Origin of the sequence: Bacteroides sp. (genome assembly GCF_030151085.1) — a bacterium.
GTDB lineage: Bacteria > Bacteroidota > Bacteroidia > Bacteroidales > Bacteroidaceae > Bacteroides.
The window spans coordinates 57672-115342 of the sequence record NZ_JASLER010000044.1 but is presented as its reverse complement, the minus strand read 5'-3'; the positions used below and the strand labels follow the sequence as shown (position 1 = coordinate 115342).

42 protein-coding genes and 1 pseudogene (2 of these 43 cut by a window edge) are annotated in these 57671 nt (G+C 43.2%); 16 read left to right on the top strand and 27 right to left on the bottom strand.

What is annotated here, in order from left to right; genetic code table 11:
- From Q1W14_RS08435 to Q1W14_RS08410, 6 genes are all read left to right on the top strand, one after another.
- On the top strand, nt 1-241 hold part of the coding region annotated (locus Q1W14_RS08435; RefSeq protein ID WP_300700671.1) for a response regulator (this coding region is incomplete at its 5' end). 779 nt of the annotated region lie to the left of the window's left edge; 241 of 1020 annotated nt are visible.
- 95 nt (nt 242-336) lie between these two features.
- The gene (locus Q1W14_RS08430) at nt 337-2496 is read left to right on the top strand and encodes an alpha-N-acetylglucosaminidase (protein ID WP_300700668.1); all 2160 of its coding nucleotides are present in this window, start codon (nt 337-339) and stop codon (nt 2494-2496) included.
- On the top strand, nt 2493-3560 hold the full coding sequence (locus Q1W14_RS08425) for a heparan-alpha-glucosaminide N-acetyltransferase domain-containing protein (protein ID WP_300700666.1): 1068 nt from the start codon (nt 2493-2495) through the stop codon (nt 3558-3560). The genes Q1W14_RS08430 and Q1W14_RS08425 overlap by 4 nt, the downstream gene beginning before the upstream one ends.
- On the top strand, nt 3561-5885 hold the full coding sequence (locus tag Q1W14_RS08420; protein ID WP_300700663.1) for a GH92 family glycosyl hydrolase: 2325 nt from the start codon (nt 3561-3563) through the stop codon (nt 5883-5885).
- A 50-nt stretch (nt 5886-5935) separates the two neighbouring features.
- Nucleotides 5936-7345 (top strand): glycosyl hydrolase family 28 protein, encoded by a 1410-nt coding sequence (locus Q1W14_RS08415; RefSeq protein ID WP_300700662.1) that lies wholly within the window; start codon nt 5936-5938, stop codon nt 7343-7345.
- A 33-nt stretch (nt 7346-7378) separates the two neighbouring features.
- Nucleotides 7379-8623, top strand: coding sequence for a histidine-type phosphatase (locus tag Q1W14_RS08410; RefSeq protein ID WP_300700660.1), 1245 nt, complete (start codon nt 7379-7381; stop codon nt 8621-8623).
- Here Q1W14_RS08410 and Q1W14_RS08405 read toward each other — a convergent pair.
- The 11 genes and pseudogenes from Q1W14_RS08405 to xerD form a co-directional block, all read right to left on the bottom strand.
- Nucleotides 8610-9026: pseudogene (locus Q1W14_RS08405) on the bottom strand (HU family DNA-binding protein). The gene Q1W14_RS08410 and the pseudogene Q1W14_RS08405 overlap by 14 nt on opposite strands.
- A gap of 168 nt (nt 9027-9194) precedes the next feature.
- Nucleotides 9195-9737: a hypothetical protein gene (locus Q1W14_RS08400; RefSeq protein ID WP_300700659.1), complete on the bottom strand. Its 543-nt coding sequence runs from the start codon at nt 9735-9737 to the stop codon at nt 9195-9197.
- On the bottom strand, nt 9734-12007 hold the full coding sequence (locus tag Q1W14_RS08395) for a GH92 family glycosyl hydrolase (RefSeq protein ID WP_300700657.1): 2274 nt from the start codon (nt 12005-12007) through the stop codon (nt 9734-9736). Before Q1W14_RS08395 ends, Q1W14_RS08400 begins: the two co-directional genes overlap by 4 nt.
- A 118-nt stretch (nt 12008-12125) precedes the next feature.
- Nucleotides 12126-13784: a RagB/SusD family nutrient uptake outer membrane protein gene (locus Q1W14_RS08390; protein ID WP_300700655.1), complete on the bottom strand. Its 1659-nt coding sequence runs from the start codon at nt 13782-13784 to the stop codon at nt 12126-12128.
- Nucleotides 13785-13807: 23 nt separating this feature from the next.
- Nucleotides 13808-16840, bottom strand: coding sequence for a TonB-dependent receptor (locus tag Q1W14_RS08385; RefSeq protein WP_300700652.1), 3033 nt, complete (start codon nt 16838-16840; stop codon nt 13808-13810).
- Nucleotides 16841-17367: 527 nt separating this feature from the next.
- Nucleotides 17368-18657 carry a DUF4143 domain-containing protein gene (locus Q1W14_RS08380; RefSeq protein ID WP_300700650.1) on the bottom strand — a complete coding sequence of 430 codons (1290 nt, stop codon included), beginning with the start codon at nt 18655-18657 and terminating at the stop codon, nt 17368-17370.
- 188 nt (nt 18658-18845) lie between these two features.
- The gene (locus Q1W14_RS08375) at nt 18846-22871 is read right to left on the bottom strand and encodes a DUF4062 domain-containing protein (RefSeq protein WP_300700649.1); all 4026 of its coding nucleotides are present in this window, start codon (nt 22869-22871) and stop codon (nt 18846-18848) included.
- Nucleotides 22872-22986: 115 nt separating this feature from the next.
- The gene (locus tag Q1W14_RS08370) at nt 22987-24525 is read right to left on the bottom strand and encodes a YifB family Mg chelatase-like AAA ATPase (RefSeq protein ID WP_300700646.1); all 1539 of its coding nucleotides are present in this window, start codon (nt 24523-24525) and stop codon (nt 22987-22989) included.
- A gap of 4 nt (nt 24526-24529) precedes the next feature.
- Complete coding sequence (locus Q1W14_RS08365) at nt 24530-25558, bottom strand: TlpA disulfide reductase family protein (protein ID WP_300700643.1); 1029 nt, start codon at nt 25556-25558, stop codon at nt 24530-24532.
- A 111-nt stretch (nt 25559-25669) separates the two neighbouring features.
- Nucleotides 25670-27364, bottom strand: a complete 1695-nt coding sequence (locus Q1W14_RS08360) for a tetratricopeptide repeat protein (RefSeq protein WP_300700641.1) — start codon at nt 27362-27364, stop codon at nt 25670-25672.
- 136 nt (nt 27365-27500) lie between these two features.
- Nucleotides 27501-28451, bottom strand: a complete 951-nt coding sequence (gene xerD / locus Q1W14_RS08355) for a site-specific tyrosine recombinase XerD (RefSeq protein ID WP_300700639.1) — start codon at nt 28449-28451, stop codon at nt 27501-27503.
- Nucleotides 28452-28556: 105 nt separating this feature from the next.
- Between xerD and aroQ the strand changes: the two genes are divergently transcribed.
- The 3 genes from aroQ to Q1W14_RS08340 all read left to right on the top strand — a co-directional run bounded on the left by aroQ (nt 28557) and on the right by Q1W14_RS08340 (nt 31178).
- Nucleotides 28557-28982 (top strand): type II 3-dehydroquinate dehydratase, encoded by a 426-nt coding sequence (gene aroQ, locus Q1W14_RS08350; RefSeq protein WP_300700637.1) that lies wholly within the window; start codon nt 28557-28559, stop codon nt 28980-28982.
- Nucleotides 28983-29009: 27 nt separating this feature from the next.
- Nucleotides 29010-30467, top strand: coding sequence for a pyruvate kinase (pyk, locus tag Q1W14_RS08345; RefSeq protein WP_300700634.1), 1458 nt, complete (start codon nt 29010-29012; stop codon nt 30465-30467).
- Nucleotides 30468-30548: 81 nt separating this feature from the next.
- Nucleotides 30549-31178: an O-methyltransferase gene (locus Q1W14_RS08340; protein ID WP_300700633.1), complete on the top strand. Its 630-nt coding sequence runs from the start codon at nt 30549-30551 to the stop codon at nt 31176-31178.
- Between the two features lie 3 nt (nt 31179-31181).
- Here the strand turns inward: Q1W14_RS08340 and Q1W14_RS08335 are convergent, their stop codons facing one another.
- A complete protein-coding gene (locus Q1W14_RS08335) occupies nt 31182-33131 on the bottom strand; it encodes a tetratricopeptide repeat-containing sensor histidine kinase (RefSeq protein ID WP_300700631.1) in 1950 nt (649 codons plus the stop codon).
- A complete protein-coding gene (locus tag Q1W14_RS08330; RefSeq protein WP_300700629.1) occupies nt 33128-34201 on the bottom strand; it encodes a HAMP domain-containing sensor histidine kinase in 1074 nt (357 codons plus the stop codon). Before Q1W14_RS08330 ends, Q1W14_RS08335 begins: the two co-directional genes overlap by 4 nt.
- A 147-nt stretch (nt 34202-34348) precedes the next feature.
- Here Q1W14_RS08330 and rbfA point away from each other — a divergent pair, with 147 nt between their 5' ends.
- Both rbfA and Q1W14_RS08320 read left to right on the top strand, forming a co-directional pair.
- Nucleotides 34349-34681 (top strand): 30S ribosome-binding factor RbfA, encoded by a 333-nt coding sequence (gene rbfA, locus Q1W14_RS08325; protein WP_300700628.1) that lies wholly within the window; start codon nt 34349-34351, stop codon nt 34679-34681.
- The gene (locus Q1W14_RS08320) at nt 34678-35907 is read left to right on the top strand and encodes an FtsX-like permease family protein (RefSeq protein WP_300700627.1); all 1230 of its coding nucleotides are present in this window, start codon (nt 34678-34680) and stop codon (nt 35905-35907) included. Before rbfA ends, Q1W14_RS08320 begins: the two co-directional genes overlap by 4 nt.
- A gap of 372 nt (nt 35908-36279) precedes the next feature.
- Here the strand turns inward: Q1W14_RS08320 and Q1W14_RS08315 are convergent, their stop codons facing one another.
- A complete protein-coding gene (locus tag Q1W14_RS08315; RefSeq protein WP_300700625.1) occupies nt 36280-38784 on the bottom strand; it encodes a YfhO family protein in 2505 nt (834 codons plus the stop codon).
- Between the two features lie 100 nt (nt 38785-38884).
- Nucleotides 38885-40303 (bottom strand): adenosylhomocysteinase, encoded by a 1419-nt coding sequence (ahcY, locus tag Q1W14_RS08310; protein WP_300700624.1) that lies wholly within the window; start codon nt 40301-40303, stop codon nt 38885-38887.
- 175 nt (nt 40304-40478) lie between these two features.
- Between ahcY and Q1W14_RS08305 the strand changes: the two genes are divergently transcribed.
- Entirely contained in the window at nt 40479-42056 is a 1578-nt protein-coding gene (locus tag Q1W14_RS08305; RefSeq protein WP_300700622.1) for an ATP-binding protein, read from the top strand.
- 44 nt (nt 42057-42100) lie between these two features.
- On the opposite strand, the gene Q1W14_RS08300 is transcribed toward Q1W14_RS08305, so the two are convergent.
- From Q1W14_RS08300 to Q1W14_RS08270, 7 genes are all read right to left on the bottom strand, one after another.
- The gene (locus Q1W14_RS08300) at nt 42101-43747 is read right to left on the bottom strand and encodes an AMP-binding protein (protein ID WP_300700621.1); all 1647 of its coding nucleotides are present in this window, start codon (nt 43745-43747) and stop codon (nt 42101-42103) included.
- A 118-nt stretch (nt 43748-43865) separates the two neighbouring features.
- Nucleotides 43866-44441, bottom strand: a complete 576-nt coding sequence (locus Q1W14_RS08295; protein WP_300700619.1) for an XRE family transcriptional regulator — start codon at nt 44439-44441, stop codon at nt 43866-43868.
- Nucleotides 44442-44569: 128 nt separating this feature from the next.
- A complete protein-coding gene (locus Q1W14_RS08290) occupies nt 44570-45058 on the bottom strand; it encodes a hypothetical protein (protein WP_300700618.1) in 489 nt (162 codons plus the stop codon).
- A 1-nt stretch (nt 45059) separates the two neighbouring features.
- On the bottom strand, nt 45060-47255 hold the full coding sequence (locus Q1W14_RS08285) for a peptidase domain-containing ABC transporter (RefSeq protein ID WP_300700617.1): 2196 nt from the start codon (nt 47253-47255) through the stop codon (nt 45060-45062).
- A complete protein-coding gene (locus Q1W14_RS08280; protein WP_300700615.1) occupies nt 47252-49570 on the bottom strand; it encodes an outer membrane beta-barrel family protein in 2319 nt (772 codons plus the stop codon). The genes Q1W14_RS08285 and Q1W14_RS08280 overlap by 4 nt, the downstream gene beginning before the upstream one ends.
- Nucleotides 49571-49653: 83 nt before the next feature.
- Nucleotides 49654-49788, bottom strand: a complete 135-nt coding sequence (locus Q1W14_RS08275) for a hypothetical protein (RefSeq protein WP_300700612.1) — start codon at nt 49786-49788, stop codon at nt 49654-49656.
- A 153-nt stretch (nt 49789-49941) separates the two neighbouring features.
- Nucleotides 49942-50076: a bacteriocin gene (locus Q1W14_RS08270; RefSeq protein ID WP_300700610.1), complete on the bottom strand. Its 135-nt coding sequence runs from the start codon at nt 50074-50076 to the stop codon at nt 49942-49944.
- 129 nt (nt 50077-50205) lie between these two features.
- Here Q1W14_RS08270 and Q1W14_RS08265 point away from each other — a divergent pair, with 129 nt between their 5' ends.
- Both Q1W14_RS08265 and Q1W14_RS08260 read left to right on the top strand, forming a co-directional pair.
- Nucleotides 50206-51588: a HAMP domain-containing sensor histidine kinase gene (locus Q1W14_RS08265; protein WP_300700607.1), complete on the top strand. Its 1383-nt coding sequence runs from the start codon at nt 50206-50208 to the stop codon at nt 51586-51588.
- 14 nt (nt 51589-51602) lie between these two features.
- A complete protein-coding gene (locus tag Q1W14_RS08260) occupies nt 51603-52271 on the top strand; it encodes a response regulator transcription factor (protein ID WP_300700605.1) in 669 nt (222 codons plus the stop codon).
- A 421-nt stretch (nt 52272-52692) separates the two neighbouring features.
- On the opposite strand, the gene Q1W14_RS08255 is transcribed toward Q1W14_RS08260, so the two are convergent.
- The 4 genes from Q1W14_RS08255 to Q1W14_RS08240 all read right to left on the bottom strand — a co-directional run bounded on the left by Q1W14_RS08255 (nt 52693) and on the right by Q1W14_RS08240 (nt 55657).
- Nucleotides 52693-53028 carry an outer membrane beta-barrel protein gene (locus Q1W14_RS08255; RefSeq protein WP_300700673.1) on the bottom strand — a complete coding sequence of 112 codons (336 nt, stop codon included), beginning with the start codon at nt 53026-53028 and terminating at the stop codon, nt 52693-52695.
- A complete protein-coding gene (locus Q1W14_RS08250; RefSeq protein ID WP_300700603.1) occupies nt 52980-53822 on the bottom strand; it encodes a carboxypeptidase-like regulatory domain-containing protein in 843 nt (280 codons plus the stop codon). Before Q1W14_RS08250 ends, Q1W14_RS08255 begins: the two co-directional genes overlap by 49 nt.
- Before the next feature lie 635 nt (nt 53823-54457).
- Nucleotides 54458-54946 (bottom strand): DUF4251 domain-containing protein, encoded by a 489-nt coding sequence (locus Q1W14_RS08245; RefSeq protein ID WP_300700602.1) that lies wholly within the window; start codon nt 54944-54946, stop codon nt 54458-54460.
- Between the two features lie 51 nt (nt 54947-54997).
- Nucleotides 54998-55657, bottom strand: coding sequence for a trans-aconitate 2-methyltransferase (locus Q1W14_RS08240; protein WP_300700601.1), 660 nt, complete (start codon nt 55655-55657; stop codon nt 54998-55000).
- Nucleotides 55658-55810: 153 nt separating this feature from the next.
- On the opposite strand from Q1W14_RS08240, the gene Q1W14_RS08235 reads away from it, so the two are divergent.
- Nucleotides 55811-56344, top strand: a complete 534-nt coding sequence (locus tag Q1W14_RS08235; protein WP_300700599.1) for a GNAT family N-acetyltransferase — start codon at nt 55811-55813, stop codon at nt 56342-56344.
- A gap of 86 nt (nt 56345-56430) precedes the next feature.
- Here Q1W14_RS08235 and rpsO read toward each other — a convergent pair whose 3' ends face one another.
- Nucleotides 56431-56700 (bottom strand): 30S ribosomal protein S15, encoded by a 270-nt coding sequence (gene rpsO / locus Q1W14_RS08230; RefSeq protein ID WP_300700596.1) that lies wholly within the window; start codon nt 56698-56700, stop codon nt 56431-56433.
- A 155-nt stretch (nt 56701-56855) separates the two neighbouring features.
- On the opposite strand from rpsO, the gene typA reads away from it, so the two are divergent.
- Nucleotides 56856-57671: the 5' portion of a translational GTPase TypA gene (gene typA / locus Q1W14_RS08225; protein ID WP_300700595.1), read on the top strand. The gene runs 984 nt beyond the window's last position; only the first 816 of its 1800 coding nucleotides appear in the window; the start codon lies at nt 56856-56858; its stop codon lies beyond the right edge, outside the window.

Below are 57671 nucleotides of genomic sequence, written 5' to 3'. Positions count from 1 at the left end.
TAGCAAAACCCTTGTCAACAAGAAGATGCAGGATTTGACGGGGCAACCTATCGGGCAGTTTATGAAGAACTACCGCTTGAACGTGGCACAACGTATGATTCAAGAGGGGCCGGGTGATATTAATGTTTCCGAGGTGGCCTATGCTGTAGGGTTTAATGACCCGAAATATTTCACGAAGTGTTTCAAGGAGTTCTTCGGATATTTGCCGAGTTCCAAGATATCCAAGGCGGGAAAACAATAGTATATTTACTATTGTCTCCCCATTCTTTTCTATTTTCTCCCTGCCGAAAGCATTAATCGCCTACTTTTGTCACATCATCCTGAACAACGAATACCATGAAAATCAAACTCTGCCTATTTGCTTTGTTTATAGCTGCGCTACCGTTCGGCTTGTTTGCCAATCCCGTAAGTGACCTATTGGAAAGAATAGACCCGGGAGCATCGAAGAAGTTTATCATCGAACTATGTGCCGGTGCCGATGACTTCTTTGAACTGGATCAACGGGGCTCAAAGATAGTATTACGTGGAAACAACTACGTCAATATATCCACCGGACTCAACTGGTACCTCAAGTACTATGCCGGCATCCACCTTTCTTGGAACGGTATGCAGGCCAAGTTGCCACAGATACTTCCACCTGTCAAGCAGAAAGAACGCCATGAGACATCCCTATCCCTCCGATACGATTTCAATTACTGCACCTACTCCTACACCATGGCCTTTTGGGACTGGCAGCGATGGGAGCGCGAGATAGACTGGATGGCTCTGCATGGCATCAATCTACCTCTGGCAGCAGTGGGACAAGAATGTATTTGGTTTAATATGCTTCAAAAGCTAGGGTATTCCAAAGAAGAAATCAATACTTTCATTTCCGGCCCTGCTTTTTTGGCATGGTGGGCAATGAACAACCTCGAAGGCTGGGGTGGTCCTAACCCCGACTCCTGGTACACTCAGCAGGAGGCTTTGCAGAAAAAAATCCTGAAACGCATGCGTGAGTACGGTATCAAACCCGTATTTCCGGGTTACTCAGGCATGATGCCACACAATGCCGACGAGAAACTGGGGCTTACCCTCACCAAGTCCGACCTATGGAATGGCTTCACCCGCCCTGCTTTCCTGCAACCTACTGATCCTCGTTTTGCCGAGATAGCCGAATTGTATTACAGTGAACAGGAACGTCTGTTCGGCAAAGCCAACTACTACTCCATGGACCCTTTTCATGAGCTGGAGAATGCCGAATCAGTAGACTTTGATGCTGCCGGCAAAGCCATCCTTAACGCAATGAAGAAGACAAGTCCACAGGCTACCTGGGTCATACAGGGCTGGACGGAAAACCCTCGCCCGGAGATGATGAAATACCTTGCTAATGGTGACCTGCTGATACTCGATCTTTTCAGTGAATGCCGCCCCATGTGGGGCATCCCTTCCATCTGGAAGCGCGATAAAGGCTACGAACAACACAACTGGCTCTTCTGCATGTTGCTCAACTTCGGTGGCAATGTAGGGTTGCACGGCCGCATGGATCAGTTGCTCGATAATTTCTATTTAACGAAGAACAACCCCTTGGCTGCCCACCTGAAAGGCATCGGCCTGACTATGGAGGGTACGGAGAACAATCCCATGATGTTCGAGTTAATGTGCGAGCTGCCGTGGCGACCGGAGAAATTCAAGAAAGAAGACTGGCTGAAAGATTACCTCTTTGCCCGTTATGGTGCGAGGGATGACAAGATAGAACAAGCATGGATGTTGCTGGGCAATACCCTCTACAACTGTCCCTTCGGCAATAACCAGCAAGGTCCTCACGAGTCCATCTTCTGCGGACGCCCTACGTTGAATAACTTCCAGGCATCCAGTTGGTCGAAGATGCAGAACTATTATGACCCCACTACCTCGGAAGAAGCTGCCCGCCTGATGCTCGAAGTGGCAGATCGTTACCGGGGAAATAATAACTTTGAGTACGACTTGGTGGATATTGTACGTCAGTCTCTATCCGATAGAGCCAGGGTAGTCTATAACCGTGCGATTGCCGACTTCAAGAGCTTCGACAAGCGTAGCTTTGCTAAGGATTCCCAAGAGTTCCTCCAACTTTTGTTGATGCAGGACCGATTACTAGGTACACGTAGTGAGTTCCGCGTAGGACGATGGACGGAGCAGGCACGCAGCTTGGGTACTACTCCGCAGGAAAAAGACCTTTACGAATGGAATGCCCGTGTGCAGATAACCACTTGGGGCAACCGTACCTGTGCCGACGTTGGTGGCTTGCGCGATTACGCCCATAAGGAGTGGAACGGCATTCTACGCGATTTCTACTACAAGCGTTGGGCAGCCTACTGGCAAACCCTGCAAGACCAATTGGACGGCAAGCCCGAAGTGAAACTGGATTACTATGCTATGGAAGAGCCTTGGACATTGGCAAAAAACTCCTATAGCTCGGTACCCGAAGGAGATTGCGTGAATGTAGCTAAGGAAGTGTTTAACTCTCTCCACAACCAATGAAACGGCTTTTGTCACTCGATGTCTTGCGTGGCATCACCGTTGTCGGGATGATTCTTGTGAATAACGGTGGAGGAAAGCTATCATACGACTGCCTGCGCCACTCCGCCTGGAATGGACTGACGCTTTGCGACCTTGTATTTCCGTTCTTCTTGTTTATTATGGGGATTTCCACTTATATAGCATTGAGTAAGTTTCAATTCCAACCTTCCGCTCCGGTTGTGAAGAAGATATTGAAGCGTACACTTCTGATTCTGTGCATAGGCTGGGCCATTCACTGGTTCGACTTTATCTGTGAGGGGGAGTTCTTTCCTTTTGCCCATCTTCGACTGATGGGGGTATTGCCACGCATTGCTTTGTGCTACTGTGCGGCTTCGTTTATAGCATTGTATGTCCGTCACCGATACATCCACTATATGATAGGCGGGTTATTGGTAGGTTATGCCATTCTGCTTTTGGCAGGCAATGGATACGTCGAAGGAGAAAACAATATCCTGGCCTTGATAGACCAAAAACTACTGGGTACGGCACATCTCTACCGCAAGAGCCCGATAGATCCGGAGGGGCTGATCAGTACCTTTTCAGCGATTGCCCATACACTGATAGGTTTCTGTTGCGGCAAACTAATTTTGCAGAAAGCACCTTTGGAGCAGAGGACTTTGAGACTCTTTGTCGCCGGATTCCTGCTGATAGCATGCGGTTTCGTATTGACGGAAGCACTGCCGTTGAATAAACGTATCTGGTCGCCCACCTTTGTGCTTGTCACCTGCGGACTGGCAGCTATGCTTCAGGCCACACTGATCTACTTCATCGACCTGAAAGGCCAGAAGCACTGGTGCCGCTTCTTCGAGATATTTGGTGTCAATCCGCTATTCCTCTATGTATTGAGTGAAGTAGTGGCTATTGTTATCGGCGCCACCGGATGCAAACCCGTTCTTTACGAAGGCATACACGCATGGGTGACGAATGAATACCTCGCTTCGCTCCTCTACGCCCTCCTCTTTACAGGAGTGATGGGAGCTTGTGGGTATCCACTATATAAACGAAAAATATATATCAAGATCTAAATGAAACGAACTGCATATACTTATTGTCCGCTGCTATTGATGGTTGTATGGCTATCCGGCATGGCTTCCTGCTCATCCTCGCAGAAAGGGCTGGGGGAATCATTGGTACAATATATCGACACCCGCGTAGGCACTGCACCGAGCAGTACCCATACCGCCGGCATGTTTGGCAAGCACACCGAGGAGTATGGTCAAACCTTGCCCGCAGTACTTGAACCCAACGGCATGAACTTTTGGACTCCGCAGACGCAGGACACCGAGCAAAAGTGTATGGCTCCTTATTATTATAAAGACAGTCTGCTTCAAGGTTTCCGTAACTCCCACTGGATTGTGGGCGGATGTACCCAGGACTACGGTTCAATGACCTTGATGCCCCTTTTCGAACGTCTTCGTTGTACGCCCCAGGCACGTGCCAGCCGATTCTCACATGAGGATGAAGAAGCTACCCCGGCTTATTATGCCACTACCTTGCCCGATGAGGGTATCCGGGTAGAGATGACCGGACGTTCTCGTTCGGCAATCTTCCGTTTTACCTATTCACAGGCAGGAAAGGGTTATTTAGTGGTTAATCCGAATAGCGACGAGGGACAAGGATATATTACCATTGATACATTAAACAAGCAGATCATCGGCTACAACCCCGTTCATCGCATTTACCAGGGATGGGGCGAGGCAGCCGGCTATAGCGGTTACTTCGTTATCAGCCTGCAGAAGAAGATAACAGACTACGGCACATTCAAAGCGGACTCCCTGGCGCCCCGTATCGCCGATGCAGGTGGTGCCCCACAGATAGGCGTTTATGTCGAGTTCGATGTCACCGCAGGCGAAGAAATCCTAGTGAAAGCAGCTTCTTCTTTTACCAGCCAAGAAGGTGCCTTGCAGAATCTGAAAGCCGAAATCCCCCATTGGGATTTCAACCGTACACACGAGGAACTGACCCGTATATGGGAGCAGCATCTAGCTACCGTACAGGTAGAAACCGATCATCGTGTTGATAAAGAGAAGTTCTATAGCGCCTTCTATCGTGCCTCCTTCCTGCCGCGCACAGTCAACGATGCCGACAGGCGCTATCCGTCCTTTGCCAAGGGCACGCCTATCCGCCGAATGCCCGATGGTGAAACTTACTACGATGATTACAGCATGTGGGATACCTATCGTGCTCTGCATCCATTGGTCAACCTGCTTTTCCCTACCCGAGGAGGCGAGATGATGCAATCTCTTGTATTGAAGTACGAACAAGGGGGATGGCTGCCTATCTTCCCTTGCTGGAATAGTTATACGGCTGCCATGATAGGCGATCATTGCCTTTCCGCCATCGGCGATGCCTATTGTAAAGGCATTCGCAACTTCAATATCGAGAAGGCTTACGAGGGAATGAGACGCAATGCTTTTGAAATTCCGTCCGACTTTACAGAATACCGCAATGGTATGGGTCGACGTGCGCTGGCTTCTTATCTGAAGTACGGTTACATCCCTCTCGAAGATTCCGTTCCCGATGCATTCCATACCCGCGAACAGACTTCGCGAACACTGGAATATGCTTACGATGACTTTGTACTGGCGCAGGTAGCAAAGGCTTTGGACAAGACCGCTGATTATCAGCAGTTGATGCAGCGTGCCACGAATTACCGTCGTGTAATCGATCCCCGTACCGGATATGCACAGGGTCGTCGTGCCGATGGTACATTTCTGAATGAAGACAATGCTTTCAGCTTTGCACGCTTTATCACAGAGGGAGCACCTTGTCACTATACCTGGTATGCGCCTCAAGATCCGTATGGGTTGATGGAATGTATGGGTGGCAAGGATAACTATGTATTGAAACTCGACTCCATGTTCGGCCAGCAGCGCTATTGGCATGGCAATGAACCTTGCCATCAGGTGGCATTTATGTTCAATTATGCCGGTCAGCCCTGGAAGACACAGCGTGCCGTGCGGCATATTATGGAGACTGAATACCTGAATGCTCCCGGTGGATTGTCGGGCAATGATGACGCCGGGCAGATGTCGGCTTGGTATATGTTTGCCGCAATGGGGTTCTACCCCGTTTGTCCGGGCACACCGTATTATCTGCTGGCTAGTCCTTCCTTCCCCAGTCTTACTTTAAATTTAGAGAACGGGAAGACATTTACAGTGAAGGCACAGAATGTATCAGAGAAGAATATATATATCCAATCAGTCCTACTGGATGGAAAGCCTTATACCCGCAACTACATTTCCCATCAACAAATTGTGGATGGTGGCATAATGGAGTTCGTGATGGGAGAGAGCCCAAATGAGACATGGGGGTCACAGAAGGAGGATTGCCCGCCGTCAGTAATGTGAATACCGGGGCTACGAAAAAAGATTTCTTAATTTAGAGTAACTATATACTTATGAGAATAAAAACAATTTTCTTTACCTTGTGCAGTACCTTGCTACTGGCGGCATGCAGTGCCCCGAAGACGGGGAACAGTACTTACAATATCATGGACTACGGCGCTATAGGCGATGGAAAGACCGATGATGCCGCTGCCTTGCAAACCGCCATCACCGTATGTTCACAATCGGGTGGAGGCACAGTCGTTGTCCCTGCCGGGCACACCTTCTTGTGCAGTCCTTTTGAACTGGCATCCTACGTAGAACTTCATCTGGAGCCTAACTCACGCATCCTTGCCAATCCTGACGAGGCGGTTTATACCCAGAGCGCCTTTCGGGATAACCGTGGTGAGGGCATGATGTGGATATTCGGCAAGGACTTGAAACATGTTTCTATTACAGGTACAGGTACTATCGACGGCAATGGCGTAGCTTTCATGGGAAGTGAATTGGAAGATTCCTACGAATTGAAGCCCGTCACCGACTTCGATCCCCGTCCGCACGTACTGACGCTTATTAATATAGAGCAGTTGGTGATAAGAGATGTCACCATCCGCAACAGTGCTTACTGGACGGTTCATCTTATCGGCTGCAATGACGTCTCCATCGACGGTATCAGTCTGCTGAACAACCTCAAGATACGCAATGGCGACGGCATTGACGTAGACCATTCCAAGAATGTTCGTATCGCCAATTGCCATATCGAGTCGGGCGACGACTGTATATGCCTGAAGAATCGCCGTGAATTTGAAGAATACGGTCCTTGCGAAGATATTGTGGTAACCAATTGCACCATGGTGTCCCGCTCGTGTGCCATCAAGATAGGTTCGGAGAATATGGATAAGATAGACCGTGTGTTGTTTAATAACTGCATCATCAAGAACAGCAACCGGGGTATCGGCATTCAGAACCGTGACGAGGGGACGGTAACGAACGTCGTCTTCTCTAATATGATCGTAGACTGCCAGTTCTTTTCCGACGTATGGTGGGGCAAAGCCGAACCCATCTACGTGACATCCTATCCCCGTGCCGTGGGCAATCATAAAGATGCCGGCTGGCGATTCCCCAAAGGTGCTACCGAAGGACGTTGTGGCGAGGTGAGCCGCATCTATTTCACCAACGTGAAGTGTACCAGCGAGAACGGTGTCTTTGTGGGTGGCGATACACCCGATAAGGTGAATCATATCTACTTCAAGGATGTAGACCTGCTGTTGCAGAAGCGTACGGCTTACAAAGGAGGCATTTATGACAAGCGTCCATGTGTAGGCGAAGGGTTTATCCAGGGGCCTACCTACGGATTCTATCTTGATACCGCTTCGGATATTGAGATTACTGATTGCCGGGTTACGTGGGGAGATATTCGTCCCGACCAGGCAACAGAAGGGATTGGACAAAAGAATGTAAGTAACCTGAAGGTCAATAACTAAGTCACTGGTAGACGACCTGACTAATTCGCAACAATGATGAGACGAAGCATATTCTTTATACTCTTTCTGCTGTATGGCTTTTCCGCCTATACGCAGATTACTCCTAGTCTGGAGCAGACGGGAAGCATTTACTATGCCTATCCTGCACCTACTGCTGTAGCTACCCCTGCACCTGCCGGATATGAGCCTTTCTACATCAGCCATTATGGTCGTCACGGTTCCCGTTGGATGACGGCCGATGAGCGATATACCGAGGTAGTGGAGGTCTTCGATTCTCTCTACCAATGTGCAGGTTTGACTCCCCTCGGCATCGACGTCCGCCAGCGCTTGCACCGTGTGTGGGAAGATGCCCGTGGATGCAGTGGCAGCATCACTCCACTGGGCGAACGTCAGCATCGTGAGATAGCCGGACGTATGTTTCAGAATTATCCCCAGGTGTTCCGTGGAGATGCTTTTGTCGATGCTCGTTCTTCCACCTCCCTGCGCTGTGCCTTGAGCATGAGCTACTTTACCGAACGATTGAAGGAATTGAATCCGGCACTTCATGTAGAGCGCCGTGCCTACCACCGATACATGGATTACATTGCCTATACCTCTCCCGAAGGCGAAGAGTTTTCTTCCGAAGCTGCCCCCTGGCGAAAAGGTTTTCGTGATTTTGAGGCGAAGAATGTCCGTCCCGGGCGACTGATGGCTTCACTGTTTGTGCACCCCGATGTCATAAACAATCCCGATGCCATGATGCGCAGTTTGTATTGGATAGCTGCCGACATGCAGAACGTAGAGCTCGACCTCTCTTTCTACGATCTCTTCGAGTACGAAGAACTGTTCGGCATTTGGAAAACGGTGAATGCTCGCATGTACGTCTGCAACGCTGCTGCTCCGCTCAATGGCGGACTGATGCCTCGTTGTGCCGTTCCTTTGCTACGCAATATTCTGGAAAGTGCCGAGGCGGCTATACAGAAAGGTTCCCCGGCTGCTGATCTTCGTTTCGGGCACGATACACATCTTCTCCGCCTGCTTGCCTTGATGCAAGTAGACGGATGCAGCAATCAGGAGTGGGATATGGAGAAATTTCACCTGGCTTGGCAGGATTATCGCATCTCTCCGATGGGTGCCAATTTGCAGATTGTCTTCTATCGCAACGGGGCGAATGATGTGATCGTGAAGTTTCTGTTGAACGAAACCGAAGTAACCCTGCCCATAAAGAGCGTCACCGGGCCTTACTATTCGTGGAAAGCGGTTAAGGCATTTCTCGAAGCGCAAATTAAGGCTGTTTAAGCACTTTGTCCACATCCACCCATTCGAGGTCGGAACTGATGAGCGTCCGTTCGTTGACCTTTCCTTGTTGGTTGCGCCCGTATTCGGGAATGAAGCGTACTTGCGAGGAGGTGATTTGTGTAGCGCTCACCTATTCGGGAGTATCTACCCCCAGTCCTTCGGAGCGGCAAGTGTAATAGAATGTCCCTACACCTTTGAGCTTCACCGAACGTCCGGAGTTCATCATTTCGGCCAGTACAGGGCCAAGATTCATAAGTACCGCATACGTGTCTCCCGGTGTCACGGTGGACATTTTCGATAGTCTTCGGGCTACGTCGTCGGCTGTATAAGGACGTCCCTTGGTTACGGCCATCGGGTGCCACTTATTATCAATCTTCTGTTTTACTTTCTTAAAGAATGCCATACTGGTTCAGTTGATTAGTGAGTTATATTCATACGTTAGGTCGGATGGGAATCATGGCACATGATTGTACCAATCATCCCACATGATTCATGCAATCATGTGGGATGATTCCCTATTCATTCGCAAAGGTAGTATAATTCACTCGTATAGCGATATAGGTTGAGGTATTTATTGTTCTACCGTCCAGTTAATTCCTAACGGATTATTGCGTACCCTCCACACCAACGGGAAGCGTGGATGATCCAATATCCACATCTCACAACCCTCCACTGTATCCTTTACATGAAGCAGGGGTCGGCCTAGGGCTTTCTCTTTTTTATCTACTACCGAATAGGTAGTCTGGTTGTAGACAAACGTGTCCCGTTCCTTCAGTAGCCGGTATGCCGAGAGTGAAAGCAGGGCTACGGTTTCTTCGGCGGGCAGACAGACATGATTGCCGTCTTCGGGCTGAAGGAAACTGAGCCGTATGGCTTGCTCTACCGAGGCACGGCTCATGGCATAGCTACCTGACTGCCATTTAAGGTTGCGCTCTATGCCCCAATGCATATAAAGCGTATCTTGCTTCTCGCTGAACGTAGTCTGATACTTCCGCGTCTGCCCGTGCAGGCTATATACAAACAGGAGTGTATCCGAAACAATGCCCTGCGCCGGGAGACTTCCGGCACAAGAGATACATAAGAAAAGAGTGAGTATAATCTGCTTTTTCATCATTGGTTATTTTCTTGGTTCGACAATAGTTGCTTGCCCCATTCGCCGGGTTTGCGTCCCATCTTCAATATCAATTCACCGCCACCTACGATGTCGGCATGACGAATGGCGGAGTAGGGGTAATCTTTCCCGTTCAAGGTGACGGATTGTATGTATTTGTTCTTCTCCGAAAGCCCTTGGGTAGATATTCTGAATGCCTTTCCATCTTCCAATCGGAAGGTAGCTTCTTCCAGCAGCGGGGTATGAATCAGATAATAGTCGTGCCCTGCATTGGGATACAAACCCATCATGTGAAAGGCAAGCCAGGAAGACATAGCACCGGAGTCATCGTTACCCGGCAGACCTGCGGCGCCATCGCTGTAGTTCTTACCGATGATTTCAAGGACACGGTCGCTGCTACGGTGCGGCTTTCCTATCCAATGGTAAAGGCAGGGAGAGAGGAACGAAGGCTCGTTGTTGACATTAAAGAAACCACGGTCGAAGAATATATCCAGTCGGTCTTCGAACTTCGCAGTGCCACCGCATTGCTCTATCAGTCCCGGTACATCATGCGGAATGCTTAACGAATACTCCCATGAAGAGGCTTCGTAGAAGAACATGCTCCACCAAGGAGTGTACCACGGACCCTCGAAAGTGACAGGCGTATAACGGAAGGTGGGCTTTTGCAGTCGGGATTCACCATAAACGATGTCATCCAGCCAATTGCCTTGTTCGTCACGCGGCAGAATAAAGCCACGGACACCGGCATGTTCGTAGTCGCTGCGCCACAGGTTCTTCCAGTTTCCCGATTGTTTGAGGTAATGGTGGTAGAGGTCGTCCTTGCCTAATCCTTTGGCGACGGTGGCAATGGCATAGTCGCAGAAAGAGTACTCTACGGTGCGATTGCCGGCACGTGGAATGCCGTAGGGGATGTAACCGAGTTGCAGATACGGGGTAAGTCCGCCTCGTCCTTCTGCCTCGTGACGGTCGCCGGGGTCTACGGTGGCATCCTTCAGCATGGCTTGCAGGCCGAGTTCGTAGTCTATTCCTTTCAGACCCTTGACGAAGGCGTCGGCAATTACGATTTCGGCATTGGAGCCTCCTTGTGTACGTCCGTTGCTGTTGCCACTACGAGCGTCGGGCATGTAGCCGTCGCGTTTGTAGATGTTGATGAGGCTGCGTACGATGTCCGTTTCACGAGCCGGGTCTATCAGGGTGATGAGTGGAGAAGAAGTGCGGTACGTATCCCAGATGGCGTAGAAGTCATCGTAATAAGGTTCGGCATCGGCCCAGAGAGGATTCTCGCCGGTACGGTCTACGGGCATTATCATCGTGTGGTAGAGGGCGGTGTAGAACATGCGTTTCTGCGCTTCGGGGGTGCGAGGGGAGATTTCTATCTTGCCGAGCAGTGCTTCCCATTGGTTGAGCAATTGATGGTACACGTCATAGAACGACCAGTGCGGAATGTCGGCGTATGCGTTCTCGCGTGCTTTCAGTGCACTGAGGAAGGAGATACCTACCTTCAGTTGTACCACTTCCTCCGACTGCTTGAATTGAAGCAATGCGCCCGTCTTCTGTTGCGAGTCGGATTGATACTTTGCATCGCTTATCTTGTCGGCTTTCCAAGTTGCCGTATGTACGAAAGGCTTGTCTGTTTCGGCATAGAAATAGACCGTATAGGCACGTCCGTTGTTCCATCCTCCCCGGATACGGGTGTACCCCATTACTTCGCGGTCGGAAATAATCTGTACTTCGGAACCTACAAATTGTTGTGCTTCGCGTGCATCGGGTGTGGGGCTTTCACCTAAGAAGAAGCCTGCATCAATAGCCAGTGATTTCAGTGAGTCTTTAGGATAGGTAAAGCGGTAGAAGGAAGCCCGGGGTGCGGTGGTTATCTCGGTCTGTATATCCGAAGTCTGAAATCGGGTGGAGTAATAGCCCAGCCGGATGGTTTCGTCCTTGCGGTAGTCGATATGACGGGTGCGGTTCATTCCTTCGGAGAAAGGCATTACCAAGATATTGCCATACTTAGGACCGCCACCCGTTCCGCTGACGTGTACCTGTGAGAATCCATCTACCTGTTTGGGCATGGGTAACCAACCACTGTTAGGACTTGCAGTGCAGTCGGGCGAGGGTTTCACCATACCAAATGGGCAGGAGGGACCGATAAAAACCCGTCCCAGTCCTTCGGAGCCGATGCGTGGGTCGACGTAACTGTGGAGTTTGGTTGTCTGTGCAAAGAGGCTTGCTACGGAAAGTAGTAGTGCAGGGAGTATAAGTATTCTTTTCTTCATTTGTACGGGGTTTTACTGTACGATAAAAGCCAGGCACTGCAATTGATAAAGCAAAAAGTACCAATTGCAATGCGAGGCTTCTACATTTTTAAAACTCTAAATAAAAACGTTTCTTTGATTAATATCCTGCATTCTGACTCCAGTTCGTATTGGTATCCAGCATACCTTGCGGCAATGGGAAGATACGATTGGTCAGTTTGGTCTTAGCAGTAGGGTTGACAATGTTCTTAAAGCCCCAGTCACGTTCGTAAGCACCGAAGCGAATCAGGTCGTTACGACGCCAGTTCTCATCGAAAAACTCGCGGCCACGCTCATCGAGTAACTCATCCAATGTGGGATTACCACTAATCTGAGGTGCGTTTACGTAGGAACGTATTTGGTTGAACAAGCTTGCCGGGGTATCACCATTGGTAGCAGAGCCTCCACGTAAGATAGCTTCGCACTTGGTCAGCAGAATATCGGCAAGGCGGAAGATAGGCACGTCGTTGCTCTGATTACGGCTGTATTGATTGTACTCGTTGATGTAAGCCGCGAACTTCAGTGAACGCCAGCCTTGTGTCCAACCTTTCATATCGGCTCCAGTATTCAGATTGTCGTAGCTGGGACCTAAAGGTATGGTATTTCCGTTTTCATCGGTAATAGCTTTCAGCGTAATGCTCTTCGACATGGTGACGGGCTCACCTTTATACATATTGCGTACCGTTGTTTTTTCGGCGGTCGTAGCATCAATCTGATAGATATCGCCACCAACCACACAGTCATTGCGGCGGTCGCCTTCCAAGGAGAACAGATTGGCGAATTCTTCGGTCATTACTACATTACCACCTACAGAGTTGCTCATGGCTACGGTATAGAAACCGGCACCACTGCCACCATCGTTCTGACCACGACGCCAAGTGCGGAAACGGGCATAGTTCATACCGGTGCGAGTCACACAATCGTAGGGCATGGCATAGATGAAGTCCTTTATTTGCGGGCCATTGTTATACAGGAACTTCGATTTGTAGTCTTGGCGTATATCGAACAGGTCGGACTGGATAATATCGTCGCAGGCAGCTATACATGCGTCCAATTTCTCATTGCTTGCCGTAGCCGACCAACTGGCATTTGTTACGTCTTGGGTATATACATTCCAATTAATATACAGTTTGGCTAGTAATGCATCTACCATCCAGCGGGTGGGTTTACCGTATGTGGCGATATTTACATCTGTTGTCATATCATCGATTATAGCCAGTAGTTCAGTCTCAATCCAGCGGGCTACATCGGCACGGGGAGCACGGGCTACAGCTTCTTCTTCATCGGGAATGCGATCGAGGATGGGTACATCACCAAAGCAATCCATCAGGATAAAGTGATAGAATGCACGTGCGGCACGTACGGGAGCGATAGCCGTGGGAGATGCATCGTCACCACCCAAGTCTACAATAACTTGGTTGCACTTCGTGATACCACCTGCCAAGTCGCCATACCAACCGATACAGGCATCATTGGCCATTGAATTGTGTAGGGATGGGTGGGCATTGTTGCCGGAGTCATAGTAATCACCATCGAAACTCACCCCCATAGCTTCGTCGGTTGAGAAGGTAATCAACTCATTGTAACGGCGGTTCAGCGGACCGGCAAAGGCATAATATACATCGGAAGTCTTGGCCTCAATGGCAATTTCCGAGTCGGGATATTTGGTGTAAATAGACTTCACATCCACATCCAAATCTGTACATCCGGTTGCCAGTAGGGCTAGCAATGCACCGGAGAGAATATATTTCTTATTCATAGCTTTCAACTGTTTATATTATTTTAGAAATTTACATTTACACCCAACATGAATGTGCGTGTACGTGGATAACGGGTAGAACGGTCGTCAATACCGGGAGCTGTACCACCCAGACTGATTTCGGGGTCGGTACCCTTGTAGCCTGTTAGTGTGAATACATTGTTGCAAGTGGCATAAATACGGCAGCTGTTTACCCAATCGCTGATTTTGCCAAAGTCGTAACTCAAGGTAAGAGTAGACAGACGCAGGTAGCTTCCATTCTCAATATAACGGTCGGATGGAGCTTGCGAGCGGCTATCGGAAGCCTTTTGTTCGGTGGCTACTTCGGCCAGTACATTCTTACCGGATGAAACCATGGATACGTTGCTGTACTGTGCACGGGTAGCATTGTATATCTTGTTGCCTAAAACACCTTGGAAGAATGCAGTGAGTGACCACTTCTTGTAGGAGAGTGTGTTGTTCCAACCGTATGTCAGTTTGGGCTGGGCGCTACCGCATTTTGCTTTATCCTTGTTCTGAGGGTCGGTAGTGGTGGCTTGTTTGCCGTCTTCACCCATCAAGGGAGTGCCGTCTTCATTATATTCATAGAATACGGATATACCGGCATCGTTGTAACCTGCCCACTTCCAGGTGTAGAATGTTCCGAGGGGTTCGCCTTCCAATATACGTTGTACGTTGGCTGTGTTATAGCCGCCCAGGTTCAGGTAACCTTTATCCAGATAGCTTACAGAGTAAGTGTTGTTTGAGAGGCTCACTACTTCGTTGACGTTGTGCGACAGGTTCAGACTGGTTTCCCAAGTGAAGTTGCGTATCTTTACCGGAGTAGCATTGATGGTCAGTTCGATACCCTTATTGCTGATTTCACCTACATTGGCATCCATCCAGCCGAAAGGATAACGATTGGTTGATACGCTGTAGCCGTTAATCAAATCTTTGGTACGTTTGTCATAGTACTCGATAGTACCACCTAAGCGGTTATTCAGTAAGCTGAAGTCAACACCGATATTGAACATGCCTGTGCGTTCCCATTTCAAATCCGGATTAGAGTTACGGGTAGCAGCAAGTGTGCGGTATGATTGCGTAACGCCATCTGCATCGGTATAGCTGAACCAACCTGATCCACCGTAAGTCTGGCGTGCAGTAAAAGCATCGAAGCCCAGTGAGTTACCACTTACTCCGTAACCTACGCGGAACTTCAAGTCGTCAAATAAACTCTGATTCTTCATGAAGTTCTCTTCAGTCACACGCCATGCCAATGATACGGAGGGGAAGGTACCCCAACGATTGTTCTTGCCAAAGGCGGAAGAACCGTCACGTCGAATGGTAGCTTGGAACAGGTACTTGCTGTTATAGCTATAATTTACACGACCGTAGAATGAAATCATGCGCAGGGTAGACAGTCTCTTGTCATCTTCGCTGTTGATGCCGTCGATATTCATATTGTTGGCCATTGCCATATTGTACCATTTCAGGTCGTCATTGTAGAAGTTGTATGCAGTCAGGCCGAAACCATCATGATCGTCGCTTTGTTCCCAGGAATAACCTGCCAACAAACCCAGCTTATGCTTCTCGGCGAATGTCTTGTCGTAGTTGAAGTAAGCTTCCATCTGCTTTCTGATACTCTCGGTAGTAATGCGTGTTGCTTGACCATGGCGGGAGGCAGTAGCGGTGAGTTGTGAGTTGGAAGTATTATAGTTATTATAGATCCACTGCTGGTTCTGATAAGACATATTGAAGTTGAACTTCAAGCCATCTACGATATCGAGGGTAGCTTTGGCAATGCCTTGCAGGTATTTGTTCTTGTTGTTGTACAAGTCTTCGTAAATCATGGACATCGGGTTCATGTTCTGCGAGATGTCCTGACGACGGTACCAACTGCCATCGGCATTCTTTACCGGAGCAAGCGGAGAGTAATAGTACATGGCATCGTAAACACTTTCGCCATTCAATGTACCGGTAGGAACGGTATTGGCTTCTGTTACACTGGCATTTACACTGAACGATAATTGCAGGCGGTCGTGCAAACCTTTGGTTTGTACGAATGAACGGGCAGTAATGCGTTCCATGTCGCTGCCACGAATCACACCTTGCTTGTTCATATAGTTGATACTGGCGCTATAGCTGGTCTTCTCGTTACCACCATTGATGCTGAGGTTATGATTGTGGGTCAGGGCAGTGCGTTGTACTTCGTCCTGCCAGTTAGTGTTGGCGCCTTCGTCGTTGAGCAGAGTGATGTTGTTGGCTTTAGCATAAGCACGTAGTTCGCTGGCATTCATTACATCCAGGTTCTTCATAATATTGTCAGCAGCCACATAACCGCTGTAGCTGATGGTAGTACGGTCTTTGCTACCCTTCTTGGTAGTTACGATGATTACACCGTTGGCTGCTTTGGAACCGTAGATAGCTGTGGCGCTGGCATCACGTAATACGTCAATACTCTCGATGTCTTCGGGTGCTACGAGCGAGAGGCTCACACCGGGCACACCGTCGATTACGTAATAAGGCTCCATAGCTGCACCATCGCGCAATGAGGAAGAACCACGCAAAGTGATTGAACCTGAACCGGAAGGGTCTGAAGTATTGGTTACCGTCAATCCCGGTACCTTACCTTGCAGCAATTCCGAAGGAGATGAGAAAGCACCCTTGTTCAGTTGGTCTGCTTTTACGGTGGTGATAGACGAAGTGACATCCTTACGGGTCATGCTTCCATAGCCTACTACTACTACTTCATCCAATGTTTGGCTATCTTCTGCCATTACTACATTAATCGTGTTTTGAGTTACCTTTATATCTTGTCTGATGAATCCGATAAAGGTAAAGATGAGTGTTTTCCCCTTATCTGCGGCTATGGAGTATTTACCGTCAAGGTCGGTTATGCAACCGGTGGTAGTGCCATCTATCAATACATTGACACCGGCCAGTGGTTCACCTGTCTTGTCTGTTACAGTACCGGTCACCTTGTTTTGGGCAAATGCTAAGGTACTACTTAGCAAGAACATAACAAAGAGCACTCTTTGCGCAAATGTTCTTTTTCTTTTTAATTGTACATTCAGCATAAAATAAAGTTTTAGTTAGAATTATTGTTCGCTTCTTTATATTTATAAATATTATTTCAGATGCAAAGGTACAGGTTGTATGTTACAAATATATCTCATATATATTATATATTATTGTAATACATTGAAAGATAAATACTTACTATGAGTATGGTAAAAAGAAATCCTGCCTCACATTACTGTTTTATAAATAAGTAATGTAAAGAATGACTGATATCAATCAGATTGCTCCTTTTGATAAGAGCCAATCTGGGGAAAAAGGGGAATACTTCTTTGCCTCCATAGCTTATTAGATTTTTAACAGGAGCAAAGCTACGGTAATAGAGGCAAAGTAAGGGAGAAAATGATGCAAATAAGGGGGAAAATAGTGAACTCCTGTTCTTTTATAGATTTTATCCTGCCCAGTCCTCTCTATCCAGATTCCTGTATCCGATGGCTTCTGCCAGGTGTGCAGCCTGTATTTCCAACTGGTTTTTCTTCTTGAACATGATTTGATATGGTATTTGTTCTTTTCATGATGCATAACTTTAATCTTTCAGGCAAGCCAATGGTATGACCTTTATGCCATCAGGGCGAGAATAGGCCATTTGTCCTCCTGTCATGACAATCAGTAAGTCTGGTTCACGTAGAGGCACCTGCTTTTCCTCTTTATTATGTTCCTGAATGAGCCGTTTGATTTCCAACAGGTGACTGGCACCATCTTCGATTTCATGGCTGCCAAGTTTGCATTCAATGAGTGCATAACGACTATCGGAGAGGTGCAATACGAGGTCTGCTTCCAGCCCGTAGCGGTCACGATAGTATGACAAGGCACCATCATGGGATGCAGAATAAGCCCTAAGGTCTCTTGCGCACATTTGCTCGAAGATAAAGCCAAAGGTTTTCAGTTGGGTCATCAGCGCGTCAGGAGTCAAGCCAAGTGCGGCAACCGCAATGGAGGGATCACAGAAAGCACGCTTCGGCCGACTTTGTATAACAGTCTTACTCCTGATAGAAGGGCACCAAGCATCGATGTCCATAATAACAAAAAGCCTTTCCAATGCATCCACATAACTGTCGAATGTAGGGCGGGTACACTCGATATTATCTGCTGCTGTAACGTCTGTCAGAATGGAGGTTGATTTTGCCAACGTTGAAATGTTTCTGGCGTATGATTTCAGAATCCTGTTTGCCAGTTTCTGATTTCTCCTAACTCCGTCTATCTGAGAAATATCTTTCTTATACACAGATTTGACATACTCAGTGGCAACAAGCAATTTAGCCTTATCGTTCTTCAGATTCAAAGTTGCAGGCCATCCGCCTCTGCAGGCGGCAAAAATGATTTCCTCCATCGCCATCCCAGACTGAGCAAAGACCTCCATCTCTGGGTTATCAAACAGATCCATCAATGAAACAGAGCCATTTGATTCTCCATATTCCCATAAGCTCATAGGAAGCATCTGCATTCGTGAGATGCGTCCTGTACCACTATGATGAATCTTGCTGTCATCAACAGCGTTCGAACCAGTCATAATGAACTGACCTGGCAGTCCTCGTTCATCGACTTTTGTCCTTACGGCATCCCATAGCATAGGCGCATCTTGCCACTCGTCTATCAGACGAGGTACATTACCCTCCAGCAAGAATGAGGGCTTTGTCATTGCGGTGGCCAAATACTCCTCACGATGATCAGTGTCTTGCAGACTTATGATGCTCTTTGCCAACTGTCTCGCCGTGGTTGTTTTTCCACACCATTTAGGACCTTCTATGAGTACTGCCCCCATCGCATCAAGATGAGCCTTTAGTTGTGTATCGAAAATTCTTTGTAGATATGCCATTTTAGGTTACTGCATTATTGAATTGTTATCTGAGTGCAAAGGTAACCATTTATAATTTAATAGCAAATCTATTTTTAATATTTGAGATGATTCATTTGCAATATTTGAGATGATTCGTTTTATATTTTTGCTGTAAAAACAATACTTCCTCATTCAGAGCACCCAATAAGTTCAGAAAATATGATTATTTACCTGCTTCCCGCATAGAAAAATGAGACCTTCCCACTCCACGACACCGCGGCCAGTCCTTCGCTAGTCTCCTGCCATAAACAAAGGTGCTGCATGTAGGCTTTTGGCCCATGCGTACCTTTTGCTGAGTTTTGATACTCTATAATGCCATCTTTATTGATTTTGAATCGAGAGGTAATGGCCTCTTGTTGAGCTGTTTTTTCTCCTTGCTCTTCCGAAAGTAAAAGCTGGCGGTCTATATCTACCACATGGTTCTTCTTAAACTTATGGAAGATAGCATAGCGTCCCGATTTAGATAGGCGCATCTCATAGCTATTCATTACGCCTACTATTCCTACCATCTCTTCCGGCAAGAATTGAGCAATTACAGTCATACTTTTCGCATCTATCACATGAATAGTGGGATTGAGACTAGCGATATGGTGTCCGCATGCTGCTACGAGCCTGCTTCCATCTTCCGTAAAGCGCATGGCTAGTTTGCCGCCGGCTTGAGCGATGCGCCCGAGTATATGCCCTTCGGGGGAGAGACAAATCAAATCACCCATAGGGTCGGATTCCGAAATCCAGACTCTATCTCCTGCGGGACTTACTGCGCACGACATGAAGTAGGGATAGGTGGTGGCTTGAGATAAGTCTATCTTCATCTCTTTCCCATGATGGATAAGCAATAGGTCGGTGCATCGGTCTTGCACTTCATTCTTTCCGATGGTCACGGCTATCAATTCGCCCTTGCGACTACTCGAAATCGTGTTGATGCCAGCATTGAAGAAGCTATACGATTTCATAGTATCGCATAGGAGCGGTAACCGATAGCAAAGGTTTTGCAGATTATCGTAAGCATAGGCCAGATTTTTGCTAAGGGCTGTGATGCCCTCCATGGAGGTGCTTCTGAGTTGCTTGAAGGTAAATTCCGCATATTTCACCACGTAGCATTTACTATGCTCATACTCATTGATTATGATATAATCATCGTCATGAATACCCGCTATCACTGAATTGGTATCCATAAAGCGATAACGGGAGCCACTCCATTGTTTTTCATCCGCATGGATGACTATCAACTGTATGTGATTATTGTTTCGGAGGATGCATTTATCCTCGCTAGCGGCTAGAAGCAGAGTGCTTTCGTCGTCTGCTTTATAATCGTTTAGCGTCATGCCAAAAGATTTATCCTTTACGAGGTCGTAGCGCCGGACGCCATCTGAGGTGCTATACCACAAATAGCGTCCACTCGGGCTGAGTCGGGCGGTGTGGCAACCCCAATTTTGGAGGCCAAATCCTGCTATGAAACAATGGCTCTGATGCCCATACGCCCAAATCTTACCATCGTCAGATAGGGTAATCCAAGTGGGGGAGGAAATTTGGGCATCATGATTCAAAACCTTATGGTGTATATAGTCGTAGATTTGTGCGCCATCTTGCGTGGCTAGCGCATGTATGAGCAAGTTTGGAGTGGCGTCTATGGTTAATATAGACGTATGCATGTCATAGTCTTTTGAATAGCCCAACTCGTCCATATCTTCTATGTGTACTCGATGCTTATGTCTCTTCAGCGACAATATTCGGCTTCCATCGTTGCTCAGCAGGGGATGCTCTCCGCATTTTCCAGACGCATATACGGTGAGGTCGTAGGGACGTGAGTTACACAACCCATCCGGTATCACATCTATTCCTTGCGCTAGACCACGGAGCGGGCTCATCGGATGGGTGTTGGCACAATAGAGCAGGAATTGCTCGTAGGTGCAACGATTGATCTGAGCTAGGTCTTTCTTCAGATTTAAGAAATGCTGGCGATGGACTTCTGTGCAGATTTTGGATAACTCTATCATCAGGTCGAGATCGTTCATCAGGTCACTTCGGTCGAGCATCAATTTGACATGAAGAAACGTAGGGTTTTGAAAGCGGGCGATGACGTTGTCTGTCGGGAGGGAAATATACTTACCAAAAATGTGGTATAGCTGAACGACATACCGATAGTCGCAGAAGGTGGCTTCGTGAATGGCATGCGGGGTTTCTAAGCCTTGATACAACAAAGCCAAGTGATTGTAGGGCGGAAGCAGATCCGTTGGTTGGGATAAATAAATCTCTTGAATGGCTTGAGCCAAGGCATGGTGGTAGATGTAGATCATATTGCCATACTTTCCTTGACGCTGGCGGAAGAAGAACTCCAGATCGTGGTAGAGGCGTGACCACAGAATAGGGGGGATGGTATTACCTTGGATGGAATGGTGGGCGTGCTCCTTGAGGTGCTCCATGAGGGAAGAGTCGAGCGATAGAACTCTTTGCATCTCGGCATGTGTGAGCCCTTGTCGCTCGCAATAAAGCAGGGTGAGGGCACTCTTCACCAGGTGAGCATCGTGATGACGGGCCGAGGTGAGAGTGTGAAGCACCAGACGAAGCAGACTGGTAAAGTCGGAGGGTGGTGGGGGAATTGTCTCATAAGAGGCGAAACCACAAAGGTAGTCACCCAGTAGGGTGAGATATATGGGCCGTTTGTCCGAAGAAGCGATGGCTTGTTCTACTTGCCAACATTGGTCGGGAGTGAGCACTCTGCCTTTTTCTACCAAAAGGCCACCGACGAGCCTTAGGGCATCTACCGGAGGCAGAGTGTCTAGAGTGTGTCGTTTAAGATGGGTCTGAGTCTTGGCTATGCGTGGGTCATCGGTAGAGGTAAGGATGACACGTACCAGTGGACTTAATTCGCAATCAATCCATCTTAGGGCGAAGCATTCGTCTGAGTCTTCGTCGATCAGCTGGTCGAACCCATCAATCAAAATGAGCAGGGGACGCCCTTCTTTTATCTGATGAAGACGGGTATCGAACATTTCTGTAGCAGACTTATAGGTGTCCCATACCGATGCGGGCTCACTGCTAAAGCCGGGTAAATCTTGCATAGTCCATCGGATTAACGGGTATAATCTTCGCATCTCTGTCCAGATGCTATTGAGCAGGTGGGCGCCATCTGAAGTGGCTTCTGTTTCGCCACAAAAACGGCAGATGACGTTGTGTGTAGCTTCGTATCGTTGATAGATTTGGGCGATGAGCGATGACTTGCCGGAGCCGGAGGCCGACACTATATAATAGGTGTGGTTGGCCTGAGCATCATGGATGTAGGCATCAATGGATTGTAATTCTTTTTCGCGACCTACAAAAAACCTCTGCTTTTCGATGGCTATTTTATGGTGTTTGTCGCTTTCGGTTTCTAAAGGATGATATTCGCTGATGGTATGGTCGATGACTTTTCGTAATCGGATTCCCATCTCTTGCTTGAAGCGATGGGTAAAAGAGGTGGATTGATAAGCTTGATAAGTGAGCGTTTCAGAGTAGAGATTGGGCTCATCGAGGGCGACTTTGAGCTGATTATGGAGGGATGCGACATCGTCTGTACTTTTGGTTTCTATAAATGTGGATGCTAGGGATTGCGGTACTTGGGTGAGCTGGCGAAGATAGGCTACGACATGCGAGTGCCCCTCGGGGTCGTGGGCATTGAGTATGCCATCTTTAATTTCTATCTCGGTAGCTGAAGGCAGGTGTTCGTTGAATAAAGCTATGAGAGGAAGATAGACTTCGCGTTCCCATACCGGGGAGTTGGTATAGCGTCCCTCGCGAGGCTGGAGGATATACTGGGCCTCTTCAAAATAGTTGGTATCTGCCCGGTACCAAATCTGCATAAGTTTGCGTTGGGCATTGTTCATCTTCGCTTGTAATGCTTCCATCTGATGGGCAGGTAGTGTTTCGGGCAGGGGAATCCATCCTCTTCGTTGGCCGGAGAGGATGATAAAATTGGGCTTGGGTGACATTTGTTGGCATCGGGCCAACTCAGCTCTGCATATCTGAATGGTGCGATTGTCGAGTCCTGCTTCTTGGGTGATGCCCCATCGAAGGTCTACATATTCTATCTGCCACCCTTGAGGTTGATATTCAGAGGCTAGTTCGGCCATGAGTTCTTGTAGCAGATTTCGCTCAATGGTCATATCGGCAAAAGTGCTACTGATGAAAAAGCGGATGTATCGCTGTGGTAACATAGGGCTTATGTATTATAGTGATTCTTTTATCCAAGTTAGTAAACTTTGCGACATTTTTCGAATGTATTTCATAAATCAACATGATTTTCTACGAAAAATTACCCTAACTATCTTTCTACCCCGCCCAGCCCTCTCTGTCCAGATTGCGATACCCGATAGCTTCCGCTAGGTGTTGCGACATGACGGTTTCACTGCCCTCGAGGTCGGCAATGGTGCGCGCCACCTTCAGGATGCGGTCGTAGGCACGAGCGGAGAGGTTCAGACGGTTCATGGCATTCTTGAGCAACGCCAGTCCGGCATCGTCAGGGCGGGCATATTGCGCAATGAGGCGGCTGCTCATCTGCGCGTTGCAGTGGATGCCGGGCTCACCAGCATAGCGCTCCGTCTGCCGCTGGCGGGCGTCCATGACTCGCTCACGAATCACGGCACTGCTCTCCGCAGGTCGCGCGTCGCTCATCTTCTCGAAGGGAACAGGAATTACTTCGATTTGAATGTCTATGCGATCTAACAAAGGTCCTGATATGCGGTTCAGATACTTCTGTACTTGTCCGGGGCTACATACACAAGCTTTTGTAGGATGGTTATAGTATCCGCAAGGGCATGGATTCATAGAAGCCACTAACATAAAACTGGCAGGATATTCTACATTGCATTTGATACGGGCCACCGTTATCTTTCGGTCTTCCAAGGGCTGACGAAGTACTTCCAGTACATTACGTTGGTATTCGGGTAGCTCGTCGAGATATAAAATACCATTATGTGCCAGGCTAATTTCACCCGGTTGAGGAAAACTACCACCACCGGTCATGGCTACGGTCGATATGGTATGATGTGGATCACGAAATGGACGTTTGGATATAAGTCCGCCATTACTACCTAGCTTGCCGGCAACGGAGTGTATCTTGGTTGTTTCAAGACTTTCGCCTAACGATAGGGGAGGAAGTATGGATGGTAACCGCTTTGCCAGCATGGATTTACCACTTCCGGGGGCACCGATCAGAAGAATATTATGACTTCCGGCAGCCGCTACCTCCAAAGCTCGCTTCACATTCTCCTGCCCTTTTACTTCTGCAAAGTCAAAGTCGAAGTCACTTTGTTGGTTATAAAACTCTTCACGGGTGTTGACGAGTGTAGGTTCTAATGCTTGCTTTCCGTTAAAGAATTCAATAACTTCCTTGATATTTTCTACTCCGTACACATGCAGGTTGTTTACAACTGCCGCTTCTTGTGCATTTTGTTTAGGTACAATCATACCCTCGAAACCGAGTTCTCTTGCTTTGATAGCAATAGGAAGTACTCCTTTGATAGTTTGTAAGCTGCCGTCGAGACTAAGCTCTCCCATTAGCAAATATCGGTCTAGTTTATCCGATTGAATTACTTCACTGGCAGCGAGCATGCCGATAGCTAAAGGTAGGTCGTAGGCAGAGCCTTCTTTACGGATATCTGCCGGAGCCATATTGATAACAATGTTGCTGGTCGGCATCCGGTAGCCGTTAACTTGCAGGGCGGATATAATACGCTGGTGGCTTTCCTTTACTGTTGAGTCCGGTAGACCGACTAAATAGAACATACAGCCTCTGGAGCTGTTGACTTCGATAGTGATGAGGGTTGCATCGATACCTTGAACAGCCGCTCCGAATACTTTAATGAGCATTGATTTATTTCTCCTTTTGACTTATTTCTTTAAGCTTCTTTTCTATAGCTTCTTTACTTAAGTTTTTCCCGTCAATCTTGCCCGATGGACTGAGTAATATATTGGAGGGTAACGTTTGTATAGCAAATTGCTTGATGGTTTCTGTATTCCAGCCTGAAAAATCACATGTTTGTTCCCAATCCAAGGTGTCTTTCTTAATGGCATCTTTCCATGCTTCTTTATCAATATCCAACGAGATGCCTAAAATGGCAAAATCCTTGTTCTTTAGCTCTTTCTTATAAATACGGCGTAAGTCGGCATTGGCATCCCTACTTGGTTGGTCCCAGGAAGCCCAGAAATGCACTAGCAGATATTTGTCCTTGAAATCGGTACGGTTGATATTTTTTCCTTTTGCATTAGGAAGATGAAAATAAGGAGCTATTTTACCTACGGCAACCTTTTCTTCCTCCTGAATACGGTCAATTAGTTCATCTATATAGGGCCGGTCTTTCAGTTCTCCGGTCATTCGGTCTATTAGTTTCTTAATCAATACAAAATCGGGTTGGGGCTTTTGGACGAAATATTTCTCCAATAGGTAGATGCTTACTAATGATGAATGATGGCTTTCAATAAATGCTTCCGCTTTCTGTTCCAACATCTTTTCAGATGGTTTGCCTAATCCTTTCAAGTCATTTTGGAATGTAGTTAATTCTTCGTTTGGCGTATTTCCTGTAATCTCCAATGAGGATAGATTCGCTTTGGAACCTTTGATTTTTATTTTATCTCCTTTGTTCAGATAGAGCGGATATTCTGTGCCATCACTGAATTGTAACCAGGTAGACACTAAGGTATCAACGGTAAGGGTTGCCGAGAATTTGCCCTCTTTTACAATGAGAGTGTCCATACGGTTGTACATTTTATCTGTTCCGTATATGTAAAGGGTGTCATTACCTAATCCATCTATTTCACCGGTTAAGCTGGCTGAATTGGTTGGCTTACTACCACAGGCAGACAATATGATAAGCAAAAAGTATATGAGATAGATATTCTTCATTTCGCTTTTATGTTGATACTATGCTGCGAAAGTACTCCTTTTTGGTGTGAATAAAAAAAAATGCCCGACATATTTCTATGCCGGGCATTTTCTTTTCATCTTATACCTTTATTATTTGATAATATTCATAAAGTCTGCATTCGTGAAGTATTTGGAGAATTCCAAATCAGAAGCAGCTTTCTTAGCTAAAACAGGATCTTTGGCAATAGCGCTTTTTAAGCTGCTGGTAACCATAGAAGTATTGTTAGTTCTAGCACCGAGTACAGCCATCAGATAATCTGTTGTAGCATCCGGTTTTTCGATACTTGACAATGTAGTCTTAGCTTTGTTGTAGTCCTTAGCTAGGATTTGAGCCAAAGCAGCACTGTTAGTCTTAGTATCACCGAAAGCAGTTGCAGCCTTGTCATATTGACCTTGAGCAACATAAAGATTACCCAATGCCTCGTTCAATTCTTTAGAACCTGAAGCCTTGCTCATATAAGATTCGGCAGCAGCTCTGTCGCCCTTGGTCAAAGCGATCAAACCAAGGTTCATGTTAGCTTCAGGAGCATCTTTGATAGAAGTAGCTTTCTTGAAGTAACTTTCTGCCTTGTCAAGGTTGCCAGCTTGATAAGCCAACTTACCTAAGTTGTTGTAACCACGGAAATCGTTAGGATAGATTTGAGTAGCTTTTGTATAGATAACTTCTTGCTTAGCAGGATCTGTAGTCAGAGTAGCAGCATAAAGCAATTCTTCAACATTCAGTTGCTTAGCATCACTGTTAGCCAAGTTTGCAATTTCTTCGTCAGACTTACCGATAATATCATAGTTCAAAGTCAAACGAGAACGACGTAATTGCGGAAGGATATCGTCAGCCAAAGTTTTGAATACAGAAGAGATGTTCTTGATCTCTTGTTCTCTTTGCTCAGGTTCTGAGTACATAGAAAGAACACGAAGGATCAATTCTTTGTCTTGGATGTTTGATTTAGAAACCAATTCTTGGAAACCTTCCCAGTCTTCAGCAGTGTATTTAGTATCTACATCAGCGTCAATCTTAGCTTTCTTCAAGTCTTTGTTGATCAACTTAGCAGTGTTGTCCTGACGGTTTTCAGCCAATTTGGTATTCAAATCCATGCCACCATCCGGTGAAGCGTATGCAGAAATCTCGATGTTGCTGATCTTCTTGTTAGCTGCGTTGTTAACGTCTTTCACTTCGTTACCGAATTCTTTGGCAGTCTTCAATTCGCTGCTGCGGACGTTAGCTTGTTGAATCAAGAACATGATGTTAGCGTCATGTTTTTCTTTGATGATACGTTGGAAAGCATCGTCACCGTTAGCGGGATTAGCGCTGTTCAATGTCTGGTTCAGTAATTCAGAAGTAGAGATTACGCCGTCTGCAACTTTTACAGCAGGGATAGTAATCACTTTCTTGCCGATAGTAGCTTTGAACTCCAGATACAGTTCAGATTTAGCCATTTCGGGTACATAGTCGAAAACGGTTTTCATTGTATAGTTACCACCCATCTTGTAAGAGATAGCTTGGTCGTTACCTTCTACTTTTTCTCCTTGGAATACTGCAGACTGACCTTTAGCTTCACCACCGTTCCATCTCAAAACGGGAGTTACTTCTACTACTGCTTTCTTGTTGAAATACTTTTCTGGGAATTTACCGTTGATAGTGGCAGGTACTTTACCACCTACGGCTTCAAGAACTTGAGGTGTTACGGTGAAATAGTCTGATGACAATTCACCCATTTTGCCGCTACATGATGTCAACAATGCAACAACACATGCCATTAATAATGGCAAATACAATTTCTTAGTCATTTTAGGTATAAATTAATTGTTTGTAATTGAAATTTATCTGTTTCATTTTTGTTTGCTATCTCCTTAGAGGCACAGCGTCGCAAAGATATTAAATCCCCCTACAGATTGTTAATTGAACTTATAGATTTATCATAATTTAATGAATTCCGTTCTCTTTGCGATATTTTATGTTCCGGGGATGGTGTTCTATGATTTCACTCCTCAACATGTTGCGGTCTATGTGTGTGTAGATTTCTGTTGTAGCAATGGACTCATGTCCAAGCATGCATTGTATGGCACGCAGGTTGGCACCACCTTCTAATAGATGTGTTGCAAAAGAGTGTCGGAAGGTATGCGGGCTGATATTTTTGGTGATATTTGCTTTATTAGCCAATTCTTTAATCAGATGGAATACCATGATACGCGAAATACTGTTGCCCCAACGTGCGAGGAATACAAAGTCTTCGAATCCTTTCTTGATTTTCCAGGCCTTGCGATCTTTGAACCAATATTCGATTTCCTTGATGGCACGGGGTGAAATGGGGACCAGACGCTGCTTACTTCCTTTTCCTTCCACTTTGATGAAACCTTCGTCAAAGTACAGGTCTGAGATTTTCAGATTACACAGTTCTGATACGCGTAATCCGCAACTATACAGTGTTTCGAGAATGGCACGGTTACGTTGTCCCTCATTGGTGCTCAAGTCAATAATAGAAATAATTTTATCTATTTCTTCTACGGTCAATACTTCGGGTAGTTTGAATCCTATCTTCGGACCTTCAAGTAATTCACTTGGGTCACCTTCCAGATAATCAGCTATTACAAGAAAATGAAAAAATGATTTTATACCGGAAAGGATTCGTGCTTGTGACCGGGGATGAATGCCGATGTCATGCAAGCCGGCTGTAAACCGTTGCAAGTCGTCGAGAGTAACGGCAAGGATACCTATCTTCTCGTCTTCCAAAAAGCGTAGCAGTTTCTCCAGGTCTCTTTGGTATGCATCGAGCGTATTGGACGAAAGCGATTTCTCCAATTTAAGATATTGATTATACTTCCTGATTATCAATGCCTGTTTCTCCTTATTCGTTGATTTTTCTTCAAATATCATTTCTTTTTTCTACCTTTGTTCCCTGATTTTATGTTCCATGGCGAGAAACCGGACTGAATACAGTCCGTACCTTATCCGGAAGACAAAGGTATAAAAAATTGTGTTATGAGGATACAAATTATAAACGGTCCCAATATAAATCTGTTGGGCAAACGTGAACCTTCCATTTACGGTAGTGTTACTTTTGAAGACTACCTTGTAGAACTCCGTAAGAAATATGCGGATGTGCAGATTGACTATTTCCAGTCTAACGTTGAAGGAGAATTGATAGACAAGATACAGCAAGTGGGTTTTGATGTAGATGGTGTTATTTTGAATGCGGGTGCTTACACTCATACGTCCATTGCTTTGCAAGATGCTATCCGTTCGGTCATTTCTCCGGTGATTGAGGTGCATATTTCTAACGTGCATGCCCGCGAGGCTTTTCGCCATGTATCCATGATAGCATGTGCTTGTAAAGGTGTTATTTGTGGTTTTGGATTGAACTCCTACCGCTTGGCCTTGGAAGCATTGCTGGATATAAAAAAATAAGTATAATAAAGTAATAGGTATAAGATTATGTTATTGAAACAAACGAAAATTGTTGCAACGATTTCAGATCAACGTTGTGATGTAGACTTTATAAAACAGTTGTTTGACGCCGGATTGAACGTAGTACGTATGAATACGGCTCATCTTGGACGTGAAGGTTCTGAAAAACTCATAAACAATGTCCGTGCAGTATCCAACCGTATTGCCATCTTGATGGATACAAAGGGACCGGAAGTTCGTACGACTGTGCTTGCCGAACCTATTCTTTTCAAAGTCGGTGACCGAGTGAAAGTGGTGGGCAAACCCGAACAAGAAACAACTCGTGAGTGTATTTCTGTTTCTTATCCTTACTTTGTGCATGACTTGAATGTAGATGGACACATTTTGATTGATGATGGAGATCTGGAACTGGTTGTAATTGAGAAGACCTCCGACTATTTGCTTTGTGAAGTGCAGAATGAAGCTACTTTGGGAAGTCGTAAGAGTGTGAATGTTCCCGGAGTTCGTATAAACTTGCCTTCTTTGACTGAAAAAGACCGTACTAATATCCTTTATGCTATTGAGAAGGATATTGATTTCATTGCTCACTCTTTTGTACGCAATAAGCAGGATATTCTGGATATAAAAGCCATTTTGGATGCTCATAACAGCGATATTAGGATTATCGCCAAGATTGAAAACCAGGAAGGTGTTGATAATATTGATGAAATTTTGGAAGTTGCCGATGGTGTAATGGTTGCTCGTGGAGACCTTGGCATTGAAGTTCCCCAAGAACGTATTCCGGGTATTCAACGTTTACTGATTCGCAAGTGTATTCTTGTAAAGAAGCCGGTAATTGTTGCTACTCAAATGCTTCATACCATGATTTCTAATCCGCGTCCTACCCGTGCAGAAGTGACCGATATTGCTAATGCAATTTATTATCGTACAGATGCATTGATGTTAAGTGGTGAAACTGCATACGGTAAATACCCCATTGAAGCACTTAAGACCATGACTAAAGTTGCTGCCCAAGCTGAAAAAGATAAATTAGCGGATAATGATATTCGTATTCCTCTGGATGAAAACAGCAATGATGTAACTGCATTCCTTGCCAAGCAAGCGGTAAAGGCGACCTCTAAACTGAAAATCCGTGCAATCATTACCGATAGTTATAGTGGACGTACTGCTCGTAACCTTGCTGCTTTCCGCGGAAAATTCCCTGTACTTGCTATCTGTTACAAGGAAAAAACAATGCGTCACCTTGCCTTGTCTTATGGTGTGGAGGCGATTTATATGCCTGAACTTGCAAACGGACAAGAGTATTATTTTGCCGCTTTACGCCGTTTGGTAAAAGAAGGTCGCTTATGTACAACAGATATGGTGGGTTATCTGAGTAGTGGCAAAGAAGGTACACAAACTTCTTTCCTCGAAATTAATGTGGTGGAAGACGCTTTGAAGCATGCTGCTGAGAGTGTACTTCCTAATAGTAATAGATACTTGTAAAAGATGGTAGGGTGATAGAGTGATAAGGTGGTAAAGGCTATCTTACCACCTTATCACTCTATCCTTTATCACCCTATTAATATGACAATAGACGAATATATCCTGCAACACATAGACGATGAAGGCGACTATTTGAAGGCTCTTTATCGTGACACACACCTAAAGTTACTTTATCCCCGTATGGCTTCAGGGCATTTGCAGGGGCGTATGCTTAAGATGTTTGTCAGGATGATACGTCCTCGTCAAATCTTGGAGATAGGTACTTATAGCGGTTACTCCGCACTTTGTATGGCAGAAGGGTTGCCGGAAGGCGGAAAGATTCATACATTCGAGATTAATGATGAGCAAGAAGACTTTACACGTCCTTGGTTGGAAAACTCAGCTTATGCCGATAAAATCAAATTCTATATTGGTGATGCTTTGGAAATGGTACCGAAGCTGGATCTAACTTTCGATCTGGCTTTTATAGATGGTGATAAGCGTAAGTATATTGACTACTATGAAATGGTGTTGACTTGCCTTTCCGATGGTGGTTATATCATTGCCGACAATACTCTATGGGATGAGCATGTTCTTGAAGAACAACCTCATCGAAAAGATTTGCAAACTATTGGCATTAAGGCCTTCAATGATCTTGTTGCAAATGATACACGGGTGGAGAAGGTTATTCTCCCTTTACGTGACGGATTGACAATTATCCGTAAGAAATAAGCCTTAAGCTAGAGGGTAGGTAATGAATACCTGTTTCTTGTTCTCTTCCCCTAAAACCTGGTAACGCCCCATGAATGCTTCAACATAGAGGCGGTTAATATTGTGTAGTATATTTTGTTCTTGCTCATCTTTCCAAATCTGGTATAGTGGACTTCCCTTGACTATTATTGTCAGATTCTTTTCCGATCGGTCTAAAGAGTATTCTATTGAAAGTCGTTCTCCCGCATAATCTGTTGGTACGGACATTAAACTGGTCAATAATTTGAGGAACCATTTGCTATCCACATGAACCTGTAAGTCTTCCAGTTCAGTGTTGAATGTTAGTTCTACAGCATCGGGTGTTTGCATTTGCACCATCATCTTAGCTTCCCGGCAGAGTTGCACGATATCAGATTCTTGTACGTTGAACCGCATCATACCGGCTTCAAGACGTGATAAGTCAAGGATATTGTTTATAAGCGCCAATAATCTGGATGAATTGTTTTTGACTACAGTTGAATATTCTTCCAACTCTTCATCCGATAAATTGTTTTCTATAGACAATAATTCGGAAAAGCCTACTACAGTGTTCAATGGAATGCGTATTTCATAAGTAATATTGTGCAGGAAGCGTTCCTTCATCTTGTCAGCAGACTTGATTTTCTCTAATGCCAGTCGGGTTTCTTCTTCCGAACGCTGTAATTGGCGTCGGATTTGGGCGGCACGTACAATGACGAAAAATAATAGAACTAAAATGATACAACCGACACCTATTTGTATGTAACGGTATCGTTGCGTTAAAATCTCTTTCTCTAGCAGAGCCTTGTGAATTTTATGGTTAATCAGATGTACTTCCTGATGTCTCTTCAACATATTTTGGTTCAGTGAATCTCCTTTTATGGCTACAGTCTTAAATAGGTTGGCAGCTTCTTCATGTTTACCTATTTCCATTAAGACATTGGCTTTCGTTTTAAGTATCTGGTTCTCTCCGAAAGGCTCTGTTCCTTGGCAGGCATTAATAGCCAGGTCAATCTCCCGGAGAGACATATCCCATTCTTTATTGAGCTTGTGATATGCTCCCCACAAGATATGATAATTGATGTAAGCTCCGCGGTATATATTTTCATTGTAATACTTTTGAGCTTCCTTTAAATGCTGCCCCAGATTTTCTTTATCCCCTAATTCCATGTAGATTTTGCAGAAAGATATTTCTATCTCTAAAAAATTCGATCTGAATGGATCCGATAATTGAGACTTTTTATACATTCTCGTAAGGGTAGCGTGTTGTTTTCGCAATTCCTCTAGAGCTTGAGTATATTTTTCTAATTTGAAATAAAGCCTGCTAAGATTACCATGTATTATCAACAGGGCATCATCATTTGCCTTAGGATTCTTTTCTAAAGCCTGTTTGTATGCATTTATTGCTTTATCGTATTGTTTGGCAAAGTCATAAGCTTGTCCTAAGGCGAGGGCTGCTATAAATGTACCTCCCTTATAATTCAAACGTATAGCTTCGTTTGCCATTTCCTTTGCTTGCATTATGGCATATTCAATATCTCCCATTGCGCATCGTGCATGAAGTACGGACATCCACATTGTATAATAATATGCGTAATTCTTATGATGGTAACTGGCATCCTTTAAAACCACAAGTCTTTGCTCCAACTTGGATAACTCGGTAAGGTATTCATATTGCCGGCAATAATCGAAGAGTGCCCATAATTCTTCATTGGGTAGATACTTGCGTACGCTGAGGGCGATAGCTGAGTCCAAAAATTCAGTAGCACCCTCCTGACCAATAAATTGTTCGAAGGCCTCTCTCAGGAATAGAGAACGAACTGAGTCAACAGAAATGGAAGCTGCTTCGTGGAAGACACTATCCCGTGCCTGTTTATTGAAGACAATCGAGGCATCTGTTTTAGCAAAAGCCGATAAACTTGCCAAAAAGAGTATAAAGAACATTATCTTTTTCATACGATGCCCTCCAACTTTATTGGGTGGGTAAATACAAAACGCGAGCCGTTGGTATATTCCGGATCAATCCAGATTTTTCCACCGAAGCGCTCAATAATGAACTGACAGATGGAAAGCCCGATACCGGTTCCTTGTGATTTCTCGTCTACTCGTTCGAAACGCGCAAAGATAGTAGGCTGTTTCTCTAAAGGAATGCCGCAACCGGTATCGGTAATCGAAAATAGTGCAAGGCCTTCCTCTACCTGCTCAAGCCGTAGTACGATGCTACCCTCTTTGGTAAACTTCGTGGCATTGATTAGTATATTGATTAATACTTGTTGCAAGCGAGAGGTGTCTGTCTCAATCTCCAAAGAAGGCAGATCGGTCTCAAAAGATATCTCAGCCTGTGTCTGCTTAATACCATTCACTGTTTGGATAATACCTTCGCAGAGGGCTACAGCATCATATTTCCTTAGATCAAATTTCATGTTGGTTATATCCAGACAGGAAATATCCACCACATCATTAAGAAGATTTATTAACAGGCGGGAATTCAATTGGATAATTTCGTAGCACTGCTTCCGTGTTTCTTCGTCAATACCTGGGGTAGTTAGTATTTCAGAGAAACCGGATAAGGCATTTAGAGGGGTGCGTATTTCGTGGCTCATGTTCGACACGAACAGGCTTTTGTTATGAATAGATTTCTCTACTGCTTCCTGAGCCTCTTTAAGTTTTTGTTGCGATAAGATTAACTTCTTTCCTTGCTTTTTCAGAAAAAATACAATATATCCGGCAATGGCTATAAAGATAGGCAAAATGATGAGAACCATTAAGAGTAAATGGCTTTGTTCTTGACTGTTAGCCAATTCCAGTTCGTCTATGGAATATATCTTGCGCAGGTCAGCTACCTTTTGAGAGTTAATCTCCTCATAATCGCTGTCTGACTTATTGATTAATTCTTTATAAAGTTTTGCCGCCTCCCCGTATTCTTGTTTCTGCATATTCAATTCCGCTTCTTTCCAACGGTTGCTGTCCTTGGCATAAGCGGTTGAAGAAAAGAGTAGCAATAATAGCCAAACGTATACTCTCATAAATTAAAATGTTGCGTTGATAGTAGTATGATTGCAAATATACTTTATTATTTGATATCGAAGGATGGCTGATACTAAAAAAAGTATAAATTGTAAGTCTGCCAAGATATTATACGTAACTTTGCCGTTAATTAGAAAAAAGAAATTATGGAAACAACCCGTCAGAATAAAATAGCTCGTTTACTCCAGAAGGAGTTGAGTGAGATTTTTTTGTTGCAAACCAAGTCTATGCAAGGCGTATTGATCTCTGTTAGTGCAGTACGCATCAGTCCGGACATGAGTGTAGCACGTGCTTATCTTAGCATCTTTCCTTCAGAAAAGGGAGAGGAGATTATAAAGAATATCAATGCCAATATGAAGTCCATTCGTTTTGAGTTGGGCACACGTGTACGTCACCAGCTTCGTATCATACCGGAACTGAAGTTCTTTGTGGACGATTCATTAGACTATCTGGATAAAATAGATGAGTTGCTGAAGTGAACCTTCCCTTCTACATAGCTCGTCGATATCTCTTCTCTAAGAAGAAGCATAATGCTATCAATATCATATCCGGTATTTCTGTATGTGGGGTGGCATTGGCTACATTGGCGTTGGTATGTACTCTTTCCGTATTCAATGGCTTTCAGGATATGGTGGCGGGATTCTTTACGGCTTTCGATCCGGAACTGAAGATAACGATCCGTGAAGGAAAGGTTTTTGATCCGAGCAGTGCTGCTTTCAAGCAAGTACGGTCGTTGCCGGAGATTGAGGTCTGGACGGAAACGCTGGAAGAGAATGCTATGGTGCAATACAAAGATCGCCAAGCTATGGCTGTTATCAAAGGAGTGGATGATAACTTTGAACAACTGACTTCTATTGATAGCTTGTTGTATGGTACTGGAAAATTCGTCTTACATGATGAGGTAGTAGATTATGGTATCTTAGGGGTGGAGTTGGTATCAGAACTGGGTACGGGTATCCAGTTTGTAGATCCGTTACAAGTCTATGCTCCTAAAAGGAATGTTCGGGTCAATATGGCTAACCCTTCTGCTTCTTTCAATCGAGATTACCTGTTTTCACCAGGTGCTGTATTTGTAGTGAATCAGCAGAAGTATGATGGTAGTTATATACTTACTTCTCTTGACTTTGCCAGACGATTATTTAATTATGATAAAGAAGTCTCCGCTATTGAACTGAAGTTAAAGCCTGATGCTGACATAGCTTCTGTTCAAAAAAACATATCCCGTATTCTGGGGCGTCATTATGTGGTACTGAATCGTTATGAGCAACAGGCTGATGTATTTCGCATCATGGAGATAGAGAAATTTATATCTTACCTTTTCCTTACATTTATTTTGGCTATTGCTTGTTTTAATGTGATAGGTTCACTTTCCATGCTTATTCTTGATAAGCGCGAAGATGTGGAAACTTTGCGTAATTTAGGTGCTAGTGACCATTTGATAGCTCGTATCTTTTTATTCGAAGGAAGACTTATTTCTGTATTTGGTGCGTTTGCTGGTATTCTTGTCGGATTGTTACTTTGTTTCCTTCAAAAGCATTTTGGGATTATTACTTTAGGAGGTAATGGTAGCTTCGTAGTTGATGCCTATCCTGTGAGTGTTCATGTAACGGATGTTTTACTGATATTTGTTACTGTGATAGCAGTTGGTTTCTTGTCTGTTTGGTATCCGGTTCATTATCTTACACGTCGGTTACTAAAGAAATAATTATCTTTTCTGTTTTGTTATATCATTTTCTTGCCACTCGTCGGCAAAATCTTCCCCTACGTAGATTTCATTTGCTATTCATGGGAGGACTATGTACATTTGTATCGGAATAGAAATAGACTGTAATAGGAAATAGTGAAATATTATAGTTATGTATTGACAGAAGAGACTCTCTCTAAATAGCGTTTTTTCATGTATTATTGACTTGGACCGTTTTTACCCGTGAGGGTAGAGACGGTTTTTTTATGCTATGGTTCAGTTTCTAAAGCATAAACTGTTGGTTTTAATAAAAGACACTCCCGATTTCTATAAAAAGTAGAAACCGGGAGTGTCTTTATTAAGAGAATATTCCGCTAACGGATTTATTCCAATTTATTTGGATTCCTTCTTTCTGGCTATTAGTACCACTGCAATAATTCCGATCAGTAATAGTGCTAATGCTCCATAAGCAATGCCTTCTGTAACATGCAGGCTCGTCGGGTCAAAGCGCATTTCGATAGTGTGCTTTCCGGCAGGTACATACATTGTACGCAGGATATAATTGGCACGAGCTATATCAGTAGGTTTTCCGTCGATGGTTACTTGCCAGCCATCCGGATAATATATTTCGGAGAAGACGGCGACACCATCTTTGGCATTATTGGTTTCGTAAACCAAACGGTTGGGTTCGTAACTTTTCAGTTGAATGCTGGAAAGACTGTCTTTGTAAACTTCAGTAGCACCTTTCAAGGCATCTTTAAAGCGAGCATCTACTACAGCTGTTTCGGTAGGAAGAATGTTTTTTAAAGCTTCGATTTCCTGATTGGCGTTGTCTACGTATTGAACTTTATCTACAAACCATGCATTACCATAAGCATAAGGGTTAAGGATAGGTACTGTTTGTCCTTGTTGTCCGGCAGGTAAGATGAAGTATTTTGTATTCAACATATTCAGTACGCGGAACTTGGAGGCGTCTACACTATCCATTTCTCCACCGGCAGTAGCAATTTCCCTATAAGCAGCTTGCATTTCAGGTGAAATGTGGTTCTCTATCATTTCCTGATAGCGGCGTAGTTTGGCAGCATGATATCCGCCAACACTCTTATGCCAATAGGCGGTGTTGTTCTCGTCGAATGTACTGGTAGCAAGGTTAAGTACACGGTAATTCAGGCTTTTATCTTGCAAAATCAGCTCATCAGTTTGTGTCTTATTAAATGTCTCGGTTTGTGCAGAACGGGGAACAAACTGGTCATCGTGAAGATAGCGTTTGTTCACACTCCACATATCACCCAAGCAGAGGATAGTGATACCTGCAATAGTCAGCGACTTGCGTAATTTGCCGGTTGCATAGAACCAAAGCAGAGCACAACCAATAATAATAATGAAGAAGCTACGGATAGCATCGGAACTAACCAATGCAGCACGCATTTCCGATAGACTGGCCATGATACCCGAAAGTTCGTTTGCCGGTATCATTTGCTGGTTAACGGCATTTTGTAACATTTGTACCTCTTGTGCAGGAACAAAGCTGGTGAATATTGCCGGAGAGATAAACATCAATAATGCTACACCTGCCGTAAGTGCTAGGCTGATGCCTACTGCTTTCTTATCTTTCTTGATAATTTCCGGTTCGTCCAGTACACGTTTTAAAGCGAAAATTGCTAGTAATGGTATAGTAAATTCTGCAATTACAAGGATAGAAGATACTGCACGGAACTTATTATACATTGGAATGTAATCAATGAAGAAATCAGTGAGTGGCATAAAATTCTTACCCCATGACAATACGATGGAGAAGAAGGTTGCGCCTATCAATGCCCATTTTAATGGACCGCGTACAATGAAACATCCCAGGATGAAAAGAAAAAGAACGAAAGCTCCTACATAAACAGGACCGGACGTCATAGGCTGATCGCCAAAATACTGTCCGAGGTTGTAGATTTGTGAGTATTCGGGTTTGGACTTCTTCATCGCTACCTCGCTTTCATTCAGTCTGTTGAAAGAGGAACCTCCTTTGAAGTTAGGGACAAGTAAAGTCAACGTTTCATCGACACCGTAACTCCATTGAGTGATGTAATCACGCTCTAATCCGCCACTGGCTTGCTTGGCAGCTTCACCTGTTTGTACCAGTTCGCTTTTGCCGCGCATGGTTTCTTTACTGTACGTATAAGTATGGTAAAGATTCGATAGATTGGCTGCTACCCCGATAAGGGCTGCTACTACCAAGACTGCACTTGCCTTGAAGAATTGCGGTAGCGTTTTGTTACGCCAGGCATCTTCGAAGTAAGCCCCCACGAAGAACAAGATGACAAACAGGAAGTAGTAGGACATCTGTACGTGGTTTGATGAGATTTGCAAGGCAATAAACAGGGCAGTAATGATTCCTCCCCATAGTAGTTTACCGCGATAAGCAAGCACAATACCTGCCATCGTAGGTGGTATATAGGCCAAGGTGATGAATTTCCAGATATGTCCGGCAGATATCAGAATAAAGAAATAGGATGAGAATGCCCATATAATTCCTCCTAATCCCGCCAGCCAGACTGGTATACCGAATGCTCGCAATAGGATGTAAAAGCCTAGCATCAAGATAAATGTAAGGCATACATAATTGGGCAGGAAAAGTTGGTACACCTTCTGCACCCATTGCAATGGCTGGGTAGAGTCGTAGGACGGAGATATCTGGTAGGTAGGCATACCTCCAAAAATAGAGTTCGTCCAACGAGTACGTTCACCCGTTTGTTCGTGATATTGTACCGCTTCTTGTCCGGCACCTGCTCCGGCAGCGATATCGTGCTGGAACAGAATGCGGTTCTCTATATCCGCCGGGAAGAAGTAGGCGAAAGAGAGTACGGCAAATACCAGTATGGCAAGGAAATCAGGAAGAATCTTTTTCATTTACAATTTGACAATTTACGATTTACGATTGAAGAAAGTTCGATTTACAATTCACAACCTCAGACTAACTTTAATCGTAAATTGTAAATCGTCCGATCCTTTAATAACGATAGTGGTCGGCTTTGTACGGTCCATCTACGTTTACACCGATGTATGCAGCCTGTTCAGAAGTCAGCTTCGTCAGTTTTACGCCAATCTTTTCGAGATGCAGACGGGCTACTTCTTCGTCCAGATACTTGGGCAAACGATAAACATTGGTTTCATATTTCTTGTTGAACAACTCGATTTGTGCCAATGTCTGATTTGTGAATGAGTTACTCATTACGAAAGACGGGTGACCGGTAGCACAGCCCAAGTTTACTAAACGACCGTCAGCTAACAGGATGATGCTGTGTCCGTCAGGGAAATAATAACGGTCTACTTGCGGCTTGATGTTCACGCACTTGATACCCGGGAAATGCTTGAGGGCTTCTACCTGGATCTCATTGTCGAAGTGACCGATGTTGCAAACAATGGCTTGGTCTTTCATCTTCTCCATGTGGTCGATGCGGATAATGTCAATATTGCCGGTAGTAGTTACAAAGATATTGCCTTCTGCGCAGGCGTCTTCCATAGTGACTACTTCGAAACCTTCCATAGCAGCTTGCAAAGCACAGATAGGGTCGACTTCGGTTACCAGTACACGGGCACCGTAGGAACGCATGGAGTGCGAACAACCTTTACCTACATCACCGTAACCACAAACAACAACTACTTTACCGGCAATCATTACGTCGGTAGCACGTTTAATACCATCTGCCAAAGACTCACGGCAACCGTAGAGGTTATCAAATTTAGATTTGGTTACCGAGTCATTCACATTGAATGCTGGGAACAGCAATTTGCCTTCTTCCTGCATTTGATACAGACGGTGTACACCGGTAGTGGTTTCTTCCGAAACACCACGTACTTCGGTTGCTACACGATGCCAGCGGTCGCTATCTTTAGCCAGAACCTGTTTAAGGATGGCGTTCAACTCTATTTCATCTTCGGCATGTACTTCCTTGTCCAGTACGGCAGCGTTGTTTTCGGCATCGTAGCCTACGTGTATCATCATGGTAGCATCTCCTCCATCATCCACGATAACTGTGGGACCTTTACCGCCGGCAAAGTTCAGGGCTTGAAGTGTACACCACCAATAATCGGCTAACGTTTCACCTTTCCAGGCAAAAACTGCTACTCCGCTGGCAGCAATGGCAGCAGCGGCATGGTCTTGAGTAGAGTATATATTGCAGGAACACCAGCGTACTTCTGCGCCCAGTGCCACAAGGGTTTCGATTAATACCGCAGTTTGGATAGTCATGTGCAGTGAGCCCATGATACGAGCACCTTTCAACGGTTTTGTTTCTCCATACTTTTCGCGAAGAGCCATGAGGCCGGGCATTTCTTTTTCTGCCAGATCGATTTCCTTGCGACCGAAGTCGGCAAGCGTAATATCTGCCACTTTGTAAGGCAGAGTAGAGAATAATTCTTTAGACATAAATGTTTGATTTTAATTAAAAAGTGGTGCAAAGATAGAACATTCTGATTAGTAGGGCAAAAGCTTTGTCATTTTTTAAATAAAAGTAAAAACAAATGTTGATGCAATCATTTTTTACAGTATATTTGTAGCCACGATAATTGTAAAATATGATCAGACTCTATCATTTATTGAAATGGGCGATTACAGGAACAAGACAAAAGAAGAGTTATTGGACATCATCTACCATCTGGAACAAAAATTAGAAAGATGCTCCATTCAGGATAATCCTTGTGAGAATAATTCGCAAGGACAATTCCGTGAACGATATGCTCGGGAGATATTGGAGACAATTCCTGATATGATAACTGTATTTGATTATGATGCGAATTGTGTAGCATTAGTTTCTGCTCCCGGTACTAATCATATTGAAGGTCTTTCCAATGAAGGTTTGTGTTGTTCCAAACTTGAAGATATCGTGACGGGAGATGCTTATGACGTCATCTTTGCCAATATGGAAGAAGTGAAACGTACGAAAGAAACACATACCGCCCAGCACTCTTTAATATTCGAAGGTGAATTGCACTATTTTGATAACAGAATTTGTCCGTTAGGAGATCAATATTTGTTATGTGTATGCCAAGATGTAACAAGAAGGGTTAAATCGGAATTTGAAAGTGCAAAACAACAACAAGAGATCGTCCGCTTAAATTCTATAATGGGCGCAATCCTGGATAATATTCCTGTTTATCTGTTTGTTAAGGACGCCAAGGATGATTTCCGTTATTTGTATTGGAACAAAGACTTCGTTAAACACTCCGGTATATCGGCTGAAAAAGCTGTAGGGCATACCGATTTTGAAATATTCCCCGATTCAGCAGACAGAGAGAGGTTCCGCAAAGACGATCTTGAGACGCAGAGACTCGGCTTCAAAGAATTTGAAGAGGTTTATACAAGTGCAAACGGTGATAAACGGATTGTACATACTTCAAAACTGATGGCGGATTCTCCGAATGGCGATTCATACCTGATAGGCATTTCATGGGATATAACAGGTTTGAAGCAAACGGAAAAAGAACTGATAGCTGCACGGGAGCGAGCCGAAGAATCGGATCGATTGAAATCTGCTTTTCTTGCTAATATGAGCCATGAGATACGTACTCCGTTGAATGCTATTGTCGGTTTCTCCAGATTGGTAATTAATCCGGGAGATGAGACTGAGAAAGAAGAATATAGCTATATCATAGAAAAGAACTCTGAGTTGCTGCTGAATTTGTTCAACGATATAATTGACCTTTCTTCATTGGAAGCCGGGGTGATGGACTTATCAAAAGAAGAGATTAATTTATATACCATTTTCACGAAAGAGTATAATCAGTTCTATAAAAAGACGGCGAAAGGCGTTCAACTGAAGCTCGATGAAGTAGAACGGAACTTGTGTATTGTTAGTGATAAAATTCGCTTGACTCAAATCTTGACGAACTTATTGAGCAATGCCATAAAGTTTACTGTTTCCGGAGAGATACATTTTGGTTGTCAGTTGCGGGGTGATGTGGTGCAATTTTATGTGAAAGATAGTGGAATTGGCATTGCCGCCAACCGAATTGCAACTATATTCCAGCGCTTTGGTAAGGTTGATAACTTTGCACAAGGAACCGGTCTCGGACTGACCATCTGTAGAATGTTGGTGGAACTTATGGGCGGACGTATTTGGGCACGATCTACCGAAGGGGTAGGTACCGCATTTTATTTTACGTTGCCACTTAGTGTTTAATTCCCCTCACTCCCTTGAAAGGGACCGAGGGGTGAGAGAACTTCTTATATAATATCTATTCCCTGTTCTTTGCAAATCTGCAATCCCAGGTCTTTCAATCTGAACTTTTGTATCTTACCGCTTCCGGTCATTGGGAATTCTTCTACAAAGAAGATGTATTTAGGTATTTTATAACGTGATATTTTACCCGTGCAGAAGTCGCGTACATCGGACTCGTGTATATCTACACCTTCATGCAGGATGATGAATGCGCCGACTTCTTCTCCGTACTTCTTCGAGGGAATACCGGCTACTTGTACATCTTTTACTCCAGTCAGTTGGTAAAGGAATTCTTCTATTTCACGGGGATAAATGTTTTCACCGCCACGGATAATCATATCTTTTATACGTCCTGTAATGCGATAGTTGCCATCTTCATCTTTTACTCCTAAGTCTCCGGAATGCAGGAAATTGTTTTTATCAATAACTTCGGCAGTTGCTTGCGGATTCTTATAATACCCTTTCATTGTATTATATCCACGATTACACATTTCACCTTGCATGCCGATAGGACATTCTTCGCCGGTTTCAGGATCGATTACTCTGACTTCCGTGTGTTCAAAATCATACCCCACTGTATTGCAACGAGCATCAAACGGGTCTTCAATACGGGTGGCGGTCATTCCGGGCGAAGCTTCTGTCAGTCCGTAGACGCTGGTAACCTTCATAAACATCTTTTCTTCCACCTTTTTCATCAGCTCTACCGGACAGAGGGAACCTGCCATGATGCCTGTGCGCAGGCTAGACATATCGAACATATCGAACATAGGATGATTCAATTCGGCAATGAACATCGTAGGTACTCCGTAGAGTGCCGTGCAACGTTCTTTGTGAATAGATGCAAGTACCACTAGCGGGTTGAAACGTTCTACTATTACTTCCGTACAACCATGTGTCAGGCAGTTCATTGTAGCAAGCACTACGCCGAAGCAGTGAAACAAGGGTACACAGACGCATAGCTTGTCGTCGGCGGTAAACTTCATGTGTTCACCGGTCAGGTAACCGTTATTGGCTATGTTGTAATGAGTCAGCATAACACCTTTCGGGAAACCGGTAGTACCGGAAGTATATTGCATGTTGACTACATCGTGGCAATCGACTTGGCTCTTGAGTTCGTCCAGGCGGCTGTCTTTTACATTATCGCCCAGCAGTAGTATTTCGGTGGTATTATACATGCCCCGATGTTTCTCCTGCCCCACATAGATCACATTTTTCATATACGGGAAACGTTCACTTTTCAGATGTCCGCGTTGGCAGGTTTTAAGTTCGGGAAGCATGTTGTAGGTCATCTGTACAAAATCACTATCCTTTTCGCCATTGACGATACAAAGAGTGTGCATATCAGAGTTCTCACACAGATATTCAAGTTCCGCCTGTTTGTAGTTTGTGTTTACAGTTACATATACGGCTCCTATCTTGGCGCAAGCATATAGCAACGTCAACCAGTCCGGTACATTTGCAGCCCAAATGCCGACGTGTGTTCCCCGTTCCACACCAATGGCGATGAGACCTTTTGCCATATCGTCTACCCGACGGTTGAATTGGCTCCAAGTGAAGCGCAGATTGCGATCAGAATAAACGATATATTCTTTATCGGGCGTAGTTTCTGCCCAGTGCTCCAACCATTGGCCGAGCGTTCTTTCGTATAACATTTAAATGAAGAATTAAGAATTAAGAATTAAGGATGAGCGAAAATGAAAAATGAAGAATATCAGTAGCGATGTTGTGCCGCATGGTAATTCTTCATTCTTCATTTTCGTTCTTCATTTATTAAATTGGTGTATAAATTACTGCAAGTATTTTTGCCGCTTGTCCTTCGTAAGCATGTACGTGATGTGGGACAATAGAGTCATAATAAATACTATCTCCTTCTTCGAGCAGATAAGAGCTTTTGCCATAGCTGATTTCCATGATGCCTTCCATAACCATGATGAATTCTTCTCCTTCGTGTGATGAAAGCACGAAATCACTGTCTTGGGTAGGCGCAACATCAATGATGAATGGCTCCATGTGGCGATCTGCTTTAGACTTGGAGAGAGAATGATATTCCATGTGTTTACGGCTTTGGATAGCATTGTTGGAGAAGCTGATGCTGTCTTGAGCTTCCGATTTGCGGCATACTACCGGACCGGTTTCATCCTGATCGTCCAGGAAAGTACCGAGACGTACACCAAGCACACGCGCAATCTTGATAAGCGGTGCCAGCGATGGCAGGTCAATGTTATTTTCTATGCGTTCGATCTGCTCGATGGCAAGTCCCGAACGTTGTGCCAATTCTTCTATGCCAATAGATTGGCTCTCGCGGAGCGCCTTAATCTTTTCTCCTACAATCTTACTTGTATCCATAATGAAAGTATTTTCAGTCTAAAGGTTATGATTTATAGTTGTTAAGTCGCAAAAATAAGATAAACTTTCACTAAGTGCAACAATCTGAAGAGAAAAGTTTGGTTTTGATGTATAAAACAAAGATGTGCTTAGTCAGTGAAGGAATGTATTCCTATAATTCTTTCTATGAGAGATTCTTTCTTTATTTCTATAGTTGCTTTCAGATGGCATTCTCCTAGAGATTTTATATTGATCTTCCTGTTGGTTGATTCTTCATCTACTAATATTTCTTTTTCAAGCTTTTGGCCATTTTCTGTTATTACGATAGTATTTATTTCATCTGATAAAAAGCCTTTTGTTAATAATCTATTTTGATTATAGATTTTTACAATACATCCTTTGTGGATTGGCGTTTCTATTACTTCGGAAATAGACTGGATATAAATTTTCATATAACCTTGTTTGTTTCTGGCTATGGCGTCAGCTGATACCGTTGTTGGCATCTTGATTATACAGCTTGAAATGAATAAAATAATAATGATTCCAAGGATACAAATATTGCCCATCCTAATAATTATAGGTGGTATTTTACCCATTAAAGTTCTTACCTTTTCACTCTTTATCTCCACCTTCTCCATATCAGTTTCCTAATTCTAATTGATTTCTGATTAGATTATAATAGTAACCTTTCAACTTTACTAATTCGTTATGTTTTCCACTTTCAATGATTTCACCATTATGTAATACCAATATTCTATCTGCATTCATTACCGTACTTAATCTGTGTGCTACAATTACTACTGTACGTTCTTTAATAAATTTATCAAGGTTATTGGTTATTATTTTTTCGTTAGTTGCATCTAATGCATTTGTTGCTTCATCCAAGAATAGATACTGTGGCATTTTATATACAGCGCGGGCAATTAATATCCGTTGCTTCTGACCTTGACTTAATCCTCGGCCTTCAATTCCTATTATAGTGTTCAGTTTTAAGGGAAGGCTGTTGATGAAATCTTCAAGGTTAGCGACTTGTATAGCATAGATAAGTTTGCTTTCATCTATATTGTCGTCAGATGTTGCTATGTTTTTTGCAATGGTATCCGAAAAAATATATCCATCTTGCATGACAACTCCACAATGTTGTCGCCAAGTCTCGGTATTTATTTCATCTATATTTTGATTTCCAATCTTTATATATCCATTTTTAGCTTTGTAGTATTGCAAAAGTAGTTTTATTAAAGTCGTTTTGCCACTGCCACTTGCACCAACTATGGCAATACTGCTTTTTTGTGGGATATCTATATTGATATTCTTTAAAACGTCTTGATTGCTTCCATTATATCTAAAAGAAACATTTTTAATTGAAATGTTTTTTGACCCCGTAACAGTTACCTCTTTTCGATCTGTATTCTCATCTTTTTTTTGTTTAATATCAGCTATTCTTGCCATGCTAATTCTGGTGTCTTGTACATTGTAAATGAATTGAGCTATTTGTTCAATAGGAAGATTCAATTGCCCTATAATATATTGTATAGCCAGCATTACTCCCAAAGTCAAATTGGAGTTTATTACAGCATATGCCGCGATGAAGGAAATTAGAATGTCCTTCACTTCATTAATGAAGACACTTCCGGTTCGTTGAGCTTGTTTCAGCTTTAAATTAGCTATGTTGATTTCAAATAATTTTGCTTGTATGTCTTCCCACTCCCATCTCATTCTCTGAGCACATCCTTGTAATTTTATTTCTTGCATCCCTTGGATGAGTTGGTAGGTTTTATTGTCATTAATAGCTCTTTGTTCGAACATCTGGTAATCCAGTATTTTCCTTTTACGCATAAAAACCAGCAACCAGCATATATACGCAAAACTACCGGTAGCGAAAATTATGAATATACTAATATTGAACCAATAGAGTACTCCATCGAATATAAGAATATTCATAAACGCATACGAAATGGTTAGCAATTGATTTGTAACAAATGATTCGACCCGCTTATGGTCTTCAAAGCGTTGTAGTATGTCTCCGGTGAGTTTTGAGTCAAAGAAACTTATTGGTAACTTCATTAACTTTGATAAAAAGTCTGAAAGCATAGAAATGTTTACTCTGGTTCCTATATGCAATAGAATCCAGTTTTCTATAAAACCGGCACACATCTTGCCGATTAACAAAGCCAATTGAGCAATTAATACAATAGTAATGAAATTCAGATTTTTTTCTTCTATACCGACATCGACTATGGATTTGGTTAGGAAAGGGAAAAAAAGTTGGACTATGCTCCCAATAATTAACCCTATGAAAAGTTGGCAGAAGTATTTCTTATACTTCAGGAAGTAGGGCCATAATATTTTAAAGTCAACTCCTTTGTCTTTCTCTTTTGTAGCTATAGATTTGAAGTTAGCTTTTTTCTCAATAATAAGGGCAATCCCTTTATCACAATTGGTTGTATTGGTTGCATACCAATTAGCGGTAAAATCCTCTTGATTATATTTTAAACATCCAATGCCGGGATCTGCGATATAAAAGAATGTGTCTTTCTTTTTTTTCTTTATTTTATACAGTATCACATAATGCTCTTGATTCCAATAGAGTATACACGGCAAAGGCGCTTTCTCAGTCAATCGTTCTAATGAAAGTCTTCCCCCGATTGTTGAGAAACCAATTTCTTCTAACGTTGCCGAAATTTTTGATAATGATACTCCTTCTCGTGAAGGAGTACAGATATCTTTTAAATAGCTTAAAGGTAGTTGTTGCCCATAATAAGATGAAATCATCTTTATACAAGCAACGCCACAATCCATTGAGTCGTGTTGAATACAGATTGGAAACTTTTTCATCGTGAAATTCTTTCTATTTCTGTTTGGTTACTAGTACTTTTTTTGAATTTGCCTTTGAAGTTATTAAAGTTGAATTTGACTGTCATTCCAAACATTCTACTATCTAAGTTCGCTATTTGCCCATTTTCGACATAGCCATACTTTGAATTAGTTTTCCCATTGGCTTTATGCAGTATATCATTACCGAATATCATTAAGTCGATTTTTCCATTCAATAATCTAAGGTTGACACCTGCTGTCAAAGAGTATGTTGGTGAAAATACAGTGTTTATATAACTGTATTTATTGCTCCCCATAAAATTACAAAAGAGGAATGTTGTAGGATTAACCAGATATGTGTTTATACTAACCAGTTGAATTTGAGGCTTGTCATTCGATATTTCTTGATCTCTATAATTGAATTTGATGAATGTTTTCTTTAGGTCAGCTACTATATTTGAATTGAATCGACCTATTGATAAGTTATAAGTTGCATTGAGATATATGGATTGGGCTTTATGGATATTTGTAGGACTGTTGTATAAAATGTTATCTTTATTAGGTTCCATAACGTAAGCGACTAGGTTTTTCGTTAATACATATCCGATACTGATACTTAGCTTTTTCCATGCAGTTCCATTAACTTCGATAGTATGGTTCAATGTGGGTTTCAGTGATGGGGTACCGTGCTCATAAAGTACAGAACTTAAATAATTTACTGTTGGGTCCAGTTCATAAAATCCCGGTCTCTTAACCTTGCTTGTATAATTGAGGTTAAGTTGCAGGTTCTCATCCTTGTCATAGTTGACAGTCAATGAGGGAAATATGTTGAACATGTATTTAGGTTTATCATATATGGGGATATTGTTATTGAAATACTTTCCTTTATTGAGTTCTAGTCTAGCTCCCGCCTCTAAGGTGAATTTTGAAAAATGGGTAGAAAACACGCCATAGGCGGCAATATTTTCTTCTCTCATATCAGAACGGTCACTGCTGTTTTGAATGTCCGATTTTGCTTGGCTGTCTATAGATGAATAACGCAATCCGGAAGAAAAAGCGTATTTATTTATTTGTTTTTGATATTCTGCTCTAATAACGGTAACATTGAATCTTGACCAATTCTTTAAATTTGTATATTTAATATTGCTGGTATCGAAGATAGAGTTCACATCTTCTAATGAGTTGTTATGTTTATAAGTATAATCACCATAAAAGTTTAGAGAACTATTGTCGTCTATGTACATATTGTAACTTATATTTGCAGTATGACTATAGCTTCTTGTTTGACCTATGCGTTTAACATCAAATTCTATATTTTGAAGATTATCTTTGATATTTTCCGTGCCGTTGACTTTTCCTTTTTGTACATCATAATCAAGAAAATACTGGATGTCAAGGTTGTCTTTTTTTCTCGTAGCAATATTGGAACCGAATGTCAGGTTATGAGATTTAATATTTTCTTTCATCCTGCTTTTATAGGAGTTATTTTGGAAATCCCCTCCATACACCAAGTTTTGGAACGATTCAGCTATATCTGTATTACGGCTATCTTTGAACTTGTACGATAAATGTTTTTTAATCTTCTCAGAATTATAAATGAGATTCATGGTTTCGCTGTGGTTGTAGTTCTTATTGAAAGCCGAACCTTGTATGACTTGTGCAGTAAGGTGGTCTGCCATATCATTCTTGGTTAGGATATGTATGATGCTTTGATATTCAGCATTGTATTGGGCGGATGGATTTCTATCTACTGTGATTTTCTTTATCATTTCAGGGCGTAGGTTTGCTATTTCGCTTTCTTGTTTGACCTCTTTTCCATTAATTAGAATCAGAGGTTTTCCCTTGCCGATTACCATAATATTATTACCAGAGATATGTATTCCCGGAACGAATGCCAATACATCCATTCCTGAAGGCAAGCGAGATAACTGAGAATTTGCTACATTACACACAATATTTCCTTTTTCGGAAGTTATTAAAGGTTTACTGGCAGTAATGACAATTTGATCCAAATTTATCCCTTCATTTAATTTGATTTGGGGATATATCTGTGAAGAATTAATTTCTATGTTTTTATTGTAGGTAGAATATCCTATAGCTGAAACTCGTAGTGTATATGTTCCGGGAGGAACTTTAAATGCATAATCTCCTTCTGTTCCGGTAACTCCTCCTGAAATAATGGAGTCTTGCTTGTCAAGTAACGTAATTGTAGCATAAGCTATAGGGGTATTATTCGTGTCTGTGACAATGCCTTTTAAAGTATTATTGCTGATTTGTGCATTAAGAGATGCATGCATGCTTATTGCAATAAGCAAAAAAAATAGTTTCACTCTCATATTAATTTATTTAAATTTTCCTATCTGCCGCTTAGCAGCAGATAGGAAAATATTTAGGCTAAAATCTCTGTCGAGTATGTAATTTAAATTTCGACTGTAATCTCGTAGCTGCTGCCATCTGCATTGGTCTTCTTAAACGTAACTTTAATACCACCCAATAATTCGTCCATTTCTGAAGACAATTGATCTTCTTTTTCAAAAACATTTTTGTTTTCCATTTTACTTTTTGTTATTAATTTACCTACTCTTAAGCTTTTCGGTATACGCTCTCACAATTTGTACAGTCGGAGTTCTGCATTATCTGGTCAGACTAACGCGCGTTTTGCCTGAATGAATAATCAATTTTAGGTATGTGTGGAGATGTGTGCCTTTTATTCGTGCTCTTCTTCTCCTAAGTCGAAAGTTTCGATCCAATGCCATGTCCCTTCGACTAATACCCATCTACCGCCGCCTTTTATTTGTGACATCTCTTCTTCTGATAGCTTTTCTGTTTTTGTAGTATTCATATACATCTTTTTGTTTGATGTTGCAAAGGAAACGCTTTATTTCGAGCGCATTTATAATGAAAATATAATCTTTTTGTAATTATTCTCTGCTGGATTGATTATCTTTGCAGTGCTATCCTGATTATGAAAATGAAGAAATATTATTATATAGCCATCATTGCCGCATTTGCAACAGTCTTTCTACAAACGATTTACGTGATAAGTTTGTATAATCAATATTTTGATGAAAATATAATCAGGATTAATGATGCACTGCATGTGGCTATAGATAAAGAGATGCATTTACGCTCGCTGGAAAGGGAGGGGAAGAAAACTAGAGAACACCAATATCTATATATAAAATCAATAGATGATATGTCTCCTCAGGAAAGAGACAGCCTGCAGCGTTTGTCACCGATAGGTAATGGATACATATACAATATTGATGCTGCAAGAAAGAAGGGGATAGGAACTACTGCATCTGATTTGATAATGCAAGTGGGACAAGACGAACTGTTGAAAGATGGTTTTTCTTTACATCTGAAAGTTCTCGATAGTATATTCGTTAAAACTGTTGATGTCGATTGCCGACATCGCGTTCTTCTTTATAATGAGAATAAAGAGTTGGTGGAGACTACAGGTGATTTGGGTGATAAGAAGCCGAATTTTACTTCCGCAGATTTTCGAATAGGGACAAAAGGCTTGCAGTGTTTGCGGATTGAGGTGAATATTCCAATAGTTCCTTTTGTTGGACAACAAGTTTGGATATTAATTTCATCAGTATGGCTAATGTTGCTTGTGATACTTTGCTTATCTTATCAGTTGATTACTATACGACGAAAAGATGCTTTGCTTCATAAGCGCGAAGATAGCATTAACGGTACTATACATGATTTGAAAGCTCCTCTCAACAGTGTTTTGGCTACTTTGGGGTGGTTGCAATCGGATGAAACTAATTTGCCCAAGAAGAAAGCGGTGGAGATTAGTAGGGCAGAGGTAAGGCATTTAGTATGTAATATTGAATCGCTATTGGTAACTGTGCGGAAGGACAGAAAAAGGTTGATACTGAAGAAGGAAGAAATTGATATCTTGCACTTGACGGAGATGGTGAAACATAGTATGGATGCACTTTATCGTGCCAAGCCACATACTATTGAAATAGTGGATGAATTACCTGTAGGGGTAAAAGTTATTGCCGATGGGCTGTACATCGAAAATGTTATCAGAAACCTAATGGAAAATGCTTTGAAGTATTCCGATGATGGGGTAAAGGTGAAGGTTACTTTGTCCATTGTGAATAGTATGCTGCGAGTATCCGTACAAGACAATGGCTGGGGCATTGCTCCAAAATATCAGCAAAAACTGTTTCGTCAGTTCTATCAAGTACCCAGAGGCGAGGAGCGAATTTGTAAAGGCTATGGCATAGGTCTTGCTCAATCGAAATATATTATAGACGAACACAAGGGAAAGATCAAAGTGGAAAGTGCCAAAGAGAAAGGCAGTATATTTACATTCACTATTCCCCTTGTCTGAATGAAGAACCGATTATGAATAAAATTAAAGTATTGTTTGTGGACGATGATGTGGCATTGGGGAACATCATCACCTTGGCATTGGAGGCTGCGGACTACGAAACGCATTATCAGACTTCCTTGGCAGGTATCAAGGAGGTAGTGAAAGAGTGGCAACCGGACATCATGGTGCTTGATGTGGAGATTGGTACCAAGAACGGTATTGATGCTGTTCCGGAACTGAGGCTGATTGCACCGGAAACTCCTGTTTTGTTCGTTTCATCGCATGTGGAGGCTGCAAGTGTGGTCAAGGCGCTGGAGGTAGGAGCAGTCACTTATCTGAAGAAACCTTTCGAGATTGCAGAGTTGCTGGCATATATTAACAGGTTTGCAGATTCGTTTCATCCGAAAGGAATTGAAATTGGTATGTTTCATCTGTGTGCCGAGGAAAGTCTGCTGATGAAGGGGAATGAAGCAGTGAAAAAACTTAGTGCTTTTGAGTGCAAACTACTTAAACTGTTGGCGCTGAATTTAGCTACTGTAGTGACTCGCCAGCAAATAGAACAGGAGCTATGGGAAGGAACTCCCGGTAGCGAACAAAGCCTGAACAACTACATAGCTAAACTCAGAAAATACTTATCCGAAGACAAGCAACTTGAATTGCTGACTATTCCGAAGGTGGGGTATAAGCTATCTTCATTTTGACACTTTGTATTTCTATAACGCTTAGAATGATGAGTTTCCGTATAGATGCCTGCTACAACAAAAATACGCAAACGAAAATCGGTAAGTGTTAGATTCTGACTGTAATATCGAAATGCTTACATCTCTGTTAGAATAAAATCCTTCTCAAAAAGTACTTTTATAGGAGTGAAAGGTGACACTTATAGGAGTGTTACCCGTAAGTAGTAAGTCTTTTACCCGTATGTAGTAACCATATCACCTATAAGTAGTAACCATATCACTCGTAAGTAGTAACCCTTTTCTGCATAAATGGCTTGGAAAAGTGAGAAGATATGCAAAAAGAACGCATTGTTATTCTCTCTTTATTCAGACAATGTTCCGGAAGAGGTGTTTCTTTGAAAGTGTGTGTTGGCAAAAAAACTTATATAGTGTCATTGTGATATTAAATTCCATCGTATTCGTGTCTTTGTAGTAAAAATCGCATGCGCTTGAAGTTTCCTGTGGTGAAAATAACCACGTCAGGATTCTTGTCGTACTCTTTGGTCATGAAGGCAATGGCATTGCGACGATACTGGTAGTTGAGGCTGAATTGCACCCATCGGTAAAGGATGGTGAATTGTACGTCATGATTAGTTTCGGGTGTAAGCAGTGGATTGCCGCCTTCGTAGATGAAACGGTTATTATAGCTTAGGGTGCTACGCAGTTGGAAGAAGTTGGGACGATTGCTTTTTACTGTATAGCTGAGGTTGGCTTGAGTCTTGCCAAGTGGGAAATCAATGGAGAAGCTGGGGCACCAGTCATTTGGTAGTTCAGATTGATTTGTTCGTTATGGTTGGTGCGTCTGCGTTGTGTGATTCCTGCACGGATGTTCCCGCCGAATCCATCTCCTTTACCCCGCAGGGTGCGGATGCGTACTACGGCTTTTATGGTAGCGTCGTACTCTGCTTCCGGATTGGTGATAAGCTCCACTTTGTCGATGTCGGTGGCAGAGAGGCGTTCCAATTCGGAAGGGTTCTGCAAGAGACGGTTGTCTATATATATGATGGGAGTACCTTTACCGAAGACGGTGTATCCCTCTTCGGTGGAGTGCAGTCCGGGAATGTGTTTCAGTACATCGTTGGCGTTGTTCAGGGAGGAAAGCAGAGTCTGCTGTATATTCGTTTCCAGTTTGCCACCTTTCAGCTTGAAGATGGGGCGTGCGGCGGTCACTACGGTTTCGGCAAGCATTACGGCGTCGGTTTCAAGTATATATAGTCCGGTGCCTCCGGTCTTGCAAGGGCGGCAAAGAGTTTTGTAGCCGATGGATGAAATTTGAAGCAGATACCCTTCACTGTCAGGAGGAACGATTTCAAAACTCCCGTCGCTGTGGCTGCATGTGCCTTGTATAAAAGTGGAATCCGGCGACAAGAGGGTGATGTTGGCAAACTCTAAAGGTTGTTTCTCTTCTGTCAGGACTTTGCCACGGATGGAGGATGTTACCGGGTTGTTAGGGGACTGTACTGGGCTATTCTGTGCTTTTGTCGGGTTGATACCGGCTAAAAGTAGTGTAAGAATACATATAAACTGTTTCATGTTTCGGTAGTTGTTTAATTTCAGGATACGAAGGTATCGGCTTCACTGGAAAGAGCGGGAAACAAGTACCTGATAACTTCCTGACATTTGTCTGACATTACCCTGACAATCGTTTTTCCTAATTCTTTTTCGGGGCAACCACACTAAAATAAACTTATTTTAGTGTGATTATGAGCAAAATGGAAATTCAGTTTATTTCTGTATTTGAGAAATCAAAGAGATAATGTTTAAATTAAATCAAGTTCTCTTTCTTATGAACCATCTTTCGTCAGAGTATCTTCTGAATAGGGTATTTCTCCGACACCGAGAAAGGGAGGGTTCGGCACCGAGGAACCCCTTGCTCGACACCGAGGAACAAGCCCTTCCTCGGTATCGAAAAAAACAAGGATAAGCATGACTGTTTGGAATGTAACGTATTTGCACTATTTTCAACTTTTTCCTCATTGGAACGAAGGTGATAATTTATTATTTAGTTCATAACTGGTGGGAAATACACAAAACTCCCCGTGGGAAGTATAAGTCTTGCTTAATATGAGTTTCTAATGTAGAAAAGATAACTATTGATTATTTCTTGTATCATACCAGCGGTTTAGTAGATTTGGCTTCTACGCGAATTCAAAAAGTAAGGTGCAGCTCTATCTCTCAACTTCCATATCTCCGGTATAAGAGATGGATTGCCTATTGGATGCCTGCACGTGTATGGTAGTCGAACCGTTGGGATAGATTGTCAGGCTGTACTCATAATTGTCTCCTTCGCTACGGGTCTTAAAATCTATCTGCGTTTTACCTTTTTTGAGTTCTTTGGTTTTGTACCCGGTTATTGGTTCGCTGAATACGAGACCTTTGCCACCGCCGTAAGGTACATTGTAAGCTACGCCGAAGTAGGGCAGGTAAGAATAGACAGAATCATTCCTGACTTGTAGGGAGTAGTTAGTGGTCAGCGTGCGGCTTCCCCCTCTCATGGGCTGCATACGGTCCACGTTGATCTTGTACGTTTGGGAGTCAATGGCTTCCTTTACGGCACGTTCAATTTGTGCTTTCTTCTCATTCCGGCTTTGGGCGGTAGCCGGCACTATTGCGATCATGCAGATCAGCCCCAACAGAATCAGTTTACTTGTTTTCATTATTCACATGTTTAGGTTTTTATTTCAAATCCGTAGGCACGTCCCTTAATCTTATTTCTTTTGGGCAATGAAAATCATATCCGTTAAGAAGCTTCCGTCTTGTTCCGGATACCTTTTCTTTTGCAAATCTACTATTTTGAATCCGGATTCTTCCAGGCATCCGGCAATAAAATTCTCTTGATGATAATATACATATACTCTGTTTATTCCGCTGAAGCTGGTTGTCTCATATCCTGACTTAGCGTAATCATCCTCCATTGTACTGATATATAAAACACCTCCCGGTTCTAAAAGTTGTGAGATATTTGATATAAGTTCCCTGCTGTCTTCTTTAGAAAGATAAGGTAAACAGAATGCACACATGATGCCTTTGAACTTCCGTCCTATCTTGTGAATTTCCCGACAGTCCATTACGTCAAATTCTCCTTGGGGATTATTTTGCCTTGCCAATTCTATCATTTGGGGTGCCAGGTCTATTCCGGAAACTTTGAAGTCAGGGCGTCGGGATAGCAGATATTTGGTTACATTTCCGGGACCTGTGCCTATTTCCAGAATAGAAGGAGCAGATCCTTTCACTAATTCGCAGAACCGGTCATAAGTGTCGTCGTATAAGTCCATCAGCATGAATTTATCCTGATAGCTTTGTGCAGACAAGTCATAGGTCTGTATGGTTTCTGCAGTTTTGTTGCCGGTTGTGGTTTTGTTCCTCATAGGTGGGATTGTATTTCTGTTTTAGATTTTGTATGTTGATTTGCTTGGGCTTTTTGAGGGATTTTACAAAGATAAAAATTGTGTTTTGAGTATTAGTCTTATTTACGTATTTTTGTACAGGAATGAAGCTTTACCTAATAAAATAATCCCTGTATGATATACATTGAAACTCCCCGCCTGCTATTGCGTGATTGGGAAGAAGAAGACTTAAAACCATTTTCGGAGATGAATCAAGATCCATTAGTCATGGAGTTCTTTCTGAAAAAGCTGACTGATGCAGAGTCTTTGGATTTCTATAATAGAATTATAAACGAGTTTGCTCAATGTGGCTATGGTCTATATGCCGTTGAGCGAAAAGAAGACCATGCCTTTATCGGATATACCGGATTCCATAATATCGCCTTCGATGTGGATTTTGCTCCGGGTGTTGAAATAGGCTGGAGGTTGAAGCAAGAGTATTGGAACCGCGGATATGCTACCGAAGCTGCCGGGGCTTGTCTGAAGTATGCCAGTGAACATCTTCCGTTTACTACAATCTATTCTTTTACTTCTTTACCCAATAAGCGCTCCGAACGAGTGATGCAGAAGATAGGTATGCAGAAAGTGAAGGAATTTCCGCATCCTTCAGTGCCTGATGACCATCCGTTAAAAGAACACGTATTATACGGGATTAATCTACAAATGTAAGTCTAATCAGGTTTTTGCTGCACAAAAAAAGCGGGAAGTTTTCGAAAGAAAACTCCCCGCTTTTTAATGCTTTTGCCGCAAGTATATTACTTACGCAAGCCAAGTTCTTTGACGATAGCACGGTATCTGTTGATATCGCGGTCTTTCAAGTAAGTAAGCAACGCACGGCGTTTACCTACTAACATAGTCAAAGCTCTTTCAGTACTATAATCCTTTCTGTTGAGCTTAAGGTGCTCAGTCAGATGGGCAATACGGTAGGAAAACAAAGCTATCTGAGACTCAGCTGATCCAGTATCAGAGTTAGACTTCCCGTGTTTGCCGAAGATTTCTTGCTTTTTAGCAGCGTCTAAATACATAATGTTTAATTAAAAAGTTGTTATAAATATTCCCTTTTGGGGTTGCAAAGATAGGGATTATCTTTTATATCGCAATGATATACAGCTTTTTTTCTTCTCTATACTATATATTTAATGCAAAATTCGTACCTTTGCCGCCAAATAATAGGTATTATATGCAAAATATTAGAAACATTGCAATTATCGCCCATGTTGACCATGGGAAAACGACGCTCGTAGACAAGATGCTTTTGGCCGGAAATCTGTTCCGTGAGAACCAAAGCACAGGTGAATTAATGCTGGATAACAACGATTTGGAACGTGAACGAGGAATAACGATTCTTTCAAAGAACGTTTCAATTTCTTATAAAGATACCAAGATTAATATTATTGATACTCCGGGTCACAGTGACTTCGGTGGTGAAGTAGAACGTGTGTTGAATATGGCAGACGGATGTATCTTATTGGTAGATGCTTTTGAAGGTCCTATGCCGCAAACCCGTTTCGTGTTGCAGAAAGCTTTGCAGATTGGTTTGAAGCCCATCGTTGTAGTAAACAAGGTAGATAAACCTAACTGCCGTCCCGAAGAAGTTTATGAAATGGTGTTCGACTTGATGTTCAGCCTGGAAGCTACCGAAGATCAATTGGACTTCCCCGTGGTATACGGTTCGGCCAAGAACAACTGGATGAGTACTGACTGGCAAAAGCCTACCGATAACATCTACTCATTGCTGGATTGCATTATAGAAAATATCCCTGCTCCTACGCAGTTGGAAGGTACTCCGCAAATGCTAATAACTTCATTAGATTATTCTTCATATACCGGTCGTATTGCCGTAGGTCGTGTACATCGTGGTACGCTCAGAGAAGGCATGAATGTATCTTTGGCTAAGCGTGACGGCAAAATGGTCCGCTCTAAGATTAAGGAATTGCATACATTCGAAGGTATGGGACGTGTGAAAGTGTCCGAAGTATCTTCAGGCGATATATGT

Bases quoted from the DNA above. Each gene is read 5' to 3' on its own strand.
- Q1W14_RS08360 (WP_300700641.1), bottom strand. From the start codon at position 27,364: ATGACTAAGAAATTGTATTTGCCATTATTAATGGCATGTGTTGTTGCA.
- Q1W14_RS08250 (WP_300700603.1), bottom strand. From the start codon at position 53,822: ATGAAACAGTTTATATGTATTCTTACACTACTTTTAGCCGGTATCAAC.
- Q1W14_RS08415 (WP_300700662.1), top strand. From the start codon at position 5,936: ATGAGAATAAAAACAATTTTCTTTACCTTGTGCAGTACCTTGCTACTG.
- Q1W14_RS08400 (WP_300700659.1), bottom strand. From the start codon at position 9,737: ATGATGAAAAAGCAGATTATACTCACTCTTTTCTTATGTATCTCTTGT.
- Q1W14_RS08265 (WP_300700607.1), top strand. From the start codon at position 50,206: ATGAAGAAATATTATTATATAGCCATCATTGCCGCATTTGCAACAGTC.
- Q1W14_RS08245 (WP_300700602.1), bottom strand. From the start codon at position 54,946: ATGAAAACAAGTAAACTGATTCTGTTGGGGCTGATCTGCATGATCGCA.
- Q1W14_RS08380 (WP_300700650.1), bottom strand. From the start codon at position 18,657: ATGGCATATCTACAAAGAATTTTCGATACACAACTAAAGGCTCATCTT.
- Q1W14_RS08390 (WP_300700655.1), bottom strand. From the start codon at position 13,784: ATGAATAAGAAATATATTCTCTCCGGTGCATTGCTAGCCCTACTGGCA.
- xerD (WP_300700639.1), bottom strand. From the start codon at position 28,451: ATGATATTTGAAGAAAAATCAACGAATAAGGAGAAACAGGCATTGATA.
- Q1W14_RS08285 (WP_300700617.1), bottom strand. From the start codon at position 47,255: ATGAAAAAGTTTCCAATCTGTATTCAACACGACTCAATGGATTGTGGC.
- Q1W14_RS08300 (WP_300700621.1), bottom strand. From the start codon at position 43,747: ATGTTATACGAAAGAACGCTCGGCCAATGGTTGGAGCACTGGGCAGAA.
- ahcY (WP_300700624.1), bottom strand. From the start codon at position 40,303: ATGTCTAAAGAATTATTCTCTACTCTGCCTTACAAAGTGGCAGATATT.
- Q1W14_RS08270 (WP_300700610.1), bottom strand. From the start codon at position 50,076: ATGAATACTACAAAAACAGAAAAGCTATCAGAAGAAGAGATGTCACAA.
- Q1W14_RS08410 (WP_300700660.1), top strand. From the start codon at position 7,379: ATGATGAGACGAAGCATATTCTTTATACTCTTTCTGCTGTATGGCTTT.
- Q1W14_RS08260 (WP_300700605.1), top strand. From the start codon at position 51,603: ATGAATAAAATTAAAGTATTGTTTGTGGACGATGATGTGGCATTGGGG.
- Q1W14_RS08295 (WP_300700619.1), bottom strand. From the start codon at position 44,441: ATGGATACAAGTAAGATTGTAGGAGAAAAGATTAAGGCGCTCCGCGAG.
- Q1W14_RS08425 (WP_300700666.1), top strand. From the start codon at position 2,493: ATGAAACGGCTTTTGTCACTCGATGTCTTGCGTGGCATCACCGTTGTC.
- Q1W14_RS08430 (WP_300700668.1), top strand. From the start codon at position 337: ATGAAAATCAAACTCTGCCTATTTGCTTTGTTTATAGCTGCGCTACCG.
- Q1W14_RS08240 (WP_300700601.1), bottom strand. From the start codon at position 55,657: ATGAGGAACAAAACCACAACCGGCAACAAAACTGCAGAAACCATACAG.
- Q1W14_RS08330 (WP_300700629.1), bottom strand. From the start codon at position 34,201: ATGAGAGTATACGTTTGGCTATTATTGCTACTCTTTTCTTCAACCGCT.
- Q1W14_RS08385 (WP_300700652.1), bottom strand. From the start codon at position 16,840: ATGCTGAATGTACAATTAAAAAGAAAAAGAACATTTGCGCAAAGAGTG.
- aroQ (WP_300700637.1), top strand. From the start codon at position 28,557: ATGAGGATACAAATTATAAACGGTCCCAATATAAATCTGTTGGGCAAA.
- Q1W14_RS08420 (WP_300700663.1), top strand. From the start codon at position 3,561: ATGAAACGAACTGCATATACTTATTGTCCGCTGCTATTGATGGTTGTA.
- Q1W14_RS08365 (WP_300700643.1), bottom strand. From the start codon at position 25,558: ATGAAGAATATCTATCTCATATACTTTTTGCTTATCATATTGTCTGCC.
- Q1W14_RS08375 (WP_300700649.1), bottom strand. From the start codon at position 22,871: ATGTTACCACAGCGATACATCCGCTTTTTCATCAGTAGCACTTTTGCC.
- Q1W14_RS08340 (WP_300700633.1), top strand. From the start codon at position 30,549: ATGACAATAGACGAATATATCCTGCAACACATAGACGATGAAGGCGAC.
- Q1W14_RS08315 (WP_300700625.1), bottom strand. From the start codon at position 38,784: ATGAAAAAGATTCTTCCTGATTTCCTTGCCATACTGGTATTTGCCGTA.
- Q1W14_RS08335 (WP_300700631.1), bottom strand. From the start codon at position 33,131: ATGAAAAAGATAATGTTCTTTATACTCTTTTTGGCAAGTTTATCGGCT.
- rpsO (WP_300700596.1), bottom strand. From the start codon at position 56,700: ATGTATTTAGACGCTGCTAAAAAGCAAGAAATCTTCGGCAAACACGGG.
- Q1W14_RS08370 (WP_300700646.1), bottom strand. From the start codon at position 24,525: ATGCTCATTAAAGTATTCGGAGCGGCTGTTCAAGGTATCGATGCAACC.
- Q1W14_RS08290 (WP_300700618.1), bottom strand. From the start codon at position 45,058: ATGGAGAAGGTGGAGATAAAGAGTGAAAAGGTAAGAACTTTAATGGGT.
- pyk (WP_300700634.1), top strand. From the start codon at position 29,010: ATGTTATTGAAACAAACGAAAATTGTTGCAACGATTTCAGATCAACGT.
- rbfA (WP_300700628.1), top strand. From the start codon at position 34,349: ATGGAAACAACCCGTCAGAATAAAATAGCTCGTTTACTCCAGAAGGAG.
- Q1W14_RS08235 (WP_300700599.1), top strand. From the start codon at position 55,811: ATGATATACATTGAAACTCCCCGCCTGCTATTGCGTGATTGGGAAGAA.
- Q1W14_RS08305 (WP_300700622.1), top strand. From the start codon at position 40,479: ATGGGCGATTACAGGAACAAGACAAAAGAAGAGTTATTGGACATCATC.
- Q1W14_RS08395 (WP_300700657.1), bottom strand. From the start codon at position 12,007: ATGAAGAAAAGAATACTTATACTCCCTGCACTACTACTTTCCGTAGCA.
- Q1W14_RS08280 (WP_300700615.1), bottom strand. From the start codon at position 49,570: ATGAGAGTGAAACTATTTTTTTTGCTTATTGCAATAAGCATGCATGCA.
- Q1W14_RS08275 (WP_300700612.1), bottom strand. From the start codon at position 49,788: ATGGAAAACAAAAATGTTTTTGAAAAAGAAGATCAATTGTCTTCAGAA.